The sequence below is a fragment of the Streptomyces bugieae genome (genome assembly GCF_036352915.1).
In the GTDB taxonomy this organism is placed as follows: Bacteria; Actinomycetota; Actinomycetes; order Streptomycetales; family Streptomycetaceae; genus Streptomyces; species Streptomyces endophytica.
Genome location: NZ_JAZBJP010000004.1, coordinates 56791 through 114461 on the forward strand (window position 1 = coordinate 56791; position 57671 = coordinate 114461).

At 73.3% G+C, this 57671-nt stretch carries 48 protein-coding genes, 1 tRNA gene and 1 pseudogene (2 of these 50 only partly in view); 29 read left to right on the forward strand and 21 right to left on the reverse strand.

Features of this window, described 5'->3' with window-relative positions; genetic code table 11:
* The 3 genes from V2J85_RS12055 to V2J85_RS12065 all read right to left on the reverse strand — a co-directional run.
* Positions 1-566: the beginning of a M28 family peptidase gene (locus V2J85_RS12055; RefSeq protein WP_419836773.1), read on the reverse strand. The gene continues 1327 nt to the left of window position 1, outside the view; 566 of the gene's 1893 nt are visible here — the first part of the coding sequence; its start codon is at positions 564-566; the stop codon falls past the left edge of the window.
* Between the two features lie 298 nt (positions 567-864).
* Positions 865-1341 (reverse strand): SRPBCC family protein, encoded by a 477-nt coding sequence (locus V2J85_RS12060; RefSeq protein ID WP_261954704.1) that lies wholly within the window; start codon positions 1339-1341, stop codon positions 865-867.
* Between the two features lie 219 nt (positions 1342-1560).
* Complete coding sequence (locus V2J85_RS12065; RefSeq protein ID WP_330821571.1) at positions 1561-2418, reverse strand: RNA polymerase sigma factor SigF; 858 nt, start codon at positions 2416-2418, stop codon at positions 1561-1563.
* Between the two features lie 793 nt (positions 2419-3211).
* On the opposite strand from V2J85_RS12065, the gene V2J85_RS12070 reads away from it, so the two are divergent.
* From V2J85_RS12070 to V2J85_RS12090, 5 genes are read left to right on the forward strand one after another with little or no spacing between them, the layout of a single operon-like run.
* Complete coding sequence (locus V2J85_RS12070; RefSeq protein WP_419836768.1) at positions 3212-5254, forward strand: sensor histidine kinase; 2043 nt, start codon at positions 3212-3214, stop codon at positions 5252-5254.
* Entirely contained in the window at positions 5244-5693 is a 450-nt protein-coding gene (locus tag V2J85_RS12075) for a roadblock/LC7 domain-containing protein (protein ID WP_261954701.1), read from the forward strand. The genes V2J85_RS12070 and V2J85_RS12075 overlap by 11 nt, the downstream gene beginning before the upstream one ends.
* Positions 5694-5695: 2 nt before the next feature.
* Positions 5696-6094, forward strand: coding sequence for a DUF742 domain-containing protein (locus V2J85_RS12080; protein ID WP_261954700.1), 399 nt, complete (start codon positions 5696-5698; stop codon positions 6092-6094).
* A complete protein-coding gene (locus V2J85_RS12085) occupies positions 6072-6692 on the forward strand; it encodes a GTP-binding protein (protein WP_330821572.1) in 621 nt (206 codons plus the stop codon). The genes V2J85_RS12080 and V2J85_RS12085 overlap by 23 nt, the downstream gene beginning before the upstream one ends.
* Entirely contained in the window at positions 6689-7294 is a 606-nt protein-coding gene (locus tag V2J85_RS12090) for a GAF domain-containing protein (RefSeq protein WP_261954698.1), read from the forward strand. The genes V2J85_RS12085 and V2J85_RS12090 overlap by 4 nt, the downstream gene beginning before the upstream one ends.
* Before the next feature lie 259 nt (positions 7295-7553).
* On the opposite strand, the gene V2J85_RS12095 is transcribed toward V2J85_RS12090, so the two are convergent.
* On the reverse strand, positions 7554-8867 hold the full coding sequence (locus tag V2J85_RS12095; protein ID WP_261954697.1) for an acyl-CoA dehydrogenase family protein: 1314 nt from the start codon (positions 8865-8867) through the stop codon (positions 7554-7556).
* A gap of 333 nt (positions 8868-9200) precedes the next feature.
* On the reverse strand, positions 9201-12440 hold the full coding sequence (locus V2J85_RS12100; RefSeq protein ID WP_330821573.1) for an amidohydrolase family protein: 3240 nt from the start codon (positions 12438-12440) through the stop codon (positions 9201-9203).
* Between the two features lie 181 nt (positions 12441-12621).
* Between V2J85_RS12100 and V2J85_RS12105 the strand changes: the two genes are divergently transcribed.
* The gene (locus tag V2J85_RS12105) at positions 12622-13536 is read left to right on the forward strand and encodes an alpha/beta fold hydrolase (protein ID WP_261957339.1); all 915 of its coding nucleotides are present in this window, start codon (positions 12622-12624) and stop codon (positions 13534-13536) included.
* Positions 13537-13541: 5 nt separating this feature from the next.
* Here V2J85_RS12105 and V2J85_RS12110 read toward each other — a convergent pair whose 3' ends face one another.
* The 3 genes from V2J85_RS12110 to V2J85_RS12120 all read right to left on the reverse strand — a co-directional run bounded on the left by V2J85_RS12110 (position 13542) and on the right by V2J85_RS12120 (position 15634).
* Positions 13542-14450 (reverse strand): transketolase family protein, encoded by a 909-nt coding sequence (locus V2J85_RS12110; RefSeq protein WP_261954695.1) that lies wholly within the window; start codon positions 14448-14450, stop codon positions 13542-13544.
* 52 nt (positions 14451-14502) lie between these two features.
* Entirely contained in the window at positions 14503-15255 is a 753-nt protein-coding gene (locus V2J85_RS12115) for a transketolase (RefSeq protein ID WP_410011240.1), read from the reverse strand.
* Positions 15256-15340: 85 nt separating this feature from the next.
* The gene (locus V2J85_RS12120; RefSeq protein ID WP_030415232.1) at positions 15341-15634 is read right to left on the reverse strand and encodes a YiaA/YiaB family inner membrane protein; all 294 of its coding nucleotides are present in this window, start codon (positions 15632-15634) and stop codon (positions 15341-15343) included.
* Positions 15635-15799: 165 nt separating this feature from the next.
* Here V2J85_RS12120 and V2J85_RS12125 point away from each other — a divergent pair.
* The 6 genes from V2J85_RS12125 (at position 15800) to V2J85_RS12150 (ending at position 21421) form a co-directional block, all read left to right on the forward strand.
* Positions 15800-15876 (forward strand) — tRNA-Pro (locus V2J85_RS12125).
* Positions 15877-16146: 270 nt separating this feature from the next.
* On the forward strand, positions 16147-16635 hold the full coding sequence (locus V2J85_RS12130; protein ID WP_261954694.1) for a helix-turn-helix domain-containing protein: 489 nt from the start codon (positions 16147-16149) through the stop codon (positions 16633-16635).
* Positions 16636-16714: 79 nt separating this feature from the next.
* Positions 16715-17335, forward strand: a complete 621-nt coding sequence (locus V2J85_RS12135; protein WP_261957337.1) for a hypothetical protein — start codon at positions 16715-16717, stop codon at positions 17333-17335.
* A complete protein-coding gene (locus V2J85_RS12140) occupies positions 17328-18548 on the forward strand; it encodes an MAB_1171c family putative transporter (protein ID WP_261954693.1) in 1221 nt (406 codons plus the stop codon). The genes V2J85_RS12135 and V2J85_RS12140 overlap by 8 nt, the downstream gene beginning before the upstream one ends.
* Before the next feature lie 246 nt (positions 18549-18794).
* The gene (locus V2J85_RS12145) at positions 18795-20030 is read left to right on the forward strand and encodes a cytochrome P450 family protein (RefSeq protein WP_330821574.1); all 1236 of its coding nucleotides are present in this window, start codon (positions 18795-18797) and stop codon (positions 20028-20030) included.
* A gap of 209 nt (positions 20031-20239) precedes the next feature.
* Positions 20240-21421: a D-alanyl-D-alanine carboxypeptidase family protein gene (locus V2J85_RS12150; RefSeq protein ID WP_330821575.1), complete on the forward strand. Its 1182-nt coding sequence runs from the start codon at positions 20240-20242 to the stop codon at positions 21419-21421.
* 11 nt (positions 21422-21432) lie between these two features.
* Here the strand turns inward: V2J85_RS12150 and V2J85_RS12155 are convergent, their stop codons facing one another.
* The 6 genes from V2J85_RS12155 to V2J85_RS12180 form a co-directional block, all read right to left on the reverse strand.
* The gene (locus V2J85_RS12155) at positions 21433-22029 is read right to left on the reverse strand and encodes a DUF309 domain-containing protein (protein WP_419836774.1); all 597 of its coding nucleotides are present in this window, start codon (positions 22027-22029) and stop codon (positions 21433-21435) included.
* A 173-nt stretch (positions 22030-22202) separates the two neighbouring features.
* On the reverse strand, positions 22203-22535 hold the full coding sequence (locus tag V2J85_RS12160) for a DUF427 domain-containing protein (protein WP_261954689.1): 333 nt from the start codon (positions 22533-22535) through the stop codon (positions 22203-22205).
* A gap of 118 nt (positions 22536-22653) precedes the next feature.
* Positions 22654-23109: a thioesterase family protein gene (locus V2J85_RS12165; protein WP_261954688.1), complete on the reverse strand. Its 456-nt coding sequence runs from the start codon at positions 23107-23109 to the stop codon at positions 22654-22656.
* Positions 23106-24083: a 3-hydroxyacyl-CoA dehydrogenase NAD-binding domain-containing protein gene (locus V2J85_RS12170; protein ID WP_261954687.1), complete on the reverse strand. Its 978-nt coding sequence runs from the start codon at positions 24081-24083 to the stop codon at positions 23106-23108. The genes V2J85_RS12165 and V2J85_RS12170 overlap by 4 nt, the downstream gene beginning before the upstream one ends.
* Positions 24084-24152: 69 nt before the next feature.
* The gene (locus V2J85_RS12175; RefSeq protein ID WP_419836769.1) at positions 24153-25040 is read right to left on the reverse strand and encodes a beta-keto acid cleavage family enzyme; all 888 of its coding nucleotides are present in this window, start codon (positions 25038-25040) and stop codon (positions 24153-24155) included.
* Complete coding sequence (locus tag V2J85_RS12180; RefSeq protein WP_261954686.1) at positions 25037-25960, reverse strand: TetR/AcrR family transcriptional regulator; 924 nt, start codon at positions 25958-25960, stop codon at positions 25037-25039. Before V2J85_RS12180 ends, V2J85_RS12175 begins: the two co-directional genes overlap by 4 nt.
* A 208-nt stretch (positions 25961-26168) precedes the next feature.
* Between V2J85_RS12180 and V2J85_RS12185 the strand changes: the two genes are divergently transcribed.
* The 4 genes from V2J85_RS12185 (at position 26169) to V2J85_RS12200 (ending at position 32593) form a co-directional block, all read left to right on the forward strand.
* Entirely contained in the window at positions 26169-28232 is a 2064-nt protein-coding gene (locus tag V2J85_RS12185; RefSeq protein WP_261954685.1) for a SpoIIE family protein phosphatase, read from the forward strand.
* Positions 28233-28341: 109 nt separating this feature from the next.
* On the forward strand, positions 28342-29742 hold the full coding sequence (locus V2J85_RS12190) for a glutamine synthetase family protein (RefSeq protein WP_330821577.1): 1401 nt from the start codon (positions 28342-28344) through the stop codon (positions 29740-29742).
* A complete protein-coding gene (locus V2J85_RS12195) occupies positions 29742-30953 on the forward strand; it encodes an amidohydrolase family protein (RefSeq protein WP_330821578.1) in 1212 nt (403 codons plus the stop codon). The genes V2J85_RS12190 and V2J85_RS12195 overlap by 1 nt, the downstream gene beginning before the upstream one ends.
* A gap of 416 nt (positions 30954-31369) precedes the next feature.
* Entirely contained in the window at positions 31370-32593 is a 1224-nt protein-coding gene (locus tag V2J85_RS12200; protein ID WP_330821676.1) for an MFS transporter, read from the forward strand.
* Positions 32594-33323: 730 nt separating this feature from the next.
* On the opposite strand, the gene V2J85_RS12205 is transcribed toward V2J85_RS12200, so the two are convergent.
* Both V2J85_RS12205 and V2J85_RS12210 read right to left on the reverse strand, forming a co-directional pair.
* Complete coding sequence (locus V2J85_RS12205) at positions 33324-34847, reverse strand: M81 family metallopeptidase (RefSeq protein WP_330821579.1); 1524 nt, start codon at positions 34845-34847, stop codon at positions 33324-33326.
* A gap of 88 nt (positions 34848-34935) precedes the next feature.
* A complete protein-coding gene (locus tag V2J85_RS12210; RefSeq protein WP_261954681.1) occupies positions 34936-36147 on the reverse strand; it encodes an ROK family transcriptional regulator in 1212 nt (403 codons plus the stop codon).
* Between the two features lie 324 nt (positions 36148-36471).
* Between V2J85_RS12210 and V2J85_RS12215 the strand changes: the two genes are divergently transcribed.
* The 10 genes and pseudogenes from V2J85_RS12215 to V2J85_RS12260 all read left to right on the forward strand — a co-directional run bounded on the left by V2J85_RS12215 (position 36472) and on the right by V2J85_RS12260 (position 48536).
* Positions 36472-38265: a peptide ABC transporter substrate-binding protein gene (locus V2J85_RS12215; protein WP_261954680.1), complete on the forward strand. Its 1794-nt coding sequence runs from the start codon at positions 36472-36474 to the stop codon at positions 38263-38265.
* A complete protein-coding gene (locus tag V2J85_RS12220; RefSeq protein WP_330821580.1) occupies positions 38262-39212 on the forward strand; it encodes an ABC transporter permease in 951 nt (316 codons plus the stop codon). The genes V2J85_RS12215 and V2J85_RS12220 overlap by 4 nt, the downstream gene beginning before the upstream one ends.
* 37 nt (positions 39213-39249) lie before the next feature.
* Positions 39250-40155: an ABC transporter permease gene (locus V2J85_RS12225; protein ID WP_330821581.1), complete on the forward strand. Its 906-nt coding sequence runs from the start codon at positions 39250-39252 to the stop codon at positions 40153-40155.
* Positions 40152-42176, forward strand: a complete 2025-nt coding sequence (locus V2J85_RS12230; RefSeq protein WP_330821582.1) for an ABC transporter ATP-binding protein — start codon at positions 40152-40154, stop codon at positions 42174-42176. Before V2J85_RS12225 ends, V2J85_RS12230 begins: the two co-directional genes overlap by 4 nt.
* Positions 42177-42644: 468 nt before the next feature.
* The gene (locus V2J85_RS12235) at positions 42645-43862 is read left to right on the forward strand and encodes a CapA family protein (RefSeq protein WP_419836770.1); all 1218 of its coding nucleotides are present in this window, start codon (positions 42645-42647) and stop codon (positions 43860-43862) included.
* A gap of 68 nt (positions 43863-43930) precedes the next feature.
* Positions 43931-44236 (forward strand): annotated as a pseudogene (locus V2J85_RS12240) (cytochrome P450); the annotation flags it as partial.
* A gap of 50 nt (positions 44237-44286) precedes the next feature.
* Positions 44287-44481 (forward strand): ferredoxin, encoded by a 195-nt coding sequence (locus V2J85_RS12245; RefSeq protein ID WP_261954661.1) that lies wholly within the window; start codon positions 44287-44289, stop codon positions 44479-44481.
* Positions 44478-45737 carry an NAD(P)/FAD-dependent oxidoreductase gene (locus V2J85_RS12250; protein WP_330821584.1) on the forward strand — a complete coding sequence of 420 codons (1260 nt, stop codon included), beginning with the start codon at positions 44478-44480 and terminating at the stop codon, positions 45735-45737. The genes V2J85_RS12245 and V2J85_RS12250 overlap by 4 nt, the downstream gene beginning before the upstream one ends.
* Before the next feature lie 41 nt (positions 45738-45778).
* Positions 45779-48241: an excinuclease ABC subunit UvrA gene (gene uvrA, locus V2J85_RS12255; protein WP_330821585.1), complete on the forward strand. Its 2463-nt coding sequence runs from the start codon at positions 45779-45781 to the stop codon at positions 48239-48241.
* Between the two features lie 82 nt (positions 48242-48323).
* Positions 48324-48536, forward strand: a complete 213-nt coding sequence (locus tag V2J85_RS12260) for an EF-hand domain-containing protein (protein ID WP_261954658.1) — start codon at positions 48324-48326, stop codon at positions 48534-48536.
* 93 nt (positions 48537-48629) lie between these two features.
* Here V2J85_RS12260 and V2J85_RS12265 read toward each other — a convergent pair whose 3' ends face one another.
* Positions 48630-51017, reverse strand: coding sequence for a GH92 family glycosyl hydrolase (locus V2J85_RS12265; RefSeq protein ID WP_330821586.1), 2388 nt, complete (start codon positions 51015-51017; stop codon positions 48630-48632).
* Between the two features lie 161 nt (positions 51018-51178).
* On the opposite strand from V2J85_RS12265, the gene V2J85_RS12270 reads away from it, so the two are divergent.
* A complete protein-coding gene (locus V2J85_RS12270) occupies positions 51179-51955 on the forward strand; it encodes a hypothetical protein (RefSeq protein ID WP_261954656.1) in 777 nt (258 codons plus the stop codon).
* Positions 51956-52138: 183 nt separating this feature from the next.
* Entirely contained in the window at positions 52139-52624 is a 486-nt protein-coding gene (locus V2J85_RS12275) for a hypothetical protein (protein WP_330821587.1), read from the forward strand.
* Positions 52625-52679: 55 nt separating this feature from the next.
* Here V2J85_RS12275 and V2J85_RS12280 read toward each other — a convergent pair whose 3' ends face one another.
* The 4 genes from V2J85_RS12280 to V2J85_RS12295 all read right to left on the reverse strand — a co-directional run bounded on the left by V2J85_RS12280 (position 52680) and on the right by V2J85_RS12295 (position 55765).
* On the reverse strand, positions 52680-54119 hold the full coding sequence (locus tag V2J85_RS12280; RefSeq protein WP_261954654.1) for an amino acid permease: 1440 nt from the start codon (positions 54117-54119) through the stop codon (positions 52680-52682).
* 140 nt (positions 54120-54259) lie between these two features.
* Positions 54260-54475: a dodecin gene (locus tag V2J85_RS12285; RefSeq protein ID WP_261954653.1), complete on the reverse strand. Its 216-nt coding sequence runs from the start codon at positions 54473-54475 to the stop codon at positions 54260-54262.
* A 92-nt stretch (positions 54476-54567) separates the two neighbouring features.
* Positions 54568-55029, reverse strand: a complete 462-nt coding sequence (locus V2J85_RS12290) for a universal stress protein (protein WP_261954652.1) — start codon at positions 55027-55029, stop codon at positions 54568-54570.
* A 34-nt stretch (positions 55030-55063) separates the two neighbouring features.
* Entirely contained in the window at positions 55064-55765 is a 702-nt protein-coding gene (locus V2J85_RS12295) for a PAS domain-containing protein (protein ID WP_261954651.1), read from the reverse strand.
* A gap of 105 nt (positions 55766-55870) precedes the next feature.
* Between V2J85_RS12295 and V2J85_RS12300 the strand changes: the two genes are divergently transcribed.
* Positions 55871-57671 carry the 5' portion of a cytochrome P450 gene (locus tag V2J85_RS12300; protein WP_330821588.1) on the forward strand. Its footprint extends 1388 nt past the window's final position, so 1801 of the gene's 3189 nt are visible here — the first part of the coding sequence; its start codon is at positions 55871-55873; its stop codon lies beyond the right edge, outside the window.

Here is a 57671-nt window from a genome sequence, read left to right on the forward strand (position 1 = left end):
TTGTCGTTGATGCCGGGCCCGGCCCCCACGCTGTCGAGGTGCGAGCCGAACATGTACACCGACGAGGTGTCCCCCTGGGGCCACTCGGCGATCAGGTTGGGCCCGGCCCCACTGGCGCAGCCGGAGGTGCAGGGCTGCTCGGTGACGGTGTAACCGGCCGCCTGCAGACGGCCTTTGACGTAGGCGACGGAGTCCCGGTAACCCTGACCGCTGGATTTACGGGTGCCGCCGTTGCGGTTCGCGATGGCGTTGAGCTCGGTCAGATGCGCCTGGACCTTGGTGACGTCGACGTCGGGGGCGTCGTCGGCGGCGAGGGCGTGCCGGGCGGGGCCGGGGGAGGTGGCGGTGGCGGGGGTTGCCGTGACGTGTGCTGCCGCGACGGGGGCGGCGGATGCGGGGGCTGTGGTGAGCAGCGCGGCGGCGAGGGTGACGGCGAGCGACGCGCCGGTCACCGCGAATCTTCGTAACACCAGGGCTCCTTGAGGGGGTTGGTGAGGGGTCGGCCGGAGGCATGGGAGTGCGCCGGGCCCGGTCGGGCGGCGGGTTGCCCAGTGGGGGATGGGCATGTCCATGCCCTGCATGGCGGCCGTACCATCACACCGCCGACGCCCTGACGTCAACGGATGTCCCGCGGCGGAGCAGTGTTTGTCGGAAAACAGCAGGCGATGCCCGATATCCGGGCACTTTTCGGAGCGCGGTGGAGTGGCGGAGTGCCGAAACGCCGGAGGGGCGGCCGCTGCCGCCCCTCCGGGAGATGTTCGTTTCGTGTCGCGTCAGTTCGTGCAGTGTCAGGTTCGTGCCGCGGCAGCTCGTGTCGCAGCAGTTCGTGTCGCAGCAGCTCGTGTCGTGTCAGTCCGTACCGCGTCAGGTGACGGGTCCCGAGCCGCCCGGCCGGATACGGCCGCGCCAGGCGCCGGTCTCCCTCTCACGCTGCTCGATGTAGGCCTTGAAGCGCCGCAGATCGCCCCTGGTGCGACGGTCGATCAGCCCGACCATGTCCGCGGTCTTCTCCGCGGCCCCGGTCGGCTCGACCTCCATCACCAGCTGCACCCGGGTGTGGCTGTCGTCCAGGCGCTGAAAACTGACCACACCCCTCTGGCGGGTGTCGCCGCCGGTGGTCCGCCAGGCGATCCGCTCGTCCGGAAGCTGATCGATGATCTCGGTGTCGAATTCCCGCCGGATGCCACCGATCTCGGTGGTCCAGTGGTTGTGCCGGTCGTCGAGTTGCCTGATCTCCTCGACGCCCTCCATGAATTGCGGGAACTCCTCGAACTGCGTCCACTGGTTGTAGACGGTGCGGACCGGGACCTCGACGTCTACCGTCTCCTTCACCGTGCTCATGTCCACTCCTCCTCAGTGGTTGCCATTCCTGCTCGCGACCCGGTGCGCGTGGTCCGCGGCGGGCCGGCGCTCCACCGGGTACCCGCCTCCACCGCCGGTATCCATGGCGGTGGAGGATCTCGCGGATCTTGAGGGTTTCGAGGGCCCCGAGGATTGCGAGGAGGAGCGTGAGAAGTGTGAGGACGGCGAGAGGTGCGGAGGACGGAATCGCCGCCGGAGTCAGCGCTCGGTGAGCATGCCGGTGCGCAGCCGGGAAAGAATGCGGGACAGCAGTCGCGAGACGTGCATCTGGGAGACGCCGAGTTCCGCACCGATCTCCGACTGGGTCATCTCCTGCCCGAATCGCAGCTCGATCAGCCGGCGTTCACGCTCGTCGAGCGTCTGCAGCAGAGGCGCCAGGGTGTGCAGGTCCTCGACCGTCTCCAGGCCCGGGTCCTCCTCCCCGAGGACGTCGGCCAGCGGGCGGCGCTGGTCGGCGGGATCGGGATCGGTGGGGGTGTCGAGCGAGCCGGCGGTGTAGCCGTTGGCGGCCACCAGGCCCTCGATGACCTCCTCCTCCGAAAGCTTCAGATGCGCGGCGAGTTCACGGACGGTGGGCTCCCGGTCGAGCGCGTTGTGCAGCTGTTCCTTGGCCTTGGCCAGTTCGCTGCGCAGCTCCTGGAGGCGGCGGGGGACGTGCACCGCCCAACCGGTGTCGCGGAAGAAGCGCTTGATCTCGCCGAGGATGTAGGGGACGGCGAAGGTGGAGAATTCCACCCCACGGGCGAGGTCGAAACGGTCGATCGCCTTGATCAGACCGATGGTGCCGACCTGGATGATGTCTTCCATGTCGTCACCACGGCTGCGGTAACGGCGGGCCACATAGCGCACCATCGACATGTTCATCTCGATGAGCGTGTTGCGCACGTATTGGTACTCGTGCGTGCCCTCTTCGTATTCCTGGAGACGCGCGAAGAACAGTTTGGAGAATTCGCGCGCGTCACGGGGGGCCACCGCGCTCGGGCACGGCACCTCCGGCAGATCAGCGCTCAGTTCGGTGTGCTGCTCGGTCGCGGTGTCATTCACGACGGTGGTCATCACGCCTTCCTGCGGCCCGACACGCTCGGGCGCCGCAGCGGCCGCCTACCCCGACGTACAGAAGTCATGCGTCCTTTCCGATCTGGCGGCATGTCATGCGCCGACGGCACGGGAGCTTCGGAGGAGTCTTGCGGAGCTTCGGAGGCCGGCCGGATCACCCAGGGCCCCCAGCCGTGCGGGGCGGCGGGCGCGGCGGGCGCGGCGGGCGCGGCGGGGAATACCGCCCCCCGCCTCCGCGTTGTGGCCCCGCAGGGGGCGCCCGTGTCCCCTACGGGATCTGTTCGGCCACCCCTAGGAGCGCCCACTCTTTAGGAGCGCCCATCCCCTTGCGCCCCCCAGGCGAGCCCCGATCCACCTGTCGCCCGCCGCCACCCCACGCGCTCCCACCCCACGCGCTCCCACCCCACCCGCTGGCACCCCCTCCGCTGTCACCCGCTGTCACCCGCTGTCACCCGCGAGGGTGAGAAACCGATTCGCCGTCCTCCGGGCAACTGGCGTCCCGCGCAACGGGGCAGGCTGAGGAGCGGGGTCTCCGTGTGGCGACACGCCGGGTCGGCCACCGGCGCGCGGAAGGTCGGTGCGCGCTGGTCGTGAGCCTCGGTGGGGGCGCCTGAGAGGGGTCAACTCGCCTTTTCTGGACGGTAGTTCGGATTGGTTCGCACTGGCGTGCGTGCGACGTCCACTCAAGGAGGTGGCGCGGGGTAGCGAAACCTCGAAGTGGGTCCGAACCCCACCCCCGCAACAACTAGCGTGCGTGCTCCGCGACTGCCAACGGCCGATCCGGAGGGCGCCGATGCCTACTGCATTCCCCCAGGGGACCCAGACGTCCCAGGAGGCTCCAACATCCGCAGGGACCCAGGGCTCCTCAGGGCCCGCCCCCGTACCCGTGGCCGCTACGGCGCCCGTCGCCGCCCGGCGCCGCGAGCGTGAGGGCGGACGGCACGGCCGGGCCTCCTTCCCGGAGTCGGCCGCCGACTCGGCGATACGGTCCCGCCTGGTCCGGCTCGCCGCCGTACCCTGCCTCCTCGTCGCCGTCATCTGTACCGCCGTCGCCGCCTTCGTCGTCCAGGCCGGCGGAGCGCGGCTCACCGGACGCGAATGGGTGGTCCTCTCCGGCGGCCTCGTCGTGGTCTGCGTCATCGTGCTCACCGCGGGCGCCGCCGCCAACTCCGAGGCCCGCGCCGCCGTCGCCCGCTACGCCCGGCTGCGCCAGGTCTGCGCCCGCAGCCAGTCCGACCTCTACGACCTGCTGGACCGGGTCCGCCAGGGCGAATGGCTCCCGCGCCGGGAACCCGAGAACGGCCCCGAGCCCACCGGCGACACCCTCGACCTGCTCGCCCACGAAGTCGCCGCCGCCGGCCGGGCCGCCGAGTCCGCCGTCATCGACGCGGTCGCCATCGCCCGCAGCAACGCCAGCGGCAGCGAGCAGAAGGTCGAGGTCTTCGTCAACCTCGCCCGCCGGCTGCAGTCCCTGGTACACCGCGAGATCGAGCTGCTCGACGAACTGGAGAACCAGGTCGAGGACCCCGACCTGCTCAAGGGCCTCTTCCACGTCGACCACCTCGCCACCCGCATCCGCCGGCACGCCGAGAACCTCGCCGTCCTCGGCGGCGCCATCTCCCGCCGCCAGTGGAGCCGCCCGGTCTCCATGACCGAGGTGCTCCGCTCCTCGATCGCCGAGGTCGAGCAGTACCCCCGGATCAAGCTCGTGCCGCCGATCGAGGGCACCCTGCGCGGCCACGCCGTCGCCGACGTCATCCACCTGCTCGCCGAACTCGTCGAGAACGCCACCATCTACTCCGCCCCGCAGACCCCCGTCCTGCTGCGCGCCCAGCTCGTCACCGCCGGCCTCGCGGTCGAGGTCGAGGACCGGGGCCTCGGCATGTCGGCGGACGAGCAGACCCGGATGAACGCCCTCCTCGCCGACCCCGACCACATCGACGTGGCCGAGCTGCTCAGCGACGGCCGGATCGGGCTCTTCGTCGTCTCCTCGCTGGCCCGGCGGCACGGCATCGTCGTCCGTCTGCAGAGCAACATCTACGGCGGCGTCCAGGCCGTGCTGATCGTCCCGCAGGCCCTGCTCGGCGCGGAATCCGCCGAGGAAGCGGACGCCGCCGCCGGCCCGCGCGCCGCCGTCTCACCGGACAGTGACCCCGCCCGCGACCACGGGGACTACGACATCTACGACAGCTACCACCCCGACGAGGGCGCGGCGGACGCGGCGGACGGCGGCCGGGACCGCGGATACGACCGGTACGACCGCCACGAACCGCACGCCCGCCCGAACCCGGTCGACGCCGCCCCCCGGACCGTGACCATCCCCGCCCCCACGCCCGACCCGGACTCGCCCGCCGCCCGCCGCCGGCTGGTGCGCGCCGCGGACGTCCCCACCCCCGACCTCCCCCACCCCGAGGCGACCGCCGCCGAACGGCACACCGCCACCCCCTCCGTCGAGAGCGGCCCCGCCGAACGGCCCGCCGCCCCCGGCCCGGTGGTCCTCCCGCCCGCACCGGCCCCCGTGGACAACAGCGCCCGCCCCCGGCTGCCCCGCCGGCGCAAGCAGACCCATCTCGTGCCCGAGCTGCGCGGCGACCCGATCCTGCCGTCCGCCGCCCGCCGCGACGGCCCCGAACCCGAGCACGACCCGGGTCTGATGGCCGCCTTCCGGCGCGGGTTCAGCCTCGCCGACGACAGCTACGCCGACACCAACGGCACCGCCCTGGATCTGCCTGACGCCCTCGGCACCCCGGGCGGCAACGACCTGCAACACCACGACCGTGACCACGACGCCCCGATGGCGCGCCCCCGAGGAGACGACCACAACCATGGTGAGTGATGTGCGTACGCAGGCGCATTTGCAGCGGCAGGCCGGCCAGCAGACCGATCTGTCCTGGCTGCTGACCGGGCTGGTACAGCGCGTACCGCACGCCCGCAGCGCGCTGCTGCTGTCCTCGGACGGCCTGGTCAAGGCCGCCCACGGCTTCGAACCGGACAGCGCCGACCACATGGCGGCCCTGGCCTCCGGCCTCTACTCCCTCGCCCGCAGCGCCGGGGTGCGCTTCGGCGACGGCGACAACGTCCTGCAGGTCGTCGTCGAGCTGGAAGCCAGCTTCCTGTTCGTCTCCACCGCCGGATCGGGCGCCTGCCTGGCGGTGCTCGCCGGGCGCGAGGCCGATGTGGCGGTGCTGGGCTACGAGATGTCGATGCTGGTCAAGAGCGTCCGGCCGTATCTGTCCACCCCCGCGCGCCACCAGGCGTCCGCGGGCGGTCGTTGACCATGACCGTGCGTCGCCGGCAGCGGCAGGGCGGGGACCCGTGGTACGACGACGCGGCGGGCCGGCTGGTCCGCCCGTACACCGTCAGCAACGGCCGGACCCGTCCCACGGCGCACTTCGACCTGCTGACCATGGTGATGGCCACCGGCCGGAAACCCGTCGCGTGCCAGGGCCCCGACTACGCCCAGGTGCTCGGGCTGTGCTGCGGGCCGGTCTCGGTCGCCGAGATCGCCGCCCACATACGGTTGCCCGCCGTGGTCACCAAAGTGCTCCTCGCCGACCTCGTCGACTGCGGGGCGCTCACCGCGCGGGCCCCCGCGGCCGTTTCGGCCGGGCCCGCGTCCCGTACCGACCGAGCCCTGCTGGAGGCGGTGCTGAATGGACTTCGCAAACGACTGTGACCCCCACGCCCAGGGGGACGACGCGCCCGGCCTCTTCCCGACCGCGCTCAAGATCCTGGTCGCGGGCGGCTTCGGGGTCGGCAAGACGACCTTCGTCGGAGCGGTGAGTGAGATCGAGCCGCTCAGCACGGAAGAGCTGCTCACCCAGATCAGCGTCGGCACCGACGATCTGGCGGGCGTCGAGGACAAGAACACCACCACCGTCGCCATGGACTTCGGGCGGATCACGCTCAGCCCCGAACACGTGCTGTACCTCTTCGGGACGCCGGGCCAGCAGCGGTTCTGGTTCATGTGGGACGAGCTGTCCAACGGTGCGCTCGGCGCGGTGATCCTCGCCGACACCCGGCGCCTGGACCAGTGCTTCGCCGCCGTCGACTTCTTCGAGCGGCGGGGCATCCAGTTCATCGTCGCGGTCAACGAGTTCGACGGCTCCTTCCACTACGAGCCGGACGAGGTCCGCGCCGCCATAGACCTCTCCCCCCAGACCCCCGTCGTGCTCTGCGACGCCCGACAGTGCAGCTCGGCCACCCACGTCCTGGTTTCGCTCGTCGAGCATCTGCTCACCCCCGTCCTCGCCGCGACCCCGGAGCTGCCATGAACCACCCCGCCTCCCGTGTCCCGTACGTCTCCTACGACCCGACCCGCCATCTCCTGCTGACCCCGCAGGACGACGAGGCCCCGGCGCGCGTGGCCCGGCTGCGCGCCCTGGGGATCGGCACCGCCCCGCTCCCCGCCTTCGACGAGTTCGCGCGCAAGCTCGCCCGCACCACCCGGGCGCCGTATTCGATGGTCAATTTCATCGACGAGCACCGGCAGTACTTCGCCGGCCTCTACACCCCTGCCCAGGACCAGGCCGTCGAGCTGGGGCCGGCGCCGGCCAGCGCCCAGCCGGGCCGGGTGATGGACCGTGACCACGGCTACTGCCCGCATGTCATCGTCCGCCGCAAGGCCCTGGTCCTGGAGGACGTCTGCGATTACCCGCGGTTCGCCGGCAACCCCGTGGTCGACGAGATCGGCATCCGCTCCTACCTCGGCGCGCCGCTGATCGACCGTACGGGGATGGCGCTGGGCACCGTGTGTGTGGTGGACCTGGAACCGCGTCCCTGGGGGCGGGAGGGATTGGAGACCATCAAGTCGATGGCCGCCGAACTCGTCGAGCAGATCCACCGGATGGAACAGCGGCAGCAGGAGAACCCCTGACCGTTCCTTGATACAGGAAAAGCCCTGACCGTTCCCTGATCCCTTTCCTGAACTTTCCCCGATCCGCGTCCTGAACTTTCCCCGATCCGCGTCCTGATCTTTCCCCGATCCGCGTCCTGATCTTTTCCCGATCCGTGCCCTGATCTTTTCCGGATTTCCCCGTGCCGCGGCCCCGGCGTCCTGCCGGTGGCCGCGGCGCCGTGTCCGGGCCCCGCCCCCGTCGGCCGGGCTTCGGCGACCCGGCCCCGGCGACCCGCGCTCAGCGCGGCCGGGCGAACCAGGAGCGCTGGCGGGAGGAGCCGGTGCGCTGGCCCGGCACGGTGGGCGGCGCGCCCTCACCGGAGTCGACGGCTTCGGCAGCCTCCTCTTCGTCCGGCCACTCCGAAGGCGCCAGCCGTAGCTGCTCGGCGAGCCGGCTGGACCATTCGCCCTTCGCCCGGCCCAGGGCCAGTTCGCCCAGGCGCAGCAACTGGATGTCGGTGGTACCGGCCGGCGCGAAGATGTGGTGGGCGTCCCGCAGGAAGCGCTCGATCGGCCGGTCGGTGAACAGCCCGCACGCGGCGTGGATGTCCATCGCGTCCCGCGCCGACTCCAGCGCCGACTCCACGTTGACCAGCTTGGCGTTCATCAGCTCCGCATCGCACGGCAGCCCCTGGTCCAGCAGGTGCACGGCGTGGTACGCGGCGAGCCGGGCCAGCAGCAGCCGCGACTGGATGCGGCCGAGCTTGAGCTTGATGTTGCCGAGGTCGGCCAGCGGTCTGCCGTAACGCTGCCGCTGCGCGCAGAACTTCGTGGTCTCGTCCAGCACCGCCTGGTGGATGCCGAGTGAGACGGCGGTGAGGTTGGGGCGCCCGTACAGCACGCTGGAGGAGTACGCCACGGGCAGCCCGTCGCCCTCCCGGCCCAGCAGATTGGCCGCCGGGACCCGGCAGTTGTCGAAGAACAGCTCGCCGAAGCTGAAGCCGTGCAACCCCATCGTGGGCTGCTGCGGCCCGAGGCGGAACCCGGGGCGGTCGGACTCGACGAGGAACGCGGACAGGCCCTTGGAGCCCTCGCCGGTGCGGACCACGACGCCGTGCAGATCGCCGACGTGGCTGTTGCCGACGTAGATCTTGCGGCCGTTGAGGACGTAGTCGTCGCCGTCCCGGACCGCGGTGGACGTCATGCCGAGCACATGACCGCCGGAGTCCGGTTCGGTCACGGCGATGGTCGGCAGGCAGTCGCCCGACGCGATGGCCGGCAGCCAGGTCTTCTTCTGCTCCTCGTTGCCGAAGTGGACGATCTTGGCGACGCCCAGCTGGGACGCCTGCGCCATGGCGCCCATCGCCGCACTGACCCGCGACAGCTCCTCGATGATGAGGGTCTTGGCGACGTGCCCGGCACCCATCCCGCCGTACGCCCGGTGTACGGTCACGCCGATCCACCCCTGCCGGGCGATCAGCCGCGAAAGGTCGTGGCAGACGGTACGGCTCGCCTCCATCTCCGCAATCCGGGGACGGACCTCCCTCTCGGCGAAGTCCCGTACCCGGAGCCGGAGCGCTTCGTGTCGCTGGTCCGTGAAATGGCGATGCAAGACAAGCCCTCCTCCGCGATCTTCCCCGTGCTGATCGCACCCCGCCTCGGGACGGCGCCGGCGGCACCGTCTGCAGTGGTCGTTCCGGAACGTGATCCGTCGCTTACCGCGTGCAATACCCGTTGGCATACCTACTCCGGACCCCCCAAAACATCAACTGGCCGGTATTGCCGGAGGAGTTGGAGTGCAGAGCGCCGGCGCACAACCCCTTGGGCGGCGAAGGGGTGGCGTGGTGTCCCGGGGCCCCGGGACACCACGCCACCCCCCCGCCCCCCCCCCCCCCCCCCCCCCCCCCACCCCACACCACCCCGCTGTGCGGCGGTCGTCGACGGGTCAGTGCGCCGGATCGCAGCAGGACTCCCGGCGCTGCTGCCGGCCCACCTCCAGCCAGTCCGTCCCGGCCGACCGCAGCGAAGTCCGGCCGGCCGGTGCGGGGAAGGATTCGGTCAACTCCCGCTGGGTGACCACCCGTCCGCCGCGCAGCACCGCCGAGGTCCGCACCAGCGTGTCGAAGTCCTCGAACGGATTGCCGTCCACCACCGTCATGTCACCGAGCTTGCCGACCTCCAGCGTCCCGAGGTCCCGCTCCGCGCCGAACACCCGGGCGGGCAGCGCGGTCGCGGTGCGCAGCGTCCGGGCCGCACCGAGGCCACCGCGGTGCAGTGCCCGCAGCGACAGGTGCAGCCCCAGTCCGACCGGCACCAGCGGCTGGTCGGTGCCCAGCGCGACCAGCCCGCCGCCGTCCAGCACCCGCCGGTAGAACCCGGTCTCGGTCGCGATGTCGGACAGCTGGGCCGGTGTCGGCCGGTGACCGGCGTTCTCCCGTACCACCGCGGTGTCCCAGGGCGGCATCAGCCGGGTCACCCGTACGTCCTCCGCCAGCGCCGGGTCCTCGCCGAGCAGCGCCGCCGACGAGAACGGGGTCGCGATCAGATGGAAGTCGCTGCCGGTGTAGATCTCCTCGACGTCCTGGTAGGCGTGCCCGGAGCCGGACACCGCGTGCCCGAACTCCATGCGCTGGGTGGCCTGCAGATGGGTCGTCAGGTCCTGGCCGAGCTGGACGCCCGGGGTGAGCAGATGGCTGCCGGCCCGCACCCCGAGCCGCCGTTGCGCGAAGCGCGCCGCCTCCGCCATCACCCAACCCGGCGCCCGCACATAGGTCTTGACGAAATCCCAGTCCAGGGCCGCGCCGCGCTCCAGCGAGCGCCGCAGCCCCTCCCGGGTGCGGTGCGCCCGCCCCATGCTGTACGCGACCCGGCCGCCGTCCAGCAGCTCCCCGCAGGTCAGCAGCCGTGGCCCGGTCAGCACCCCGGCCGCCACCGCCTCGCGGATCCGGGCCTGTTCGTAGGAGAAGCCGCCGCAGGAGACCGCGGTGGTGATCCCGTACGCCAGCTGCAGCGCGGTCTGCCGGCCGCCGTACGTGATCTGCCAGGGGTGGGTGTGCGCGTCCCACAGGCCCGGCAGCACGGTCCGCTCCGAGGCGTCCACCCGCCGCGCGGCACCGGACCGGGCGGTGCGGTGCGGGCGCACCTCCGTGATCCGCCCGTCGCGCACCACCACGTCGACGTCCTCCCGCACCGTCTCGCCGGTGCCGTCCCAGAACGTCCCCGCGTGCACGACGGTGTCCCGGGCGCGGGCCGGCCGGTGGGTGAGGGACAGCGGGACCGTCCGTGCCGGGCCGCCGGACACCGGGATCAGCCGCAGCCGCCCCGCCGAGAGGTAGAGGAGCGTGCCGGAGTCCCCGGACCACGACGGATGGTCGGCGCTCTCGTCGGTCAGCTGCCGCGGCGGACCGTCCGGCGTGCCGTCGGGCCGCACCGGCAGCACCCAGAGCGCGGACTCGGCGATCACCGCCATCCAGCGGCCGTCGGGCGACCACACCGGCCCCGAGTCGTAGCGGTCGGCGATCGAGACATGTGCGGCGACCGTGAACACCCGGCCCCGGCCGGTCCCGGTGTCGAGGACCCGGATGACGTTGTAGCCCTCGCGGAAGCGGCGGTTGAGGCGGTTGCGGTCGCAGTACGCCAGGTAGCGGCCGTCCGGCGACCAGCTGGGACGGCCGGGCAGCCCGCCGGCGCCCATCGGCGCGGCCAGCACGGTCTCCGTGCCGTCGGCCAGCGTCCGTACCACGAGATTTCCTGACATGTCGAGCGCGGCCAGCCGCCCGCCGTCCGGGGACAGCGCCGGCTGCACCCGGCCGCCGGTGGCCAGCACGGTCTCCTCGCCGGTGGCGACCTCGCGCCGGCGCACCGCGAACAGCCCGTCCCGGTCGTCCGCGTAGAGCAGTGCCCGGCCGTCGCGCGACCAGCTCGGCGCGGACACGTACCGGGTGGCCCCGGCCCGGACGATCCGGCGCGGTGCGCCACCGCCCGAAGTGGGCGCCAGCCACAGGGAGTTGAGCGCGGCGAAGGCCACCGTGCGGCCGTCGGGGGAGAGCGCCGGGAGATGCACCCCGCGCAGCGGGCCGGCGGCGGTCCGCTCGAAACCGTAGTCCTTGACGCGGTAGCCGGGGCGGTCCAGCGGCAGCCGTGCGCTGAACGGCACGGTCTCGGTGTGCTGCGGTTCGTCCGGCCGGACGATCCGGAACTGCCCGCCGGCCGTCAGCAGCAGCTCGTCCCGGGAGATCCAGCGCGGCGGCACCGGCTCCACGTCCCCGTCCACCGCGACCGCCCGGCCGTCGACGACCAGCGCACAGGTCGGCCCCGGGTAGTCCGTGGTCCGCAGGTACGCCAGCCGGCCCGCGGGGGAGAGCGCCGGCACCAGTACCTGGGCGGCCGCCGTCTCGGTGTGCTCGGTGCGTACCGCGCCGCTGCCGTCGGCCGCCACCGAGGCCACCGTGCGCGAGACCAGCGCGGTGCCGGACACCGTGCCCCGTACGAAGAAGAGCCGCGTGCCGTCCGGCGACCAGCAGGGGTCGAAGTCCTCCCAGGCGCCGTCCTGATGCGGCCCGTCCTGGCCGGGCAGCCCGGTCACCCGGGTCAGCCGCCCGGTCCGCGGCTCCAGCACCCATAACCGGTACGGGCTGCCGGCCACCGGGTCCCCGCCGCGCTCGGAGGCGAACGCGATCCGGGTCCCGTCCGGCGACCAGGCGGGGCCGCGGTCGTCCCAGGGCCCGTCGGTGAGCTGCCGGAGGTCCGAGCCGTCGGTGGCCAGCGTCCACAGGTGGAAGTTGCCGCCCCGGTAGGCGCAGACCGCGATCCGGCGGCCGTCGGGGGAGTGCACCGGACGGGTCGGCTCCAGATCGGGCGGGGTCAGCGCCACCGCCTCGCCGCCGGCCCGGGGCAGCGACCACAGGACGTTCTGCACCTCGGCGACGAGCCGGTCGCCGGCCGGGGCGAGCGAGGCCGCGCCGTTGGTGGCGGCCGTGAAGGAGAGCGCGCCGCCGGACGCGCCGGCGTCCTGGGCCGCGGCGGCCGCGGCGGCCGGGGCGCCGACGGTGACCCCGGCCAGGCCCGCCGTGGCCGCGGCCGAGGCCGTGCCCTGCAGGAACCTGCGGCGGGAGAGCGGTGCGGCCCGAGGGGGCGCGGGGGTGGGCGCGTCGGGGGTGTTCCCGAATCCGTCCGTGGTGTCCAACGATCCTCCTGTGAACGGGAGTTGCGGCACTGGCGCCAGGAAAGAACCGGCTGATCGTGCCACGGCCCGCACCCGCCCGGCCAACCCCGCCACGCGCGCCCCCTTGGCGCTCGGCGGCCCGGACGCGAGAGTGGACGCCGACGACTCGTCAGCCCCGCCCCGGCAGTCAGGAGACGACGCCATGCAGCAGGACTTCCACCAGGCCCCGGACGGCGCCCGCATCGCCACCTACACCTGGCTGCCGGAGTCCGGCCGGCCCCGGGCCCTGGTCCAGATCGCGCACGGCGCCGCGGAACACGGCCGGCGCTATGACCGCTTCGCCCGTTTCCTGACCGGCCATGGCTACGGCGTCCTCGCCTCCGACCACCGCGGCCACGGCGCCACCGCCGCCTCCACCGGCGGCCGCGGCGTGGTCGGCGAGGACTCCTGGCGCGCGATCGTCGCCGACCTCAAGGCCCTCGGCGACCACGCGGCCGCCGGCCATCCCGGCATCCCGCTGGTCCTGCTCGGCCACAGCCTGGGCTCGATGCTGGCCCGCGACTACGCCCAGGAGTACGGCGCCGACCTCGCCGGCCTCATCCTCAGCGGCACCTTCCGCACCCTCCCCGGCCTGGACATCGAGGCCGCCACCGCCGAACTCGACGAGGAGATCGCCCGGCACGGCCGGACCGCGCTCTCGTCCTTCATCCCCCGCACCTTCCGCTCGTTCAACGACGCCTTCGAGCACCGCACCGGCTACGAATGGCTCTCCCGCGACCCGGCCGAGGTGGACGCCTACGTCGCCGACGAGAACTGCGGATTCCCGTTCTGCGCCGGCCTCGCGCGCGACTGGGTGCGCGCCATCCGCAAGATCAACGACCCGGCGCACCTGGCCCGGATCCCCCGCGGGCTGCCCGTCCACCTCGCCGTCGGCGAGCAGGACCCCTGCCACGCGGGCATGACCCTGGTGCACGAACTCCTGGAGGACTTCCGCTATCTCGGCACCCGCGACCTGACCTGGAAGGCCTACCCGCACGCCCGGCACGAGATCCTCAACGAGACCAACCGCGACGAGGTCCAGCACGACCTGCTGGCCTGGCTCGACAAACACATCTGAACCGGTCAGGAGCCGGACGGCAGGAACCCCACGATCCGCTCCCGCAGCCCGTGCGGGTCCAGGCCGTGCGCCGCCAGGTGCTCGTCGAGCTGTCCGTACCGGCGCAGCTCCCGGCGGCCGACGCCGAGCCCCAGCACCCGGTGCGGCCGGTCGGCCAGCGCGTCGTTGGCGAACCGGGTCGACGTCCCCGCCAGACAGGGCTCCACGATCACCACGTCCGCGGCGTCCGCGGCCCCGGTCGCGGCACGCAGCGCCGCGCCGTCGAAGGGCCGCACGGTCGTCGCGTAGAGCACCCCGACGTCCAGGCCCTCGGTCGCGGCGAGCACGTTGTCCAGCATCGGGCCGACCGCCACGACCACGCCCCGGCGGCCCTCCCGCAGTCGCTGGAACCGGACCCCGTCCACCGCCCGCGGTGCCTGGTTGACCTGCACCGACAGTCGCACGTACACCTTGTCGTCGCCGGCCGCGGCGGCCTGCCGCAGCAGCGTCTCGGCCTCGTCCGGATGCCCCGGGACGTGCACGGTCCAGCCGTCGAGCGTGTCGAGCAGCGCGATGTCACCGGGCGACATGTGGGTGTAGCCCCCGCTCGGCCAGTCGTACGAGCCGCCGGCGCTCACCAGCACCCCGCCCACGCCCTGGTGGCCGAAGTCCAGCTTCACCTGCTCGAAGGGGCGCTCCACGAGGAAACTGGCGAAGGTGTGCATGATCGGCCGCAGCCCGGTGAGCGCCAGCCCGCTGCCCACGCCGATCAGCAGCTGCTCCCGGATGCCGACGTTCACCACCCGGTCCGGGTGCCGTCGCGCCGCCCCGGTGAAACCGTCCACGCCGATGTCGGCGAGGACGACCGCCAGCCGGGGGTCGTCGTCCAGCAGGTGCGACGTGACCGAGGCGAAGCGCTCACGCATGGTGTCCATCACGGAAAGCCTTTCTCGAAGCTCTGGTGGGGAGGAGGAGGGGACCGCGCGGTCAGGCGCCCTTGGGCTCGACCCGGGCGACCACGGCGTGCGGACGGCCCGGGTGCGGTGCGGTGAACGCCTCGTACAGGGCCCGGTGGTCGCGGCCGTCCACGGTGGCCACGGACCAGCCGGCGGTCTCGAACCGGGCGGCGATCCCGCCGCGCCAGCCGTGCGTGGCCGAGGAGTTGTCGATGACCAGCGTGTGCAGCCGGTCCAGCCCCGCGGCGCCCGCGTAGGCCAGTGCCTCGTGGTTGCTGCCCTCGTCCAGCTCGGCGTCCCCGATCAGCACCCATACGGCCGGATCGGTCCGGCCCTGCGCCCGCAGCCCGAGCGCGGTGCCGACGGCCAGCGGCAGCCCGTGCCCCAGCGATCCGCTGCCGATCTCGGCACCCGGCACCAGCAACCGGTCCGGGTGGTGGCCGAGCGGCGAGTCGTACGAGCCGAAGCCCGGCAGCCAGTCGACGGGGAAGAAGCCCTTGGCGGCCAGCACCGCGTAGTAGGCCATCGGGCCGTGGCCCTTGGAGAGGAGGAAGCGGTCGCGCTCGGGGTCGGCGGCGCGCTCGGGGGAGACCCGCAGCACCCGGTCGTAGAGCACCCACAGCGCGTCCAGCGTCGAGGTCGCGGCCGGCCCGTGCTTCTCATCCCCCGTCATCAGGCTCATCAGGCCCGGCAGTTGGGCGAAGCCCGCACCTGTTGTTGTCGTCGTGTCCGTGCCGGCCGCAGGCGTCGTCCGCGGCGGCTTGTCGTGCGTCGTCTGCGTCATGCCACCGAGCGTGCAACCTCAAGCGCGCTTGAGGTCAAGCGCCGGACCGCCACCCGGGGCCGGGGTGGGTCCGGCGCGGGTGGAATCAGACCTGCCCCGGCTTGAACACGTCCTGCTCGATGAGGAGCTTGTCGATCCGGGCCTTGTCCACCCGGTTCGTCACCTCGGCCACCTCCTGCCGGTCGCGCACGCACTTGGCCAGCGTGAACGCCGAGGACACCACGAAGATCAGCCCCAGTGCGAGGAACCCGCGCTCCCAGGGCCCCACCGGCAGCTTGAGGATCCCGATCACCAGCGCCGCCAGCGACAGCCCGAAGGAGATCGCGGCCTGCACGAAGAAGGCCGTCGTGGTCGGCCGCTGAATCGATGGAGTAGTCATGCGCGTAGCGTGGCGGCGCGGTGACACCGGCGCATGAGTACGGGTACTCATCCGGTCCGGCCCGCCGCCCGCGGCGTTCCGCCGCGAAGTGGCAGCAGCGACCCTCTGACATGCGGTATTGTTCTCGTGCGCGGTCAGCCGGGACATCCCGGCCGGAACGGGCACCGGGACGTGGCGCAGCTTGGTAGCGCACTTGACTGGGGGTCAAGGGGTCGCAGGTTCAAATCCTGTCGTCCCGACCAGCGAATTCTCGTAGGTCGGAAGCCGTCTTCTCTTCGGAGGAGGCGGCTTTTGCGTTGCCCGGGAACAGGGCGGGTGCCGGGCGGTTCCGTCGTCCTGTCCTCCGGACGCTTGATCCGTCACTCAACTCCCGGTTAAGCCCGAGCGTCCTCACTGTCCGTAAGGGGACTGGTGCGGCGCGTTCTTCGCATGACAGGATAAGTGCTGCGAGCCCGGCGGCTTAACCAACCGTTGGGACGTTCGTCGGTGCTGTCGATGGGGGGACGGTAGGCATGGCCATGGGGGGCGACGGCCGGTCCAAGGGGGCGGGCAACACGCTCGCGGAGCGGCTCAACCACCTCTTCGCCAACATGCATCCGCCCGGCGCCCCGTACACCAACGCCTTCGTCGCCGAGGAGATCAGCGCCGGGACGAAGGAGTACGGCGGGGTCCGGGTCACCGAGCAGTACTTATCGATGCTGCGCAACGGCAAGCGGACGAATCCGAGTCCGGAGCTGCTGCGCGCGCTGGCCAAGTTCTTTGCGGTACCGGTGGGTTACCTCCTCGGTGACCTCTCCCAGCCGCAGGCCGCGCGGGTGGAGGAGGAGGTCCGGTTCCTCGCCGCGATGCGGGACCAGCGGGTGCGGGCCATCGCGCTGCGCTCCGTCGGGCTGCCGCCGGAGGTGCAGGACAGCCTGACCACGATCATCTCGCAGTTCCGGCAGCAGATGAACCTGCCGGCCGACCCGCCGGAGCAGGGCGGTGACCGGCGCGGTGAGTGACACGGTGGGCACCGTTGAACGCGGCCAGCTCTTCGCCACCTGGCGGCAGGCCGGACACGAGGACGGGACGAGCATGCGAGTGGGGCAGATACGCAGGCGGTGCAAGCGGCTCATCAAGGAGCTCGCACTGCCCGCCGTCACCGATCTGCGCGGGATGTGCGATGTCGTCGCGGCCCGGGTGGAGCGGCCCGTGCATCTGGTGCCGATGAGCCTGGGCGGCGTGGTCTCGGGCATGACGGCCGTCACCGACGACGGCTACTGGGTCTTCTACGAGCTGCGCACCTCGCCCTGGCACCAGGCGCACATCGTGCTGCACGAGCTGAGCCACCTCCTGCTGGGGCACGGTCAGGACCCGGCCGTCACCGAGGACGCGCTGAAGATCTGGACCCCCTCGGTCGACGTCGCCACCGCCATGCGCCGGATGGGCCTGACCATGGGCTTCGCCCGGCACCACGGCTACGACAACCTCGCCGAGCGGGAGACCGAGGTGCTCGGCACGCTGCTGATGGAACGGGTCGCGCCCTCGGCCGCGGAGGGCGAACTCCCGCTGGCGGGACAGGCCGCCGAGCTCGCGGCGGCGCTCGGGCCCGCGCTGCAGCACGTACGCCGGGAGCGCGAGGGTACGGCAGACCGGGGCGAGCGGGCCGACGGCGACGGCGCGGTGCCGGCCGGGGGCGAGGACGGGGGACCGCGTGTTTGACGTCATCTACCTGTCGTTCGGGCTGGCCGCCTGGGTGATCGTCGGCTACAAGTCCGTCGCCTGGTTCCGCGACCGCAGCAACACCGACCTCGGGCTGGCCTGTCTGATGACCGGCGGGGTGGCGACGGTCTTCCTGTTCTCCGCGCCCAGCCTCTACCGCGCCTTCGACCGGCTGGTCGGCGTGGCCAACCTGGCCATGGTCTTCCTGTACTCCTCCGTGGTGGTCTTCGCGGCGGGCGCGCTGGTCCTGCTGCTGCGCTGGACGGCGGGCGAGGGCCCGGCGGCCAGGGCCCGCGCCCGGGCCAGGGCACGGGCCGCGGTCGGCGGAGTCGCGGCGCTGTGGGCGGTGGCGATCGCCGGGTTCGCGGTCGGCCGGCCGGACGCCGTCGAGCACCCCCGCGACTTCAGCACGGCCTACACCGACTCGCCGGGCGTCATGCTCTTCCTGGTGCTGTATCTGGCCATCTTCGGATCGAGCCTGGCCGGCCTGGGGACGCTCTGTCCCCGCTACGCCGCCCGGCTCGGCGGTACGCATCTCGCGCGCGGGCTGCGGGTGCTGGCCGCCGGCTGCTGGCTCGGCCTGGTCTACTGCGGCTGCAAAGTCATCGGCTTCGTCCTCTCCTGGGCCGGCCACCCCGCCCTCTGGCTCTCCAACGGGGTGGCACCGCTGAGCGCCTCGGTCGCGGCGATCCTGGTGCTGGCCGGGTTCGCGCTGCCGGCCGCCGGGCCCCGGGTCGCCGCCTGGCGGCGGCTGCGCCGGCTGTCCCCGCTCTGGCGGACCGTCACGGCCGAGACCCCCGAGGTCACGATGGAGAACTCGGCGTGGTCCGTGCGCTGGCCGTTCGCCGATCTGGAGTGGCGGGCCAACCGGCAGATGGCGGAGATACGGGACGTCCAGCGCGGGATCCGCCGCCATGTGGAGTCCGACGCGGTCGACATCGCCCGGGAACGCGCCCGCGCGGTCGCCCTCGACGACCGGCAACTGGCCGCCGTCGCCGAGGCCGCCGCGCTCCGCCGGGGCCTGGAGAACCGCGCGGTGGGCCACGTCCCGGTACACGGCGCCGACAGCGTGGTGGTCGCGAGCAGCAGCGAACCGGCCGAACTCGGCGCCGAATACGAGCACTTGGCGCTGGTCGCGGACGTCTACCACTCACCGCTCATCGAGACCGTGCTGACCGAGCTCCGGCAGCGCAGCGCGGCGGCGCGCGGCTGAGGCGGCGCGGCGGCACAGAGACGGGGTGGCCCGGCACGGGGGTCCGGGCCGCCCGGCACGAAGGAGGCGGCACCGGTCCGTGCGGACCGGTGCCGCTGTCCGTTCGCCCACGCGCACGGATGCGGCGCCCTTCGCGGGCCCTTCGCGTGCGGGGACCGCTCGCGCACCGGGTCCCGTGCGTACGCCGGTGCCGCCGGATGGCGCACAGCAGCGGGTGGCCCGCCCGCAGCGCCCTACAGTCGGATCATGCAGAACACCGCCGAGACCGCCCCCGACGCGCCCATCGACGTCACGCTCCTGCTCGACGACCCGCACGCCGCCTACGCCGCACTGCGCGAGGCGGGACCGGCGCACCGGATCACCGGTGCCGACGGGCAGCCCGCCTGGCTGGTCACCCGCTACGACGACGTCCGCCGGGCCCTCGCCGATCCGCGGCTCTCCCTGGACAAGCGGCACGCGGCGCCCGGCGGCTTCCGCGGCTTCGCCCTGCCGCCCGCCCTCGACGCCAACCTCCTCAACATGGACCCGCCGGACCACACCCGCATCCGCCGCCTGGTGGGCAAGGCGTTCACCCCCGGCCGGGTGGACGCGCTGCGGACGCCCGTACGGCAGGTCGCGGAGGAGCTGCTGGACGCGATGGAGCGGCGCGGCGGCCCGGCGGACCTGATCACCGACTACGCGGGACCGCTGCCCATCACCGTGATCTGCGATCTGCTCGGCGTCCCTCACCAGGACCGCCGGGACTTCCTGGCCTGGTCCGACGCGCTGATCACCCCGGACCCGACCCGGCCGGAGCTGATGCGGCAGGCGATCGGCGCGATGCTGGAGTTCTACACCGCGCTGATCGCGGCGAAGCGCGCCGAGCCGGGCGACGATTTGCTCTCCGACCTGGTCGCGGTCCGGGACGACACGGACGGCAGCGGCGGCGGAGGGGGCGGCGACCGGCTCACCGAGGACGAGCTGACCTCGCTCGCCTTCCTCATCCTCTTCGCCGGGTACGAGAACACCGTCCACCTCATCGGCAACGCCGTGCTCACCCTGCTCGACCACCCCGAACAGCTTCAGGAGTTGCAGCGGAATCCGGCCGAACTGCCGGCGGCCGTCGAGGAGTTCCTCCGCTACGACGGACCGTCCCCGATCGCCATCCGCCGGTTCCCCAAGGAGGACGTGGAGATCGGCGGGGTGCGGATCCCGGCGGGCGAGAGTGTGCTGCTGGCGATCGCGTCCGCGAACCGCGACCCGGCCCGCTTCCCCGACCCGGACCGGCTGGACCGGGGCCGGGAGCTCTCCGGGCACCTCGCGCTGGGGCACGGCATCCACTACTGCCTCGGCGCGCCGCTCGCCCGGATGGAGACCGTCACCGCGCTGGAGGCGCTGCTCGCCCGCTTCCCCGAGCTGCGGCTGGCCGTCCCGCGAGGGGATCTGCGGCACCGTCCGGCCCTGCGTTCGCGTGGCCTGATTTCGCTGCCCGTCGCCTGGTAATCGAGAAACGAACACCTTTTTGAGGCGTAACCGTTCGCTGATGCGGTAGAAAGGTTCTTGAGCCCGCCCGGTGTGCATCCCCCGTCGCACCGGGCGGGCCTTCCTTTGCAGCTGTTGCAGATGCGACCCGACCGGCCCGCGCCACGCCGGGATGGCCCGACTGGCGCAACTACGCTGCGCACCGCCGCCGCCCTCCGTAGCGTGACGGCATGGCATGTGACGCACATGTACCGAAGAAGGCAGCCGCGCTGGCGCTGCTCGCCGCCGCCGGTGTCGCGCTGACCTGCATACCGGCCGCGGCGAAGGGGCCGACGTACCGTCAGCCCGCCGGGGCCGCGACCGGGGTGCGGGCCGTCTCCGCCCCCGGCACACCGCAGCTGCCCGGCGGGCTGTCCGCGCTGTCGTGGATGGTGGCCGACGCGGAGACCGGCGCCGTCCTGGCGGCCAAGGACCCGCACCGCAAACTCGCCCCGGCCAGCACCCTCAAGACGCTGTTCGCGGTCACCGTGCTGCCGAAGTTCCGGTCCGGCGCGGTCCGCCGGGTCAGCTCCGCCGACCTCGCCGGCGTCGGCGCCGGCAGCAGCGTCGTCGGCGTCCAGCAGGGCCGCAGCTACACCGTGGCCGACCTGTGGCGCGGCGTCTTCCTGCGCTCCGGCAACGACGCGGTGCACGTCCTGGCCGCGATGAACGGCGGCTGGCAGGCCACCGCCCACGAGATGCAGCAGACCGCCCGGAAGCTCGGCGCGCACGACACCACCGTCAAGTCCCCCGACGGCTACGACACGCCCGGCCAGGTGTCCTCCGCGTACGACCTGACCGTCTTCGCCCGCGCCGGACTGGCCAACGACGACTTCGCCCGCTACTGCGGCACCGCCCGCGCCACGTTCCCCGGCACCGGCGGCACCGTCCCGATCGAGAACACCAACCGCCTGCTGTCCGGCTCGCACGGCGTGACCCGCTACCCGGGCATCATCGGCGTCAAGAACGGCTACACCAGCAAGGCCGGCAACACCCTGATCGCCGCCGCCCGCAGGAACGGCCGCACCGTGCTGGTCACCGTCCTCAACCCGCAGTCCCAGGTGGCCAACGGCGTCTACAAGGAAGCCGGTTCGCTGCTGGACTGGGGCTTCCGCGCGGAGGGCGGCGCCCACCCGGTGGGCACCCTGCACGCCGTCCGCGCCGCCTACGACGGCCCCGCCCCGCTCCGTCCGGTGGCCGCCCAGGTCACCGGCCCCGAAGGCCGCGGCGGATCCCCGGCGCCCGCCGCCCTCGTCCTCGGGGCGGGCGGCGCCGGCCTCGCGTCCTTCGGGCTGAGCGCGCTGCTCGCCCGGTGGCGGCGGGTGCCGGTCCCCGGCGGCGGTCGCCGCCGGAAGGGCGAAGGGACCGGCTAGCCGGTCCCGGCCTAGCCTCTGCCGGCCCGCAGTCGGGGTGCGGTCTCCGCCGCCGGTACGGGCCCCGGACCGGCCGCCCCGTCCCCGGCGGCCGGCCCACCGGCCAGCCGGCCGGTCAGCTCGGCCGCCCAGGCCAGCAGCCCCGCGACGTCGATCCCGTAGGGGGCGGCCGCCGCGTACGGCGTGAGGGCCGCCGCTCCCCGGTCCAGCAGGGCGGTCCCGCCGACGGCATTGCCGCGCGCCGCGTGGGTGAGGCCCACCGCCAGCTGGGCGAGCCCGCGCCACAGTTCGCGTTCCGTCTCCGGCGCCGCCTTCCAGGCGTCCTCCAGGACCTCGTGGGCGTGGAACGGCATCCCGCCGTCCAGCAGCCGCTGCGCCTCGGTCAGGGTCTCCGCGGGCGTCCGCGACACCCCCTCGGGCTGGCGGGCCACGCCCGGCGTCCCGTACGGCAGCGGCCGGCCCAGACCGTCCCGCGGCCGGGCGTTCCGGGCCCGGCCCTCCTCGTCCCGGTCCCGGCGGCGGGCCTCCCCGGCCCCGGAAGCGGCAGGCGGATCCGCCCGGCTCTCCTCGTCGGGCCCGTCCGCACCGGCGCCGCAGTGCTCGCACACGTCACTGCCGGCCCGTTCGCGGATCCGGCCGCAGGCGTCGCACACCCGGTCCAGCCAGCACGCCGGGTCGCCGCCCTCGTCATGGGTGTCGTTCACGCTTCGATTGTGCGCCGGGCGGACCCGGCGCGTCGTGGCGGGGTAAGGGCCGCGCGCCGGGACCCCGCCCGCACGCGTCAGACCACCTCGGCCTCGTAGAAGCACAGGTGGTCCTTGATCTGCGCCACCTCGTCGTGCGGCTCCGGGTAGGCCCAGGCGATGTCCTCGGGGCCGTCGGCGAGCGACCAGTAGGAGGCGGTGCCCTTGAAGGGGCAGACCGTGTGCGTCCCGGACGGGGTGAGCAGGTCCATCCGGACGTCCTCGGGCGGGAGGTAGTACCGCACCGGGTACCCCGTCTCCGCGAGCCGCAGCGGCCGGTGGCTCTCGGCGACCAGCCGGCCGTCGATCTCCACGCGGACGTGGTCGGTGCCCTGGGTGACGTCGATGCGGTGGCCGTGGGTGGCGCTCATGACCGGCTCTCCTTCGTAGGGGCCTGCACGGGAGTGGTACGGGTGCCCGCACGGGTGTGGGCTCCCCTGCCGTCCAGGATCGCACCGCGGCCGCGCGGCCGGACCCCGGCGCGCCCCGCTACACCTGCCGGATCCCGCGCCCCGCCCACTCCGGCTCCGGCACGGCGAGTCCGGCCAGCCGCTCGCGGGTCGCGTCGGGCAGCGGCGCCGCCCGCCCGCCGGACCGGTCGACGTGCAGCACGAACAGCTCCTCCGTCGCCACCGGGTCGCCGGCCGGCTCGCCCACGAACATCTCGTGCAGCAGCCGCAGCTTCCTGCCGTCCACGCCCAACACCGCTGTCCGGACGGTGAGTTCACTGCCGCGGGCGACCTCCCGGAGGTAGCGCACATGGGCCTCGACCGTGTACAGGGAGCAGCCGGTGCGCTCCCGGTAGGCCGCGTCGAGACCGGACGCGTCCATCAGGGCGTCCGTGGCGAATCCGAAGACCAGGACGTAGTAGGCCTCGCTGAGGTGGCCGTTGTAGTCGATCCAGTCGTCCCGGACGGTCTGCCGGAAGAGGAGCGGCGCGGTCAACGAGGGCCTCCCAGACGGCCGGTGGCCCGCAGCACGTCGATGACGCCCTGGTCGCGTTCGGCCACCAGGTCCGCGTACGTCCGCCCGCCCGCGGCCGCCGCGCAGCCGTCGACCATCGCGTCGCGCAGCGCCGGGTCCAGCTCGGGCGCCGCCAGCCGGGTCCACGGCGATTTCAGGGACGGGCCGAAGTGGTCGAGCATATGGGCCATCCCGCCCTCGCCGCCGGCCAGCGCGAAGGTCAGGCAGGGGCCCATGAACGCCCAGCGCAGGCCCGGCCCTTCGGTGATCGAGGCGTCGATGTCCTCGACGGTGGCCTCGCCGGCCGCGACCATGTGCAGGGCCTCCCGCCACAGGGCTTCCTGGAGGCGGTTGGCGATGAAGCCGGGCAGTTCGCGGTCCATGGTGATGACGGATTTGCCGGCGAGGTCGTAGAAGCGGGCGGCCCACTCGACGGCGGCGCGGTCGGTCCGCTCGCCGCCGACGACCTCGACCAGCGGGATGAGGTACGGCGGGTTGAAGGGGTGGCCGACGACCAGGCGGCCGGCGTCGTCCGGGCCGGCCGCCTCGGTCTGCATGTCGGTCATCGGGTAGCCGGACGTCGAGGAGGCGATCACCACGCCGGGACGGGTCGCCGCGGCGAGCCGCGCGAGCAGCGAACGCTTCAACTCCAGCTTCTCCGGGGCACTTTCCTGCACGAAGTCGGCGTCCGCGACGGCCTCGGCGAGGGTGGGGGCGACGGTCAGCCGGTCCGGGGAGGCGCCCGCCGCCAGGCCTATCCGCTCCAGTGCGGGCCAGGCGGCGGCCACCAGGCGGCGCAGTTTCGGCTCGGCGTCGGGCGCCGGGTCCCAGGCGGTGACGTCGTAACCACGGGCGAGGAAGTGCGCGGCCCAGCCGCCGCCGATGACGCCCGCACCGATGCAGGCGATGCGGCGTACGTCGTCGGGGGCACAGGGCGCGGGGGTGGTGGAGGGCATGGCGGGGCGGCTCCCGGGGGAGGGGGACGGTGGTCGGGGAGGGGCCGTCCGGAAGGGACGGCCGGGCGGTCAGGGGCGCGGCGTGAGGCCCAGCCGGGCCCGCGCCCGGTCCGGGGTGGCGACCGTGGCGCCGAGGAGTTCGGTGATCTGCACCGCACGCTCCACCAGCTGGCCGTTGGTGGCCTGCACGCCCCGGCTCAGGTAGAGGTTGTCCTCCAGGCCGACGCGGACGTTGCCGCCGAGCAGGATGGACTGGGCGACCCACGGCATCTGCATCCGGCCGAGCGCGAAGCTCGCCCACTGGGCGCCCTCGGGCAGCAGGTTCACCATCGACTGCAGCACGCCGGGATCGGCCGGGGCGCCCCAGGGGATGCCCATGCACAGCTGGAAGACGGTCGGGTCGTCCAGCAGGCCCTCGGCCAGCAGCTGCTTGGCGAACCACAGCTGACCGGTGTCGAAGATCTCCAGCTCGGGCCGCACGCCCAGCTCCTGGATGCGCTTCGCCCCGGCGCGCAGCATGTCGGGCGTGGAGACGTACAGGTTGGAGCCGTCGCCGAAGTTGAGCGAGCCGCAGTCCAGGGTGCAGATGTCGGGGAGGAGTTCCTCGACGTGCGGCAGCCGCTCCAGGCCGCCGACCAGGTCCGTGCCGGGCAGCTGCCGCAGTGGCTCGTCCGGGTCGATCACCAGGTCGCCGCCCATTCCGGCGGTGAGGTTGATGACGACGTCGGTACCGGTCTGCTTGATGCGGTCGACGACCTCGGCGTACAGCCGCGGATCGCGGGACGGGTCGCCGGTCTCGGGGTCGCGGACGTGGACGTGCACCACCGCGGCGCCCGCGGCGGCCGCCTCGACGGCCGAGGCGGCGATCTGCTCGGGCGTCACGGGGACGTGCGGGGAGCGGCGGACGGTGTCACCGGCGCCGGTCAGCGCACAGGTGATGATGACCTCGTGGTTCACGGGGATCCCTTCGGATGTCCGAGGCGGCCGGGGCTTTTGGGGACGGTGAGTTCGCTCTCCACGAAGGCCAGGAGAGCGGCGTGCATGGTGTCCGGGCCGGTGCTGTCCGGCGCGGTGGCCAGCACCTGCGTGGCCAGCCCGTCGATCAGCGCGGTCAGCCGCAGCGCGGTGAACTCCGGATCGACCGGACGGAAGACGCCCTGTGCGACGCCGCGCCGCAGCACGTCGGCGACGGTGGTGCGCCACTGCCGGTAGTAGTGCTCGTGCAGCCGCCCCACGGCGGTCGAGCGGGCCGCCTGTGCCCACAGGTCGAGCCAGACCAGCCACTGGCGGCGCTGCTGCTCGGTGCGCGGGGTCTGCAGAGCGATCAGGTGCAGCAGCTCCGCGCGGGCGTCCGGGGCCGCCGCCAGGCCCGCGGCCCGGCGCTCGGTGTCCTCGTCCATGCACCACCGCACGGCCGCCTCCAGCAGCTCGTCACGGCCCGGGAAGTGGTAGTGCACGGCGGCCGGGCTGGTGCCGCAGGCGGCGGCGATGTCGGCGACCCGTACGCCGTGGAAGCCGTGCTCGGCGATCAGCCGGACGGTCTCCCGGACGATCTGCAGCGGCCGGCCGCCCTCGGGGACGGCCGCCGGCGCACGCTCCGCCGCGGCGGCGGGCCGCTCCGGGGCGCCGAGCAGCCAGCCGGTGTCGACCCCGCCGATGTCGGCGATCCGCACGATCTCGGCGAGCGTGAAGCGCCGGGTGCCGCCCAGCGACCGGGACAGCTTCGACGGGTCCATCACGATCCGGCGGGCGAACTCCCGGTGGCTGACACCGAGCCGGCCGATCACCTCGCGGACACGGTCGGTGACCGCGCCGGCGGCATCGGTGATCCGGTCCGCGGCGTCATCGGGGTCCGGGCCCCCGCGGGCGTCGTCCATGGTCCGGGACCGTAACAGGCGTGTTGAGAACATCGCAATGCCCAGGAAGGCGGCGGGAAGTGGAAATGCACAGTTCGCAGCCGCTTTCGCGGGTGAAGTGATGAGACAACTGATGAGTGAGTCAGCAGTGGGGCGGATGATGCCGGCCGGAGGACGGGAAAAAGGGCTGGACGCGCCGTAAACCGGGTGAATGTGGCAAAGTGACGACATGGCTGACCGGGGAGCGAAGCGCCCCACCGTGTCGGTGCCGGACGACTGGCCCGCCCACCCGGACCTGACCCTGGCCCTCAACGGCATGGGCGGCTTCGACTGGGACCTCGACAGCGGGCTGATGCACATGGACCCGCCCGCCCTTGAGGTCTTCGACATGCGCCCGTCCGAGTACGACGACCGCCCGGAGACGCTCAACGCCCGCGTCCCCGCCCACGAGGCCGCCCGCCTCGACGCCCTGGTCGCCCGGGCACTCAAGGACGGCAGCCACTCCTACGGCGCCTACTTCCGGGTCCGCCTCCGCAACGGCGAACTGCGCTGGACACACAGCCAGGGCAGCATCCGCCGGGACGACACCGGCCGCCCCCGCCGCATCATCGGCGTGGTCCGCGACGCCACCCACGAATACACCCATGCGGCCGAGCGGCTCGCCGTCGACGAGGAGCACCGCCGGCACACCAGCGTCGTCGAACGCACCACCGCCGCCCTGGCCCACGCCCGGACCGTCGGCGAGGTCATCGCCGCCCTCGCCGGCGAAGAGGGACTCAGCCGGCTCGGCGCGGAGAACATCATCCTCGGCCTCGTCGAGGCCGGCCGGATCCGGCTGGTCTCCGAGGGCAAGGCGGGCAGCTACGTCCCCGACCTCGAATACACCCGGGTCGGCGACGAATTCCCGATGAGCGAGGTCGTACGCACCCTCAACCCGCGCTACGTCCGCAGCCGCGACGAGTTCAAACGCGGCTACCCCCGGCTCTGGCCCGCCATCGAACCCCTCAACGTCAACTCCGCCGCCTACCTCCCGCTGATCGCCCAGGGCCGCCCCATCGGCGTCATCGGCCTGTTCTTCGAGCGCGAGAGCGACTTCCGCGACCAGGAACGCAACGTCCTGGTCGCCCTCGGCAGCAGCATCGCGCAGAGCCTGGCCCGCGCCATGCTCTACGACCAGGAACACGACCTCGCCGCCGGCCTCCAGCAGGCCATGCTGCCGCGCCGGATCCCCGGCGTGCCCGACGCCCAGATCGCCGTCCGCTACCGCTCCGCCCGGATGGGCCGGGACATCGGCGGCGACTGGTACGACGTGATCCCGCTGCCCAACGGCCGGGTCGCCGCCGTCATCGGCGACGTCCAGGGCCACGACACCCAGGCCGCCGCCCTCATGGGCCAGCTGCGGATCGTGCTGCGCGCCTACGCCGCCGAAGGGCACACCCCCGCCACCGTCATGGGCCGCGCCTCCGCCTTCCTCAACGAACTCGACACCGACCGCTTCGCCACCTGCACCTACGTCGACGCCGACCTCAGCACCGGCGTCGCCAGGATCGTCCGCGCCGGCCACATCGACCCCCTGCTGCGGCACGCCGAGGGCATGTGCCGCCTGCTGCCGGTGCCCGGCGGACTGCCGCTCGGCATCTCCTCCGAATTCCGGCGCCTGGACTACCCCGTCACCACCGTCCAGCTCGCCGCCGGCGACACCCTCGTCCTGTGCACCGACGGCATCGTCGAACAGCCCGGCACCGACCTCGACGACGGCATGCGCCACCTCGCCCGGGAGATCCGCGACGGCCCGCAGGACGTCCAGCAACTCGCCGACCGCCTCTGCGAATCGGCCGGCGAACGGACCAACGAGGACGACATGGCGCTGCTCCTGCTGCGCCGGCTCGGCGCCCCCGAACACGACACCGTCGGACGGTTCCGGCAGCACATCGCCCCCGCCGACCCCGACGGCCTGTCCGCCGCCCGGCACATGATCCGGTCCGCGGTCCGCGCCTGGGGAGCGGCCGAACGCGCCGAGGAGATCGAGCTGGTCGCCGACGAACTGATCACCAACGCCCTGCTGCACACCGACGGCGAGGCCGTCGTCAACATCCGGATGCCGCACAGCGTCGGACGCCGGCTGCGCCTGGAGGTCGAGGACCGGTCCAGCAGCCTGCCCCGACGCCGCGAACCGGGCGAGGCCGGCGTCTCCGGCCGCGGCCTGCTCCTCGTGGACCGGCTGGCCGATGTCTGGGGTGTGGAACCGCGCGGGGGCGGAAAGTGCGTATGGTGCGAGTTCAACTGCCCCTGACCGGGACGGTGCCCCTCCCGGCGTGAGCCGGGGGAGCGCCCGGCCGCCCCGGTCAACCGACGGGGAAACGGTCGCCGAGCGATCGGCACGGTCGAGTGAGGACGGCTCTATGACATCGCGGGCTGCACAACAGCAGGAGGAAGCCCGGCAGTTGACGGCGCGCCTGGAGACCGAAGGCGTCCGCAACATCGCGCTGACCTGGGTGGACAACGCGGGCGTCGCACGCGTCAAGACCGTACCGGCGCAGCGGCTCGCGGACACCGCCGCCCGCGGCGTCGGCATGTCACCGGTCTTCGACGTCTTCACCTCCGACGACACCATCACCGAATCCGACGACCTCGGCGGACCCGACGGCGACCTCCGGCTCTTCCCCGACCTGGACCGCGTCACCGTCCTCGCCGCCCAGCCCGGCTGGGCCTGGGCCCCGGCCGACCGCTACGACCAGCTCGGCCGGCCGCACCCGGCCTGCCAGCGGCAGTTCGCCCGGCGGATGACCGAACGCGCCACCGCCGCCGGCCTCGAGGTGCGGATGGGCTTCGAAACCGAATGGGTGGTCACCCGCGCCCCCGAAAGCCACCACCCCGGCACCACCGACACCTTCGCCCCCCTCGACTACCCCTGCGCCGGCCCCGCCTACGGCATGACCCGCGTCGTCGAACTCTCCGACTACCTCCGCGACGTCACCGAGGCCCTGACCGTCCAGGGCGTCGACGTCCTCCAGCTCCACCCCGAATACGCACCCGGCCAGTTCGAGCTCACCACCGCACCCGCCGATCCGGTGCGCGCCGCCGACGACGTCGTCCTGGTCCGCGAGACCGTCCGCGCGGTCTCCGCCCGGCACGGCCTGCGCGCCTCCTTCGCCCCCGCGGTCGTCGCCGGCCAGGTCGGCAACGGCTGCCACCTCCACCTCGGCCTCTACCGCGACGGCCGCAGCCTGCACCGCACCCCCGACGCCGCACACGGCCTCGCCCCGGACGCCGATGCCTTCCTCGCCGGCATCCTCGCCACCCTGCCCGCCCTGCTCGCCATCGGCTGCCCGTCCCCCGCCAGCTACCTCCGGCTCCAGCCCTCCCGCTGGGCCGGCATCTACCAGTGCTGGGGAGTCGAGAACCGCGAGGCCGCCCTGCGGCTCATCACCGGCGCGCCCGACGACCCCGACGGCGGCCACGCCGAGGTCAAGACCTTCGACGCCGCGGCCAACCCCTACCTCGCGGTCGGCGCGGTGATCGCCGCCGGACTGCACGGCATCGACTCCCGGGCCGGCCTCCCGGAACCGCAGAGCGGCGACCCCGGCATCCTCGGCGTCCGCGAACGCGCCCGGCGCGGCATCGTCCGCCTCCCCGCCACCCTCACCGAGGCCACCGACCGGCTGGAGAAGTCCGCACCGCTCCACGAGGCGCTGGGCAAGGTCCTGCACGGCGCCGTCCTCGCCGTCCGGCGGGCCGAGGAGGCGCAGTTCGCCGAGAGCACCGACGAGGAGATCGCCGCCGCCACCCGCTGGCGCTGGTGATGCCCGCGCCCGCCCCGGGGAACGGCCCCCGCTTCGACGACGTCCTGCCGCCGCTGGTGGACCACCACTGCCACGGCGTGCTCCGCCACGAACCCGACGCCGCGACGTTCGCCTCGTACCTCACCGAATCGGACCGGTCGCCAGCGGCGGGCACCACTCACTTCGACACCCAGACCGGCTTCGCGGTCCGCCGCTGGTGCCCGCCGCTGCTCGACCTGCCCGCCCACTGCCCGCCCGAGCGCTACCTCGCCCGGCGCCGCGAACTGGGCCCCGACGAAACCCGCCGGCGGCTGCTCGGTGCCACCGGCATCGGCGCCTACCTCGTCGACACCGGACTGCCCGGCGACCTCACCGGCCCGGACGAGACGGCCGCGGCCGGCGGCGGCACCGGCCACGAGGTCGTACGGCTGGAAACCCTCGCCCAACGCACCGCCGCCGCGGCCGCCGAGGGGGGCGGTGACGGGGGCGCGGGCGCCGACCCCGAGGAGTTCACCGACGCCCTGGCCCGCGCCGTCCAGGAGGCGGCCCGTACCGCCGTCGCCTTCAAGACCGTCGCCGCCTACCGCCACGGACTCGCGCTCGCCCCCGAACCGCCCGCGGCCGGCGCGGTGCACACCGCCGCCCGCGCCTGGCTGGCCGCCGGCGCCGGCCGCCTCACCGACCCGGTCCTGCTCCGCCACCTCGTCGCCCTGGCCGTCGCCACCGGCCGCCCGCTGCAGATCCACACCGGCTTCGGCGACCCCGACCTCCGGCTCGACCACGCCGACCCGGCCCTGCTCACCGACCTCGTGCGCGCCACCGCCGGCACCGGCACCGACCTCGTCCTCCTGCACTGCTACCCGTACCACCGGCAGGCCGCCTACCTGGCGAGCGTATTCCCCCACGTCTACGCCGACGTCGGCCTCACCCTCACCCACACCGGCCCCCGCGCCACCACCGTCCTCGCCGAATTCCTCGAACTCGCCCCCTTCGGCAAACTGCTCTTCTCCACCGACGCCTACGGCCTGCCCGAGCTCTACGTCGTGGGCAGCGCACTGTTCCGCACCGCACTGACCGAGGTGCTCGGCGGCTGGACGGCGAGCGGCGCATGGTCGGCGGACGACGCCCACCGGGTGGGCGCCCTGCTCGCCGCGGAGAACGCCCGCCGGGTGTACGGCCTGGGAGCGGCGGGGCGGAAGCGGGAACGGGAGCGGTGTCCACGGAGCCGGTAACGGGCGCACCGCTCCCGGGACGGGGCTCCCGGGACGGGCAGGGCGGGACGGGGTGAGGGGTGCGGCTGTCGCCGGACACGTGCGGCAGGCCGGACAAGGGCGCGGCTGTGCCCGGCCGCGCGGGGGCGGGACGGGTAAGGGCGTGGCTGTCCCCGGACGCGCGGGGGCGGGACGGGTAAGGGGGCGCACGGCCCGGGGCGCCGGGTAAGGGGTGCACGGCTCGGGCGCCTGTTCCCGCCCCGCCGTCGGCCGCCCGTCATGCTCATGCTTTACTGCGCCGCGTGGCCCCTACAACGACTTCGGGCGAGACGTCCGACGAGACGTCCGACGAGACCTCCGGCGAGACGCCCGGGCAGCCCACCGGGCGGACCACCGGCGCCCGTCCGGACAAGAGCGGAACGCCCTGGCATTCCCGCATATTCGCCGACCTGACACCCCTGCGCACCTCGCCCGACTACCGCCGTCTGTGGTGCGGCAACACCATCTCCTGGATGGGCCAGCAGATGACCGCCCTCGCGGTCTCGCTGCAGGTCTACGCCATCACCCGGTCCACCTTCTCGGTCGGACTGGTGGGCCTGTGCTCGCTCGTCCCGCTGGTCGTCTTCGGCCTGTACGGCGGCGCCATCGCCGACACCGTCGACCGCCGCAAACTCGGCCTCTACAGCGCCGCCGGGGCCACCGCCATGTCCGTCACGCTGGCCGGCGCCGCGCTCGCCGGATACCACCGGGTCTGGCTGCTCTACACCGTCGTCGCGCTCCAGGCCGTCTGCTTCGCGATGAACTCCCCGGCCCGCACGTCGATGATCCCCCGGCTGCTGCCCACCGAACAGCTGCCGGCCGCCAACGCCCTCAACTCCCTGACCAGCAACCTCGGTCTGATGGGCGGTCCGATGCTGGGCGGCGTCATCGTCGGCCTGTGGGGCTACCAGGCCGCGTACCTGATCGACGTCGTGGCCTTCAGCGGCTCGCTCTACGCGATGTGGCGCCTGCCGTCCATGCGCCCCGACCAGGGCGAGGGCCCGCGGCGCCGTGCCTCCGTCCTCGACGGCCTGCGCTTCCTCGCCACCCGCCCCAACCTGCGGATGACGTTCTTCTCCGACCTGGCGGCCATGGTGCTGGCCCAGCCGCGCGCGCTGTTCCCCGCGGTCGCGGCGCTCTGGTTCGGCGGCGACGCCAAGACCGTCGGCCTGCTCGTCGCCGCGCCCGCGGTCGGCGCCGTCCTCGGCGGACTGTTCTCCGGCTGGCTCGGCGGCATCCGCCGGCACGGCCTGGCCATCCTGCTCGCGGTCGCCTCCTGGGGTGCGGCCATCGCCTGCTTCGGGCTCGCCCGGAACCTGTGGCTCGGCCTGTTCTTCCTCGCCGTGGCCGGCTGCGCCGACACCGTCTCGATGGTCTTCCGCAGCACCATGCTCCAGGCCGCCACCCCGGACGCGATGCGCGGCCGTCTCCAGGGCGTCTTCATCGTCGTCGTCGCCGGCGGCCCCCGCCTCGGCGACTTCCTCGCCGGCTCGGTCTCCGACCTGACCTCCCCCGCCACCGCGATCATCGGCGGCGGCCTGGCCTGCATCCTGACCGTCACAGCCCTCGGCCTCGGCCGCCGCGCCTTCGCGAGGTACGACGCACGCGATCCTCAGCCGTAGCAGCGGGGAGCGGCGGTCTGTGGCGGTGGTCCGTGCGAGTGCCTGCGGCTGGTGGTCCGTGCGAGTGCCTGCGACCGGTGGTCCGTGCGAATGCCCGCGGCTGGTGGTCCGTGCGAGTGCCCGCAATCGGTGGCCCGTACGAAAGCCCGCAACCGGTGGTCCGTGTGAGTGCCCGTAATCGGTGGTCCGCCCGAAAGCCCGCAACCGGTGGCTCGTCCGAAGGTCCGCAACGGTAGCCCGTAGCGGCGAGGGGGTAGGGAACGGTCTGGGGCGATCCAGACCCGTAGGGGGCAGGCGAACAGTTCCCGTAGGGGATGCCTGCGCCCCCTGCTGGGCCACAACGCCGGGGTACGGGGGCGGTATTCCGTGCCACAACGCTGGGATACGGGGGCGGTATTCCGTGCCGGAACGCCGGGGCACGGGGCCGAATTCCGTTGGGGCACGGGGCCGTATTCCGCCGGAGCAGGGAGCCGTGTTCCGCCGGGGTGGGGCCCGTATGTCGGTGACGTTCCGCCGGGTTGGGGCCGGCGTGCCCGCGACGTTCCGCCGGGTTGGGGCCGGCGTGCCCGCGACGTTCCGCCGGGTTGGGGCCGGCATGCCCGCTACGTTCCACCGGGGTAGGGCCCGTATGCCCGCGACATTCGCCGGGCTAGGGGCCCTACTCCCGCGCCGGAGTAGGGCCCGTATGCCCGCGACATTCGCCGGGCTAGGGGCCCTACTCCCGCGCCGGTCACAGCAATTGGGGCGTCAGGTCCGGGGCGTCGAAGTCCTCGTCGTCGAACGGGTACAGGGGGCGGCGGATCCTGTGGTGGCCGAGGCGGAGGAGGTCCTGGTCGACGCCGCCGGGGGTGAGGGCGAGGAGCCAGTCGGCGGCCATGGCGTACAACTCCGGTTCCAGGTAGCCGATCTTGACGACCACCAGGTCGTAGTCGAGCGGGTCCAGCGAACCGAAGTCGGCGCGGGTGTGGAACGGGGTGCGCCGCTCGGTCAGGACCACCGTCACCCCGCCACGGGTGACCGCCGCGCGCCGGCCGCCCCCGTCGTACGCCGGATTGCCGCGCCGCGCGCCCGGGGCGGTCCCCGGTTCCTCCAACGCCGTGACCGTGCCGGTCAGTTCGTACGGCGCGGTGTGCGGGCCGGTGCCCGCGCTGAAGCAGCCGCCGACGTGCAGGGTCACCTCGGCGCCCGGCCCGGCGGCGAAGCACGCGGCGACCGCCGCCGGATCGGTGAGCCCCGGGTGCAGCGCGGTGCGCCGGCCGCTCGCCAGGTCCTCGTGCGCCAGCAGCCGGCCGAGCATGTACGCGAGATCGCCGGCTCCGCCCGCGGTGGGGTTGTCGCCGGAATCGCTGATCAGGAACGGCCGGGCGGGCGAGGCCACCGCGCGGGCGATGCAGTCGTCGGCGTCGCCGGTCGGGCCCACGAAGGTGAAGTCCCGGCGGGCGTCCCAGTACGCGCGGGCCAGCGCGCCGGCCTGGTCGAGGGCGAGCCCGGGATCGTCCCCGGTGACCACCACCGCGGCCCGGCAGCGTTCCTCGTCGGCCCAGGCGTACCCGACCCAGAGCGCCGCGTCGACGATCCCGTCGAGTGCCTCCACGGCCGCCAGCCGGCCGTAGAGCGACGCGGCCGGTTCGAGGCGGGTGCTGGTCTTCTCGCCCGGGAGGAGCACCGGGATCTGCACCCAGGCGCGGTGCGGGCGGCCCTTCCCGGAGATCAGCCGCGCGACGAGGTTGCGGGCGGCCCGCTCCCGGGTTTCCCAGGCGTCCTCGTGCGGCGCCATCCGGTGCGCGGTCAGCAGATCGAGGTGCTCGGCGAAGCGGCGCGAGACATTGCCGTGCAGGTCCATGGCGGCCGAGATCAGGGTCGCGGGGCCGGTCGCCGCGCGGACGGCTCCGGTCAGGTCCGCCTCGGCGTCGTCCAGCCCGACGACGCTCATCGCGCCGTGGATGTCGTGGACCAGACCGTCCAGCGGGCCGGATTCCCTTATGCGGTCGGTGAGTTCGGAGCGGATGCGGTCGTAGGTGGCGCGCTCGACCGGGCCGCCGGGCACCGCGACGGCATGCACCAGCGGGACCCACTCGACCGTCCCGGAGAGGTCCCCGTCCGACCGGGTCCAGGTGTAGCGGTCGAGCAGTTCGCGCCCCCGGGTGACGCGGAAGTCGTCGTACGTCGAGCGGTGCGGGCAGAACTGGCTGGACTCGATGGCCATCCCGCCGATGCCGATGCGCAGCGGGCGACCGGTCGTCGCTGGGAGCATGCGGGCTCACTTCCCTGGTGGAGGGGGAGGGGGTCGGGGATCCCTGGAGGGGTTTCGTTTCCGGGAGCGTTCCTCTGGGGTGGGCGTTCTATGACGTGGGGGTTCTCCGGGGTGTGGGTGCTCCCCGAGTGGCGGGGCCTCCCGGGGAGCGGGGCGGGGTGGGTGCTGTCGTGCTCAGTACGGCGTGGCCGGCGCCCAGCAGTCCCGCGTCCGGGCCGCAGACCGCGGTGTCGATGGTGAGTTCGCTGGTGGCCATCGGCAGGCAGCGTTCGTAGAGCATCCCGCGCACCGCGGCGACCAGCGGCTGGGCGCCGGCCAGCGCGCCGCCGAGGACCACCGCCTCGGGGTTGAAGAAGTTCACGACGACGGCGAGCACCGCACCGATGTCCCGGCCGGCCTGCCGCACCAGGGTGGTGGCCCGCGCGTCGCCGTGTTCGACCAGCCGCAGGATGTCGGCCGCGGACTCGGCGTCGATGCCCCGTTCGCGCAGCGCGGCGGCGATCGCGGCGCCGCTCGCCACCGTTTCCAGGCAGCCGATGTTGCCGCAGGAGCAGGGGAGTCGGGCGGATTCGTCCACCCGGACGTGGCTGATGTCGCCGGCCGCACCGTGCGCCCCGCGGTGCAGCCGGCCGTCGCTGATGACGCCGGAGCCGATGCCGCGGCCGGCCTTGACGACGACGAGATGGCGCCGGGCGGGGTGGGCGGCGCGGTGTTCGCCGAGCGCCATCATGTTGGCGTCGTTGTCGAGCAGCACCGGCAGCCCGAGGCGGTCGGCCAGCCGGTCGCGGAGCGGGAACAGGTGCCAGCCGGGCATCCGGGACGGGGCGACGACCCGGGCGCCGTCGGCGTCGACCGGGCCGGGGAAACCGATGCCCACGCCGCGGACCGTCCGCCCGGCCGCCCGCTGCCGTTCGGCCAGCGCGCCCAGCCGCTCGGCAAGGACGTCCAGGGCGGGCCCGGGCCCGGTGGTCAGATCGGTCGCGTGGTCCTCGGCGTCGAGGACGTCGCCGGTCAGGCCCACCGCGCCGGTGCGGATGTGGTGGCTGCCCAGGTCGGCGGCGAGCGCCACCGCGCCCTGCCCGGCGACCCGCAACAGCCGTGGCCGCCGGCCGCCGCGCGAGGCGCCTTCACCGGATTCGGTCAGCAGCCCGGCCTCGACCAGTTCCTGGACCCGGGCGGACACGGTGGACGCGGCGAGCCCGAGCTCACGGACGAGGTCCGCGCGGGAGGTGGCGGAGCCGTTCGCGACGAGGGCGAGGACGTGAGCGGCGGAACCGGGCGGCTCGTCGGGGCTGGTCATGGGCACGCGCCTTTCGCCGGGCGGTCGAGGCAAGGGGAGTGGCCGGCGGTCGGAGCGCGGGTTTCGTACGGAACGGGCTCCGGACTTCCTTCGGCTCGGTTCCTTCGGCTCGGTTCCTTCGGCTCAGTTCTTTCGGTGTCGAAGGAAGTCTCCGTCTCAACTCGCTTCCAGTAGACCGGAGTCGGGCCGGTTTCGCCAGGGTCTTGACTTCTTTTCGCGGCCGTCCGTACGTTGCTCGCACTCTTCCACCGGCCCGACCTTCCCGGAGGCAGCATGGGCCTGTACAGGACTCGAACTCCCGGGCCCCTGAGGCGAGTTGTCCGCGTGGGCCGAGTTGACCCCGTCGGCCGCGGCGGCCGAGTGATCGCCGCGGCCCTGATCGGTGCCGCCGCACTGGTCGGCTGCGGGCCGCCTGGCAACGTTGTCACAGAGCTGGGTGCCACCGGTGGCGTGCCCGTCGAGGGCGGGACCGCCACCATGGCGCTGCCGCCCGCCTCCACCCCCAACTGGATCTTCCCCATCGGCGCCCCCGGCTATCTGGCCTCCTACAACAGCGCCATCCAGGACCTGCTGTTCCTGCGGCTCTATCTCCCCGAGAAGAAGGGCGCCGCGCTGACCCTGGACTCACCCCGCGGCCTCGCCGAAAAACCCCGCTACGGCGAGGGCAACCGCACCGTCACCATCACCCTGAAAAAGGGCTACCGCTGGTCCGACGGGCGCCCCGTCACCACCCGCGACGTGAAATTCTGGTTCGATCTCATCAAGGCTAACAAACAGGAATGGGCGGGATATTCACCGAAGCTGATGCCGGACGACGTCAAGGAATTCAAGGTCCTCGACGACCACACCTTCCGGCTCCGGCTGGACCGCGCCTACAACCCGGTGTGGTTCACCGCCAACGAACTCCAGGACTTCGTGGCCCTCCCCGCACACGCCTGGAACCCGCACCACGAGGACCCCCGGCGGGCCTTCGCCCGGCTGATGCGGCACGCCCGGCAGTTCTCCACGTTCGCCACCGACCCGCTCTGGAAAACCGTCGACGGGCCCTGGCGGATCGCGAAGTGGACCACCTCCGGGCAGGTGGAGCTGATCCCCAACACCCACTACAGCGGGCCGGACAAACCCCATCTCGACCGGGTCGTGCTCAAGCCCTTCACCACCGCCGACTCCGAATTCAACGTACTGCGCGCCGGCGGCGTCGATTACGGCTACCTGCCGCCCTCCGTCATGGCCCAGTCGGCGAAATTCCGGGAGATGGGCTATCGCATCGACCCCTGGGAGGGCTGGGCGATCACCTATATCGTGCTCAATTACCACCACCCCACCGCCGGGCCCCTGCTGCGGCAGACCTATCTGCGCCAGGCGCTCCAGCACCTCATCGACCAGAAGGCGATCTCCCGGGTGATCTGGCACGGCAGCGCCGCGCCCACCCTCGGCCCCGTGCCGGCCGGTCTGCTCGACACCGACCCGTATCCGTACGACCCGAAGCGGGCGAAGGCGCTGCTGGCGGGCCACGGCTGGGCCGCCCGGGGCGGCGTGCTGCGCTGCGTACGGCCCGGGCGCGGCGCCGGCACGTGCGGCGCGGGCATCGAGGACGGGCGCGAGCTGCGGCTCTCGCTGCTCTCCCAGTCCGGCTCGACCGAGACCTCCAACACCATGCAGGTCCTCAAGTCGGAGTTCGGTAAGGCGGGCGTCGCCCTCGACGTCCGGCAGCAGCCGCTGAACACGGTCCTGGGTACCACCGTCCCCTGCAAGACCGGCGACCCGGTCTGCTCCGCCTGGCAGCTCGGCTTCTTCGGTACCCAGGGCAGCTGGTACTTCCCGCCCGACCCCAGCGGGGAGAAGATCTTCGCCAGCAACGCTCCGTCCAACATGGGCAGTTGGGCCGACCCGCGGACCGACGCACTGATCCGGGCCACCGAGTACTCCGACGATCCCGCCGCGCTGCGCGCCTACGGACGCGAGGTCGCCCGCCGCCTCCCGGTCCTGTGGACCCCCAACCCCGCCTACCAGGTCTCCGCCCTCCGCAACGACCTGCGCGGCGTCGAGCAGAACCCCACGCTGTCGCTGACCCCGCAGGACTGGTACTACGTCAAGAAGGGCGGTGCCGGCCGGTGATCGGCTTCCTGGCCAAGCGCCTCGCCCAGGCCCTGGTCGTCCTGCTGCTGGTCTCCGTGATCGTCTTCGTGCTGCTGCACCTGCTCCCCGGCGGCCCGGCCCGCGCCATCCTCGGCGTGCAGGCCACACCGCAGGCCGTCGCGCACTTCAACCACCAGCAGGGATACGACCGTTCACTGCCCCAGCAGTACCTGATGTACCTCGGCCGGCTGCTCACCGGCGACCTGGGGGAGTCCTACAAGCTCAACCAGAGCGTCGGCTCGCTGCTCGCCGAACGGCTGCCCAGGACCGCCCTGCTGGCCGGGCTGTCGCTGGCGCTGGCCGCCGTCCTGGCCGTACCGCTCGGCATCCTGCAGGCGGTGCGCCGCGGCCGCGCCGCCGACCACGTCCTCACCGGCCTGGCCTTCCTCGCCTACGCCACCCCGGTCTTCTTCCTCGGGCTGGTCCTCGTCCTGGTCTTCAGCCAGCAGTTGCCCCTGCTGCCCGCCGAGGCGCCGCAGGCCGACACGGTCGGCGGGATCCTCGCCGAGCCGGCCGGCCTGGTCCTCCCGGTCGTGACCACCGCCCTGGGAATCGTCGCCGCGTTCAGCCGCTATCTGCGCTCCGCGGTCCTCGACAACCTCGGCGAGGACTACGTCCGCACCGCGCGCGCCAAGGGCCAGTCCGGCACCCGGGTGCTGGTCCGGCACGTGCTGCGCAACGCGCTCCTCCCGCTGGTCACCCTCCTCGGCCTCTACCTGCCGACCCTCTTCAGCGGCACCCTCGTCGTCGAGTCGATGTTCAACTACCCGGGCATGGGGCTGCTGTTCTGGAACGCGGCCCAGGGCTCGGACTTCCCCGTGCTGCTCGGCGTGACCCTCGTCGTGGGCGTCGCCACCGTCCTCGGCTCCCTGCTCGCCGACGTCGCCTACGCCGTCCTCGACCCGCGCATCAGGAGCGTGCCGTGACGCCCACCGCCCCCGCCCCGCGCATCAGGAGCGTGCCGTGACCACCACCGCCCCCGCACCGCAGGACGCCGCGCCCGCCGTCCCCGGGCCGGTCCGCCGCGTCCTGACCGGCTTCCGCCGCAACAAGCTCGCCCTGACCGGCGCCCTGATCCTGCTGGCCCTGCTCGCCTTCTGCTTCCTCGGCCCGCTGCTGCACCCCACCGACCAGATCCACACCGACCTCACCCAGGCCAACCGCGCCCCCGGCGCCGGCCACCCGCTCGGCACCACCGACCTCGGCTACGACCTGCTCGGCCGGCTGATGTACGGCGGCCGCACCTCCCTGGAGGTCGGACTGGCGGCCGGGCTGCTCGCCACCCTCGTCGGCACCGTCTACGGCGCGGTCGCGGGCTACTTCGGCGGCTGGCCGGACGCCGTGATGATGCGGGTCACCGACGCCGCGCTCGCCATCCCGGCGCTCTTCCTCCTCGTCGTGGTCGCCACCCTCGTCACCCCCAGCAAGCCCGTCCTCATCCTGGTCATCGCCTCCGTCGCCTGGCTCTCCCCGGCCCGGCTGCTGCGCGGCGAGGCGCTGGCGCTGCGCAGCCGGGACTACGTCCACGCGATGCGGCTGATGGGCGGCGGCGGGACCCGGGCGGTGTTCCGGCACATCCTGCCCAACGCCCTGGGCACCGTCGTCGTCAACGCCACCTTCCAGATCGCCGACGCCATCCTCTACGTCGCCTACCTCTCCTTCCTCGGCCTCTCCCTGCCGCCGCCCGCCGCCGACTGGGGCTCGCTGCTCTCCGCCGGCATCACCTACACGCAGGTCGGCCACTGGTGGCTGATCTTCCCGCCGGGCATCGCGATCGTGCTGGTCGTGGCGGCCTTCAACTTCCTCGGCGACGGGCTGCGGGACGCCTTCGACGTACGGCTCGACACCGGACGGGGCAGCCACCGATGACCGAACCCCTGCTGCGCATCGACGACCTGCACGTGGACATCACCACCCGCGACCGGACCGTGCACGCCCTCGACGGCATCGACCTCGACCTCGCCCCCGGCGAAGCGCTCGGCCTGGTCGGCGAGTCCGGCTGCGGCAAGACCCTCACCGCCCTCTCCGTCCTCGGGCTGCTCCCCGCGGGCGGCCGGATCACCCGCGGACGCATCCTCTTCCACGGCACGGACCTGGCCGCCGCCCCCGAACCCGTCCTGCGCGGCGTCCGCGGCCACACCGTCGGCATGGTCTTCCAGGACCCGCTGACCTCCCTCAACCCCACCATGACCATCGGCGCCCAGGTCGCCGAACCGCTCCGCCTGCACACCCGGCTGACCAGGGCCGAGGCCCGCGCCAAGGCCGAGGAGATGCTCGGCCTGGTCGGCCTGCCCCGCCCCGCCGAGCGGATGACCCACTATCCGCACCAGCTCAGCGGCGGCATGCGGCAGCGCGTCGCGATCGCCATGGCCCTGGTCTGCGAACCGGACCTGCTGATCGCCGACGAGCCCACCACCGCCCTCGACGTCACCACCCAGCACCAGATCCTGGAACTCGTCGACGCACTGCGCGCCCGGCTCGGCATGGCACTGATCCTCGTCACCCACGACCTCGGGGTGATCGCCCGCCGGGTCGACCGGGTCGCGGTGATGTACGGCGGCCGGATCGCCGAACACGCCCCCGTACGGCCGCTGTTCGCCGCCCCGCGGCACCGCTACACCCAGGCCCTCTTCGCCGCCCTCCCGGAACGAGCCCCCGACCCCGCGCGCCCGCTCGCCACCGTCCCCGGCCGCCCGCCGGTCCTCACCACCCGCCCCACCGGCTGCCGCTTCGCGCCCCGCTGCGGCTTCGCCACCGACCTCTGCCGCACCGCCGAACCGGAACTCACCGACGGCCCCGACGGCGGCCGGCCGGCCGACCGCACCGCGCACGCCTTCGCCTGCTTCCACCCGGCCGGCCCGGCCCCCGGCGCCGACCCGGTCGCCGAGATACGTCCGCCCGCCCCCGCCACGGCCCCGCCCCGCGCCGACGCACCGCTGCTCCGCCTCACCGACCTGGCCAAGAGCTACCCGCTGCACGGCGGCCCGTTCGCCCGCCGCCGGGGCGCCGCCGGGATCAGCGCGGTGGCCGGGATCTCGCTCACCGTCCGGCGCGGCGAGACCTTCGGCATCGTCGGCGAGTCCGGCTGCGGCAAATCCACCCTCGGCCGGCTGGCGGTCGGCCTGGAGGCGCCCACCACCGGCACCGTCGAGGTCGCCGGGCGCGACCTGGCCACGCTCCGGGGCGGCGAGCTGCGCGCCCACCGGCGCGAGGTCCAGCTGATGTTCCAGGACTCCGCCGCGGCCATGGACCCCCGGATGCGGGTCGGCGCCGTATTGACCGAACCCCTGGTCATCCAGGGCATCGGCGACCGGGCCGCCCGGCAGCGGCGGATCGCCGGACTCCTGGACGACGTCGGGCTGCCGCGCGGCGCCGTCGACCGCTACCCGCACGAATTCTCCGGCGGCCAGCGCCAGCGCCTCGGGCTGGCCCGCGCCCTCGCGCTCGCCCCCTCCCTCGTGGTCGCCGACGAACCGGTCTCCGCGCTCGACGTCTCCGTCCAGGCGCAGATCCTCAACCTGATGCGCGCGCTGCAACGGGAGAAGGGCCTCAGCTACCTCTTCATCTCGCACGACCTGGCGGTGGTGCGGCACGTCGCGGACCGGGTCGGCGTGATGTACCTCGGCAAACTCGTCGAGACCGGCCCCGCGGAGGCGGTCTTCGACCGCCCGCTCCACCCCTACACGCGCGGGCTGCTGGACACGGTCCGTCCGCCCGACCCCGCCTCCCGCCCCCTCGGCGGCGAGACCCCGTCGGCCGCGGCCCCGCCGTCGGGGTGCCGGTTCCGCACGCGGTGCGCCTTCGCGACGGAGCGATGTGCGGCGGAGCCGCCACTCGTGGGGAGGGGGGCGGGGCACGTCGCCTCCTGCCACTTTCCGCTTCGCGGCTGATCCCCACGTACCTGTCTGCGGCGCCGCGGGTCTTGCTCGCCGTTGCGCCTGCGGCGGGCCAGGTGGTTTGTGGGTGCGGTGACGGGCCTCCGGGGCCGGTTGTGTGGACTGCTGACGCTTTACGTCCACACAACCGGCCCCTCCGGCCCGTCACCTCCCGTGAGAGGGGAAGAAAACGATGGTGGGGGTGCACGTAACGCCCACCAGCGCGCAGCCAACAGACAACGCCCGCCCCCACCGGCCTCTTACCTCCCACTCACGGGAGGGGCTGGACCGGAGGACGAAGTCTGGAGGGCCGGCACCGCACCCGACAAACCAACGCCCGCCGCCAGGCGCAACGGCGAACAACACCCGCGGCGGGACAGACGGCTACGTGCGAGGCGCCGCAAAGCGCAACGGCGAGCAAGACCCGCGGCGGGACAGACGGGTACGTGGGAGGGATAGCAATGGGCATGATATCTGTCGGGTATGGGCAGATATGGGCGGTATGCGGCTATCGGTCGGGCGGGCGTGGCCGGTGTGCTGGCCTGTGCGCTGGCCGCGGGCTGTGGGGCCGGGCGTTCGGTGACGCGGCGCGGCGCCGGTGCGGAGGCGCCCGGCTCGGGGGCGCGGACGGGTGGGGAGGTTCGTCCGTCCGCGCGGGCCCGCGTGGTCGAGCGCGCGGCTCCGCGGTCGTTCACGCTCGTCGCCGCGGGGGACGTGATCCCCACCCACCCCGAGGTGCTGGACACCGCGCAGGAGGACGCGCCCCTCGACGGCTACGGCTACGACTTCCGGCCGATGCTCAAGGGCGTGGCACCGGTCGTCTCCGGGGCCGATGTGGCGCTGTGTCATCTGGACGCGCCGCTCGGGCCGCTCGACGGGCCGTTCACCGGGTACCCCCTCCTCCAGTCGCCGCCGCAGATCGCCACCGCGCTCAAGGCGGCCGGCTACGACTCCTGCGGGATCGCGTCGAATCACGTCCTCGACCAGGGGCTGCCAGGGATCCGCCGGACCCTGGACGCGCTGGACACGGTCGGGCTGCGGCACCCGGGGGCGGCCCGGGACGATGCCGAGGCCGCGCGGCCGGTGCTGCTGCGGGCTCCCGGTGGGGCGCGGGTCGCCCATCTGTCGTACACCGACGGCATCGAGGGCGACGGGCCGCCGGACGACGCGGCCCGGGCGGTGAATCTGCTGGAGGAGAAGACGATCGTGTCCGATGCCCGGGCGGCCCGCCGGGCCGGTGCGGACGTTGTGGTCGTCAGTCCCGCCTGGGGCACCGAGTACCGGACCGCCCCGGACGAGGAGCAGCTCGCGCTGGCCCGGGCGCTCACCGCCGCCGAGACCGACGGCCGGCCCGACATCGACCTGATCGTCGGTACCCATGCGCACACCCCGCAGCCGTACGAGAAGGTCAACGGCGCCTGGGTCGTCTACGGACTCGGCGACCAGGTCTCCGGTGCGATGAGGCAGCCGCGCGGCAACTGGGGCACCCTCGCCCGCTTCCGGTTCGCGCCGCCCGAGCGGCCCGGCGGACGCTGGCGGGTCACCGAGGCCGCCTACGTTCCGCAGCTCGCCGAACAGGGCACCCGGGTCCGGGTGCGGAACCTCGCCCGGACCGGCGCGCACCGCGACGTCCGGGACCGGATCCGCGCGGCGGTGCTGAGCCGGGGCGCCGCCGAGGACGGGCTGACGATGGGGCGGTGAGGCCGCCCTGTCCCCGCACCGTCACCGACGACGCACGCGAGGCCGCGTGACGTGAACTGCGCGGCTACCACGACCGGGTGGCCGCCTTCGCCGCCCTGCTGCTGATCGCCGGGCACGAGACCACCGCCAACATGATCGGGCTGAGCGCCGACCGGCTCGACGTCGCCCGCCCCGATTCCCGGCACCACGTCGCCTTCGGGTACGGCGTCCACCGGTGCCTCGGGCAGGCCCTGGCCCGGGTCGAACTCCAGGTGGTCCTCGGCCGGTTGCTGCGCCGCTTCCCGGCGATGCGGCCCGCGGTTCCGGTCGAGGAGATCCCGTTCCGTACCGACATGTCGATCTATGGCTGCCACGCCTGGCCCGTCACCTGGTAGACCGGCAATCCGTTCCACCCGTAACTCACCCATCCCCACGGAGAATCACCATGAAGATCACCGTCGACGCCGACAAGTGCTGCGCCGCCGGCCAGTGCGTACTGATCGCCCCCGAGGTCTTCGACCAGCGTGACGAGGACGGCGTCGTGGTGCTGCTCGACGCCGAACCGCCGGCCGACCAGCACGACGCGGTCCGCGAGGCCGCCGCCATCTGCCCGGCCGCCGTCATCGAGGTCCAGGCGTGACCACCCGCCCGATAGCCGTCGTCGGCGCCTCCGCGGCCGGCCTCGCCGCGGCCGAGGCGCTGCGCCGCTTCGGCTGGACCGGCCCGCTCGCGCTCATCGGTGACGAGCCCCATCTCCCGTACGACCGGCCGCCGTTGTCCAAACAGCTGCTGCACGGCACCTGGGACCCGGAGCGGCTGCTGCTGCGCACCCAGGAACAGCTCGACCCGCTTGGCCTCGACCTGCGGCTCGGCACCCGGGCCACCGGTCTCGACGTGGCCGCCCGCACCCTCACGCTGGACGACGGCGAACGGCTCGACTGCGCCGGCGTGATCATCGCGACCGGGGTCGCGGCCCGTACGCTGCCCGGCGCCGACGCGCTCACCGGCGTACACACCCTGCGCACCCTCGACGACGCGCTGGCGCTGCGCGGCCGGCTCGCCGGCGGTGGCCGCCGCCTGGTGGTCGTCGGCAACGGCGTGCTGGGATGCGAAGCGGCTGCGGTGGCACGGGAGTTGGGGCACGAGGTGACCCTCGTCGGCCAGGACCCGGTACCCATGGCCGCCGCCGTCGGCACCGCGGTCGGGGAACTTCTCGCCGAGGAGCACCGGGCCCGCGGCGTCACCCTGCGCACCGGCGTCGTGGACGGTTTCGACACCGAGGGCACCACCGTCAGCGCGGTCCGGCTGGCCGATGGGGGAGGGGGAGTCACCCGGCTGGCCGCCGACACCGTGCTGCTCGCCATCGGGTCCACCCCCGCCGTCGGCTGGCTGGGCGACGACCCGGCGCTGGACACCACCGACGGGCTGCGCTGCGATGCGTACTGCGCCGCCGCCCCCGGCATCTACGCCGCCGGTGACGTGGCCCGCTGGGAGCACCCGGTGCACGGGCGCCCGCTGCGCATCGAGCACCGGATGAACGCCACCGAACAGGGCATGGCCGCCGCCCGCAACCTGCTCGCCGAACTGGCCGCGGACGGTGCCGACCCGCAGGAGCGCCGCCCGTTCGCCCCGGTCCCGTACTTCTGGTCGGACCAGTACGACCTCAAGATCCAGGCGTACGGGCCGACCGCGGGGGCCGACCGGGTCGAGACCCCGGTGCTCGACCGGGCCGGGCGCCGCGTCCTCGCGCTCTACGGCCGGGAGGGCCGCGCGGTCGGCGTGCTCGCCGCCGGGCTGCCGCCGCGCCGGATCCGGGCGCTGCGGGCCGTCGTCGCCACCCCGCTGCCCTGGGAGGAGGCCCGCGAGCGCATCGACGCCGCGACGGCCACCGGCTGACGCGTCGCCGCTCACCGCGGACCGTGCCCGATCATGGACGGATGGCCGACTCGTACGTACGGGTGCGCGGCGCCCGTGAGCACAACCTCCGCACCATCGACGTGGACATCCCGAGGGACGCGCTGGTCGCGTTCACCGGGGTGTCCGGATCGGGCAAGTCCTCGCTCGCCTTCGGCACCCTCTACGCCGAGGCCCAGCGCCGCTACTTCGAGTCGGTGGCGCCCTACGCCCGGCGGCTGATCCACCAGGTCGGCGCGCCCAAGGTCGAGGACATCACCGGGCTGCCGCCGGCCGTCGCACTGCAACAGCGGCGCTCCGCGCCCACCTCCCGCTCCTCCGTCGGCACCGTCACCACCCTCTCCAACACCCTGCGGATGCTCTTCTCCCGCGCCGGCGACTACCCGGAGGGCATGACGGAGCGGCTTGATTCCGACGCCTTCTCGCCCAACACCGCGGCCGGCGCCTGCCCCGAATGCCACGGCCTGGGCACCGTCCACCGCGTCACCGAAGAGTCCCTGGTCCCCGACCCCGCACTGTCCGTCCGCGAGGGCGCCATCGCCGCCTGGCCCGGTGCCTGGCAGGGCAAGAACCTCCGCGACATCCTCGCCACCCTCGGCCACGACATCGACCGGCCCTGGCGCGAACTCCCGCAGGCCGACCGCGACTGGATCCTGTTCACCGACGAACAGCCCGTCGTCACCGTCCACCCGGTCCGCGAGGCCGGTCGCATCCAGCGCCCCTACAAGGGCCAGTACATGAGCGCCCGCCGCTACGTGCTGCACACCTTCGCCGACTCCAAGAGCGAGACGCTCAGGCGGCGCGTCCAGGGCTTCATGGTCGCCGAGCCCTGCCCGCGGTGCGCCGGACGGCGGCTGCGCCCCGAGGCGCTCGCCGTCACCTTCGAGGGCCGGGACATCGCCGACCTCGCCGGCCTGCCGCTTGGCGCCCTCGCCGCACTGCTCCGCCCCACCGCCGCCCGCACCGACGACGAGGTCGCCCCGGCGCTCGCCCGCGACCTCGTGGCCCGCATCGAGGTCCTCACCGAACTCGGCCTCGGCTACCTCAGCATGGACCGGCCCGCACCCACCCTGTCCGCGGGCGAGCTCCAGCGGCTGCGGCTCGCCACCCAGCTGCGCTCCGGCCTGTTCGGCGTGGTCTACGTCCTCGACGAGCCGTCCGCCGGACTCCACCCGGCCGACACCGAGGCCCTGCTCACCGTCCTCGGCCGCCTCAAGGACGCCGGGAACACGCTGTTCGTGGTCGAGCACGACATGGACGTGGTGCGGCACGCCGACTGGATCGTGGACATCGGCCCGCGCGCCGGGGAACACGGCGGCCAGGTCCTGCACAGCGGCCCGGTCGCGGCCCTCGCCGACGTCGAGGCCTCCGCCACCCGCCGCTACCTCTTCGCCACCGAACCGCCCCCGCGGCGCACCCCGCGCACCCCCTCCGGGACGCTGACCCTGCGCGGCGTCACCCTGCACAACCTGCGCGGACTGGACGCGGCCTTCCCGCTCGGCGTCTTCACCGCCGTCACCGGAGTCTCCGGATCGGGCAAGTCGACGCTGGTCACCCGGGTCCTCGCGGAGACCGTGGGGGACCACCTCGGTGCCGGCCGGCCCGACGCCGAGGACGGCGCCGACGCCGGGACCGAGGCCGGACCGATGGCCCGCGCCCGGCTCTCCGGCGCCGACGGCCTGGCGGCGATCGACCGGCTGGTCCGGGTGGACCAGAAGCCGATCGGCCGCACCCCGCGCTCCAACCTCGCCACCTACACCGGGCTGTTCGACGCGGTGCGGAAGGTCTTCGCCGCCACCGACGAGGCCCGGGCCCGCGGCTACACCGTCGGACGGTTCTCCTTCAACGTCGCCGCCGGCCGCTGCGAGACCTGCCAGGGCGAGGGCTTCGTCGCGGTGGAACTCCTCTTCCTCCCCGGCACGTACGCGCCGTGCACCGCCTGCCACGGCGCCCGCTACAACCCGGAAACCTTGCAGATCACCCACCGGAACCGCACCATCGCGGACGTCCTCGACATGACCGTGGACACCGCGGCGGACTTCCTCGCCGACGTCCCGTCCGCCGCCCGCAGCCTGCGCACCCTCCAGGACGTCGGCCTCGGCTACCTCCGGCTCGGCCAGCCCGCGACCGAACTGTCCGGCGGCGAGGCCCAGCGCATCAAACTCGCCACCGAACTCCAGCGCACCCGCCGCGGCCACACCCTCTACCTGCTCGACGAGCCCACCACCGGGCTGCACCCGGCCGACACCGAGGTGCTGCTGCGCCAGCTGCACGGCCTGGTCGACGCCGGCCACACCGTCGTGGTCGTCGAGCACGACATGGGCGTGGTCGCCGGCGCCGACCACGTCATCGACCTCGGCCCGGGCGGCGGCGCCGAAGGCGGCCGGATCGTGGCCGAGGGCACCCCCGCCGCGGTCGCCGCCGCCCCGGGCAGCCGCACCGCCCGCTATCTGGCCCGGCGGAGGGGGCACCCGGACCCCTCTTGACGGTCCGCTAATGTACGCAGGTCAGATCACCAGGCAACACCACCGCGCAGCACTGCGCAGCACCACGAAGGGGGCACCTCTCATGGCAGACATCAACGAGGCCAGGGCGACGTTCGACCGGTACGACGCGGACGGCGACGGCCAGGTCACGCCGGACGAGTTCAAGCACGCGATGGCGGAGATGGGCGACCCGTTCGTCACCGGCCCGGTCGCCGAGGCCGTCATCAAGGCCAAGGACACCGACCGGAACGGCACCATGTCCTTCGACGAGTTCTGGCAGGCCCTGCAGGGCTGACGCCCGCACCCGCCGCGGCACGCACACCCCCTTCGCCGCCCGTTCGCCCGCGACCGCGCGCCGTGCCGCCGGCCGCGGGCGAACGGGGTGCCGTCACCGCCGGCCGGCCGCACCACCCGGCGCCGCGGTGCCCACCGGCGGCGGCGCGGCCCGCTCGCCGGTGCCCCAGCCGGACGGCTCCGCACCGACCCGGAAGGCCAGTGCGCGGGCGCTCCGCAGCTCACCCGTGGTCAGGTACGTACGGTCCCGGTCGGTGCCGTCCAGACGGACCGACTGGACATAGCGGTTCGACGCGGACGTACCGGGTGCCGTGATGGTGAAGTGCCCCGCGGGGTAGTAGCGCCGGTCCAGCGTCAGCTCCACCCGGTCGAAGACCGGCGTGCTCAGCCCCCAGGTGTCGGTGCCCGGCTGCACGGGGAACACCCCGATCGACGACAGCACCATCCAGGCCGACATCGTCCCCAGGTCGTCGTTCCCCGTCATCCCGCTGGGCGTGTCGGTGAACAGCGTCAGCGCCGCATGCACCACGTCCGTCGTCTTCCACGGCCGGCCGGTGGACAGATAGGTGTACGGAGCGATCAGGTCCGGTTCGTTCTGCGGGTTGTACTTGTCCGCGTTGTAGTAGTCGTACGGCCCGTTGACCCACACCTCACGGGCGGTCCTCTCCGGATCCGCCAGCAGCTTCCGGTACGCGAAGAACGCGTCGAGCCGCTCGTCCGCCGCCTCCCGGCCGCCGATCAGCCGCAGCATCCCGGGCAGGTCCTGCGGCACCAGCCACTGGTACTGCCAGGACGTGCCCTCGTGGAAGCCCTCGCTCTTGGCCGGATCGGCCGGGCCGGTGAACGCGCCGTGCTCGTCCCGGGCCCGGAAGAAGCCGGTCGACGGGTCGAAGATCTTCCGGTAGTTCTGCGCGCGGGCCGCATAGCGGTCGGCGTCCGCGGTGTGCCCCAGGTCCCGCGCCATCTGCGCCAGCATCGCGTCCGACAGGGCGTACTCCAGGGTCGCCGAGGCGCCGTGGTCGAAGTCCGAGTCGCCGGGCTTGCGGTGCGGGCGGCCCTTGACGTACGGCGCGAAACCGTTCCTCAGGTACTCCGCATTGGCCTCCCGCCCGACGGCCGGGGACGCGGCCGGGGGCACCCCGTCGGCGTTCTTCCTGAGCGCCGCGTACGCCTCCTCCTCATGCCCCTTCAGCAGCCCCTGCTGATAGGCGTTGGTGAGGAACGGGGTGACCGGGTCGCCGGTCATGATGTTCGTCTCGACCGTGCCGTAGCCCCACTTGGGCAGCCAGCCGCCCTCCTTGTCGATCCGCAGCACCGACAGCGCCATGTCGCGTGATTCGCGCGGCGCCAGCAGCGCGAGCAACTGGGCCTGGGTGCGGTAGGTGTCCCACAGCGACCAGTTCTGGTAGTAGGCGGAGCCGCCGAACTCCGAGACCCGGTGCACCGTGCGGTCCCAGCCGGTGTAGCGGCCGTCCACGTCGCTGCCGAGGTTCGGCGCCAGGAACGACCGGTAGAGCGAGGAGTAGAACGTCCGGCGCAGCGTCCGGCTGCCGCCCTGCGCCCGCACCAGGGCCAGCCGCCGCTCCCACGCGGCATCGGCCGCGGCCCTGGCCCGGTCGAACGAACTCCCGCCCTCCGCGCGCAGGTTGCGGGCCGCGCCCGCCGCGTCGACGTAACTGAGGGCCGTGGTCGCCTCGACCGTACGGTCCCCGCGGGTGTCGAAGCGGACGTACGCGCCGTGCCGGCCGCCCGCCGTGGACCCGCGTGACCCGGGCGTGACGGTGTCGCCCTCCCAGGTGCCGTACGAGGTGAACGGCCGGTCGAAGCGGGTGATCGTGTAGACGGTGTACGGCGCGGTGTCCTGGCAGAAGCCGCGGCCGGTGATGGCGGTGCGCACGGTGCGGGAGTCCAGCACCTCGACCTTGGTGGAGACCGTCCGGTGCAGCGACTGCCCGGCGTTGAGCAGCACATTGGCCTTGTCGGTGGCCGGGAAGGTGTAGCGCTGCCGGCCGGTGCGGGCGGTGGCGGTCAGCTCGGCGGTGATCCCGCCGTACGAGGTCAGGCCGACCCGGTAGTAGCCGGGCCGGGCCGACTCGTCGTCATGGCGGAAGGCGGCCGCGTACGCGGCGTCGTCGGTCGCGGTGATGTCGCCCGTGGTGGGCAGCACCGGCAGGTCGCCGCCCAGCCCGCAGCCGACGCCGGAGACGTGCACCGAGCTGAAGCCCCGGATGTGGTCGTCGTCGTAGCCGTAGCCGGTGGTGTGGCCGGTGTCGGGGGAGAGCTGCACCATGCCGAACGGCACCGCGGCGCCCGGGTAGGTGTTGCCGTCCTTCTGGCTGCCGATGAAGGGGTTGACCAGGTCGGTGAGCGTGCCGCCGGGCGGCGCGGCCTGTGCGGCGGGCGCGGTGAGCCCGCCCCCGATCAGCGTGGCCGCCAGCACCGCGCCCGCGGTACGCAGCCGGTTGCGACTGGGCCATGGCATGAATCCGGACCTCCGGTTCGACCGACAACGTTGTCAAGGCGCGCTCATTCTTGGGGTACGTCAGGTCCGCGTCAAGAGTGCCCGCGACGGCAACTGCGATACGCCGCAGGCATCATGAGGGCGACCACGGCGCGGCACGGGCACCTCGTTAGGCTCACCCGGTGCACGCCATCCCCGCCGAGGTCGTCCGCTACGCGGCGGCCATCGAACCGTCCGAACTCGCCTGGGGCAGGCTGAACGGACGGCTGACCGCCGCCGACACCGTCCGGCTCGCCTTCCTCCGCCGCTGCGACCTGGGCGCCCCCGGTGAGGCGTTCGCCCGGATCCATGCGCAGGGGCCGTCGGAGCCTCAACTGGACGCGGTCTGCCGGGAGATCCCGGGCGCGGGGACGGACGCCGCCGGACGGATCTGGGACTACCTCGCGCTGGTCGCGCGGAGCGCGTCCGAAGGTGCGGGCGATGCGGAGCCGGCCGCGCGCCAACTGGCCGCCGGTCGCGCGGAGTTCCTGCTGGACCGCGCCGCGTCGGGCCGGGGCATGAACTGGCGGGAGAGCGGGGCACTGCTCGGGACCGACCGGCCGGAAGAGGTGGACGCCGCCTTCGAGCGCGGCGAGGAGCTGCGGGGCGTGGCGGTGATCGGGCTCGCGCTGACCCACCCCGACCCGGCGGCGATCCTGCCCAGGGTCGCCCGGACCCTGGAGTGCGCCCTGGAGTCGTCGGACCACGGGCTCCGCCACCAAGGACTCGTCGCCCTGGCCCACACCGCCCGGCTGCACGGCACCGTCGACCGCCGCTGCCTGGACCTGCTGCGACGCTGCCCGCGCGACAGTGAGGCGGACGACGACCTGTGGGGGTACGTGCCCCGCCACCGGCTGCCGTGGTGGCTGTGGCGGCACCGGCTGGGCGGGTGGCTACGGAGGTCGCTGCCGGGCGGGTGAGGGGGCGCGGAAGCCCGGTGGTTTGGTGCGGGCAGGTCAAAAATCATGGCGTGCGTGCCTTGCTCTCTTCAGGGCCGCGTGCCTCAATGGTCCGCGATTCCAGGTCGCTGACCACCCGTCAGTTCCCCGGCCGGAACGTGCGGGGACGACCTGTCACCCCCCTCACGAAGGCGGTTTCCCCCCATGAAGCAGCGCAGATCCGGCACGTTACGCACAGGTACGGGCATACGTACCGCCCTCGGCCTCGCGATCGCCGCCGGCACCCTCGCGATGGCGCCGGCATCGACCGCGGTGACCCCCGGCACCGCCACCCTCTCCTTCGACTGCGGCTCGTACGGCTCCGGTACGGCCACCCTCACCGCCACCCAGGACGGCACCGCCGCCACCATCAGCGTGTCGACCTCCGCCATCACCTCGCCGATCAACATCGGCGCGAATTCGGTGCGGTCCACGCTGACGCTCACCAAGAACGGTTCCGGCACGACCGAGTTCGCCGGCAACGCCAACCCGGCGATCCCGGCCGGCGGCCAGGTCTCCACCGGGCCCCTCAAGGGCACCGTCGCCTCCGGTGACAGCCTGGAGGCCGCCTCCCTGAAGGTCGTCGTCCTCGGGATCACGGCTACCTGCAAGGCCACGTCCCCGCAGTCACCGGGCCCCTTCGTCTTCTGACCTGAAGAGGCCGGTCCCGGGGCCGGTGGCCGATGCGGCCACCGGCCCCGGCAGTTCAGCGCGCCTCGCCCCCGGCATCCTCGTGCTCCGCGCGTTCCAGGTTCGAGTGGCGGTAGGAGTAGCCGAAGTAGATGACCATGCCGATGAGGAACCAGACCACGAACCGCACCCAGGTCTGCCACGCCAGGAACGTGATCAGCCAGAGGGAGAACACCACCCCGAGCGCCGGCACCACCGGCATCCCCGGCGTGCGGAACGTGCGCGGCAGTTCGGGGCGCTTGTAGCGGAGCACGATGACGGCCACGCAGACCACCACGAACGCCAGCAGGATGCCGATGTTCGTCAGCTCGGCGGCCTCGCCGATCGGCAGGAAACCGGCGATGACGGCGGAGGCCGCCCCGACGATCCAGGTCACCCGGGTCGGCACGTGGTGGGTGGGGCTGGTCTTGGCGAACCACTTCGGCAGCAGGCCGTCCCGGCTCATCGAGAACCACACCCGGGTCACCCCGAGCATGAAGGTGAACATGACGGTCAGGATGCCGATGATCGCGCCGACCGCGATGACGTCCGCGAGGCCGTGCAGCCCCACCGACTTGAACGCCGACGAGAAGCCGCTCTCCGGGTCGATGTCCTTGTAGTTCTGCATGCCCGTCAGCACCAGGCAGGCCAGGACGTACAGCACCATCGAGATCGCCAGCGAGTACATGATCGCCCTCGGCATGTGGCGCTGGGCGTCGGTGGACTCCTCGGCGGCGGTGCTCATCGCGTCGTAGCCGAAGACCGCGAAGAAGACGGTGGCCGCACCGGTGAAGGCGCCGCTCACCCCGAACGGGAAGAACGGGTGGTAGTTCGCGGTGTTGATGTGGAAGAAGCCGACCGCGATCACGACCACGACGACCAGGACCTTCAGCCCCACCACGATCGTCTCGAAGCGCGCGGCGTTCTTGATGCCCAGGGTCAGCAGAAAGGCGATCAGGAGGCAGAGCGCCGCCGCGAAGAGGTCGACGCGGTGCCCCGGCCCGGTCCCCGGTGCGCCGAGCATCCAGGCGGGCAGATGGACCCCCAGCTCACCGAGCAGAAAGCTGAAATATCCGGAGATGCCGATCGCGACGACCGCGACGATCGCGGTGTACTCCAGCAGCAGGTCCCAGCCGATGAACCACCCGGCCACCTCGCCGAGCACCGCATAGCCGTAGGTGTAGGCCGACCCCGCCTTCGGGATCAGCCCGGCGAATTCGGCGTACGAGAAGGCGGCCGCGGCGCTCGCGATGCCCGCGACGAGGAAGGAGACCAGGACCGCGGGTCCGGCCTTGCCGTTCGCGACGGTGCCGGCGAGCGTGAAGATGCCGGCGCCGATGATGCCGCCGACGCCGATGGCGGTCAGCTGCCACAGCCCCAGCACCCGGGTGAGCTGCTGGCTCGCCGGGCCCTCCGCCTCTTCGATGTGTTCGATCGGTTTGCGGCGCAATACGCCCTGTCCCGCGCGCAGCCCCATCTGGGATCCCTCCGTAGGCTCGCTCCGTCGTGGTCCGACGGCGGATCATCATGGACCCTCGAAGGCGCCTAAGGAAGGCGACTCCCTAGTACGGTGGCGACTCGCCGGGAGACGTACCCGGGAGGGGTGTCATCAGGGCGTCAATCGGCGTCCTCCAGCCGGAACCCGACCTTCATGCCGACCTGGTAGTGGTCGATTTCGCCGTCGACGAGGTGTCCGCGCACCTCGGTGATCTCGAACCAGTCGAGATTGCGGAGGGTCTGCGAGGCGCGCTTGATGCCGTTCCTGATCGCCGCGTCCACGCTCTCCTGGGACGTCCCGACGATGTCGGTCACACGGTACGTGCGGTCGGTCACGGTGGTCTCCCTCGGCCGGGGCGGCGCTCCGCCCGTCCACCTCCCACCGTGCCTCAGGGCGGCCGGCCCCACCAGCGGAGCGGTGCGGGCCGCTACGGGACGACGGTGACCGGCCAGCGCCCCGCCTTGACCAGGCGGACCGCGACCGAGCCCATGATGCGGTGCCCGGCCGACTCCGAGGCGCCGACCACCACGGCGTCGGCCTTGAGCTCGTCGGCCATCTGCACCATGCCGTTGTACGGGTCGCCACGCAGCGTGTGGAACTCCCAGCGCACGTCGTAGATCCCCTGCAGCCGGTCGGTGGCCTTGCGGATCTCGGCCATCAGCTCCTCGGCCACCTCGTTGGTCGCGTCCACGACCGGCGCGCCCATCGACGCCCCGGCCGGCAGCACCGGCTGGACGTAGACCAGGACGAGCTTCGAGCCCTGGCGCCGGGCGAGTCCGGCCGCGTACGCGGCGGCGCGCCAGGACGAGTCGGAGCCGTCCACGCCGACGACGATGACCTTCGGGCCGTCCGTTCCGCGCTCGAACTGCGCGGCTGCGTTCTCCTCCACACCACGGAGGTTAACCGCACACGCGTGCTGATGGTCAGGCCGGGGCCGGTGGCCAGCTGTCCGCCGCCAGCACGCCCAGCACGTACGCCTTGGCGACCAGCGCGGCCCGGCCCTGCACCCGCCAGCGGCGGGACAGCCGGGCCAGGTGGTAGTTCACCCCGTCGACGGTCAGCCCCAGGGACGCGCCGATCGCCGCCGTCGTCGCGCCGCCGGCGGCCAGGGCCAGGATCCGCGACTCCACCGGGCTCGCCGTGGCCCGCGGGGCCGGCGGCGGGGCGCTCTCCGTGACCCGCAGCAGCGCCAGCAGGGCCGGCGGCCGGACGGACCCGACCGGGTCCACCGTCAGTTCCCCCTCGCGCTCGGCGCCGTCCGCGGCCGACCGCCAGTGCACCTCGACCGGATAGCGCGACCGGCGGCCCAGCCGCACCGCCTCGGCGATCCGCCGCAGCTGCTCCTTCGCCCGGGGCCGGAACAGGTCCAGCAGATTGCGGCCGCGCAACTGACCCGGCGCCACCCCCCACAGCGTGGCCATCGCCGGATTGGCGATCAGCACCTCACCGTCCGCCCGGCACACCGCGATCGGCGTCGGGATGCGGTCCAGCAGGATGAGGAAGTAGTTGCGCCAGGGTCCGTCCGCGTACGGTCCCGCCGGATCGACCGGGCCGGGCCCGGCGGGCGGCGGGTGGGCGCCGGGGGAGTCCCCGTCCGGCGCACTGTCGGCGTGCCCGATGTCCATTGCCCCATCTCCGGTCCGCGCGCAAGAGCGAGCAGCGAAAAACCACTGCACAATCATGCAGTTGCCCGGGCCCGAACTGCCCACCGGGCCCCTCACGCTGGAGACATGACCGACACCATCGCGCTCCACAGTGACGAACGCGCCGCCGATGACGGCATCCCGGTCGTCGACATCACGGCCGACGGGATGACCTCGACGCCCATCCAGCAGACCATGGACCTCGCCCGGACCCACGGACCGGTCTTCAAGCGCAGGCTCGGCGAGCGCGAGACGCTCTTCCTCACCTCGCTGGACCTGGTCACCGAGGCCGCCGACGAGACCCGCTTCGCCAAGGGGGTCTCGGTCGTCCTGGAGAACGTCCGGGAATTCGCCGGGGACGGTCTGTTCACCGCCTACAACGACGAGCCGAACTGGGCCAAGGCGCACGAGGTCCTGATGCCGGCCTTCGCGCTGGGCTCGATGCGGACGTACCACCCGGCGATGCTGAAGGTCGCCCGCCGGGTCATGGCGAGCTGGGACCGTCGGGTGGCCGACGGCACGCCGGTGCACATAGCCGAGGACATGACCCGGATGACGCTGGACACCATCGGGCTGGCCGGCTTCGGCTTCGACTTCGAGTCGTTCTCCCGTGGCGACTCGCAGCACCCGTTCGTCGAGGCGATGGTGCGCTGTCTCGAATGGAGCATGAAGAAGTTCGCCCGGGACCCGCACGCCGACCACTCCGCGGCGGACGCGGCGTTCCGCGCCGACGCGGACTACCTCGCCTCCGTCGTCGACGAGGTCATCGCCGCGCGCACGGCGAGCGGCGAGACCGGCGAGGACGACCTGCTCGGCCTGATGCTCGGCGCCCGCACGCAGGAGGACGGCACCGGGTCCGGCGGCCCCTCCCTCGACCTCGCCAACATCCGCAACCAGGTCATCACCTTCCTGATCGCCGGTCACGAGACCACCTCGGGCGCCCTCTCCTTCGCCCTCTACCACCTGCTCAAGGACCCGCTGGCGCTGCGCATGGTCCAGCGCGAGGCCGACGAGCTGTGGGGCGACCAGGCCGACCCCGACCCGGCCTTCGAGGACATCGGCCACCTGCCGTTCACCCGGCAGGTCCTCAACGAGGCGCTGCGGCTGTGGCCCACCGCCGCCGCCTTCACCCGCCAGGCCCGTGCGGACACCGTGCTCGGCGGCCGCTACCCGGTCAAGGCCGGCCAGCTGGTCACCGTGCTCACCCCGATGCTGCACCGCGACCCGTGCTGGGGCGACAACCCCGAGCTGTTCGACCCGTCCCGCTTCAGCCCGGAGGCCGAGGCGGCCCGCTCGCCGCACGCCTACAAGCCGTTCGGCACCGGTGAACGCGCCTGCATCGGGCGGCAGTTCGCGCTGCACGAGGCGACCATGCTGCTCGCGCTGCTCGCCCACCGCTACCGGCTGATCGACCACGCCGACTACCGGCTGCGCATCAAGGAGACCCTCACCCTCAAGCCCGACGGGTTCACCGTCGAACTGGCCGCCCGCACGCCCGCCGACCGCGCCGCGGTGCGCGCCGCCCTGGACGTCCTGCCCGGCACCGCCGGCCCCGCGGACGACGCCGCCGCCACCGACGACGCCCTGCCCACCCGCGTCGTCCAGGGCACCGGGCTGCTGCTGTTGCACGGCAGCAACTACGGCACCTGCCGCGAGTTCGCCGAGCGGCTCGCCGACGAGGCCACCGGCCTGGGCTGCGCCACCGAGGTCGCCCCGCTGGACACCTACGCCGACGGGCTGCCCGCCGACCGGCCCGTCGTCATCGTCGCCGCCTCCTACAACGGACAGCCCACCGACGACGCGGCCGCCTTCGTCGGCCGGCTGCGGACCGCCGGGGACGGCGCCGCCGCGGACCGCCCGTTCGCCGTCCTCGGCGTCGGCGACCGCA

What these genes read in the sequence shown, in the direction of transcription:
- V2J85_RS12060 (WP_261954704.1), bottom strand. Translation starts at nt 1,341, where the DNA reads ATGAGCACGGTGAAGGAGACGGTAGACGTCGAGGTCCCGGTCCGCACC.
- V2J85_RS12065 (WP_330821571.1), bottom strand. Translation starts at nt 2,418, where the DNA reads ATGACCACCGTCGTGAATGACACCGCGACCGAGCAGCACACCGAACTG.
- V2J85_RS12070 (WP_419836768.1), top strand. Translation starts at nt 3,212, where the DNA reads ATGCCTACTGCATTCCCCCAGGGGACCCAGACGTCCCAGGAGGCTCCA.
- V2J85_RS12075 (WP_261954701.1), top strand. Translation starts at nt 5,244, where the DNA reads ATGGTGAGTGATGTGCGTACGCAGGCGCATTTGCAGCGGCAGGCCGGC.
- V2J85_RS12080 (WP_261954700.1), top strand. Translation starts at nt 5,696, where the DNA reads ATGACCGTGCGTCGCCGGCAGCGGCAGGGCGGGGACCCGTGGTACGAC.
- V2J85_RS12085 (WP_330821572.1), top strand. Translation starts at nt 6,072, where the DNA reads ATGGACTTCGCAAACGACTGTGACCCCCACGCCCAGGGGGACGACGCG.
- V2J85_RS12090 (WP_261954698.1), top strand. Translation starts at nt 6,689, where the DNA reads ATGAACCACCCCGCCTCCCGTGTCCCGTACGTCTCCTACGACCCGACC.
- V2J85_RS12105 (WP_261957339.1), top strand. Translation starts at nt 12,622, where the DNA reads ATGCAGCAGGACTTCCACCAGGCCCCGGACGGCGCCCGCATCGCCACC.
- V2J85_RS12110 (WP_261954695.1), bottom strand. Translation starts at nt 14,450, where the DNA reads ATGGACACCATGCGTGAGCGCTTCGCCTCGGTCACGTCGCACCTGCTG.
- V2J85_RS12115 (WP_410011240.1), bottom strand. Translation starts at nt 15,255, where the DNA reads ATGACGCAGACGACGCACGACAAGCCGCCGCGGACGACGCCTGCGGCC.
- V2J85_RS12120 (WP_030415232.1), bottom strand. Translation starts at nt 15,634, where the DNA reads ATGACTACTCCATCGATTCAGCGGCCGACCACGACGGCCTTCTTCGTG.
- V2J85_RS12130 (WP_261954694.1), top strand. Translation starts at nt 16,147, where the DNA reads ATGGCCATGGGGGGCGACGGCCGGTCCAAGGGGGCGGGCAACACGCTC.
- V2J85_RS12145 (WP_330821574.1), top strand. Translation starts at nt 18,795, where the DNA reads ATGCAGAACACCGCCGAGACCGCCCCCGACGCGCCCATCGACGTCACG.
- V2J85_RS12150 (WP_330821575.1), top strand. Translation starts at nt 20,240, where the DNA reads ATGGCATGTGACGCACATGTACCGAAGAAGGCAGCCGCGCTGGCGCTG.
- V2J85_RS12160 (WP_261954689.1), bottom strand. Translation starts at nt 22,535, where the DNA reads ATGAGCGCCACCCACGGCCACCGCATCGACGTCACCCAGGGCACCGAC.
- V2J85_RS12170 (WP_261954687.1), bottom strand. Translation starts at nt 24,083, where the DNA reads ATGCCCTCCACCACCCCCGCGCCCTGTGCCCCCGACGACGTACGCCGC.
- V2J85_RS12180 (WP_261954686.1), bottom strand. Translation starts at nt 25,960, where the DNA reads ATGGACGACGCCCGCGGGGGCCCGGACCCCGATGACGCCGCGGACCGG.
- V2J85_RS12185 (WP_261954685.1), top strand. Translation starts at nt 26,169, where the DNA reads ATGGCTGACCGGGGAGCGAAGCGCCCCACCGTGTCGGTGCCGGACGAC.
- V2J85_RS12190 (WP_330821577.1), top strand. Translation starts at nt 28,342, where the DNA reads ATGACATCGCGGGCTGCACAACAGCAGGAGGAAGCCCGGCAGTTGACG.
- V2J85_RS12195 (WP_330821578.1), top strand. Translation starts at nt 29,742, where the DNA reads ATGCCCGCGCCCGCCCCGGGGAACGGCCCCCGCTTCGACGACGTCCTG.
- V2J85_RS12205 (WP_330821579.1), bottom strand. Translation starts at nt 34,847, where the DNA reads ATGCTCCCAGCGACGACCGGTCGCCCGCTGCGCATCGGCATCGGCGGG.
- V2J85_RS12210 (WP_261954681.1), bottom strand. Translation starts at nt 36,147, where the DNA reads ATGACCAGCCCCGACGAGCCGCCCGGTTCCGCCGCTCACGTCCTCGCC.
- V2J85_RS12230 (WP_330821582.1), top strand. Translation starts at nt 40,152, where the DNA reads ATGACCGAACCCCTGCTGCGCATCGACGACCTGCACGTGGACATCACC.
- V2J85_RS12235 (WP_419836770.1), top strand. Translation starts at nt 42,645, where the DNA reads ATGGGCAGATATGGGCGGTATGCGGCTATCGGTCGGGCGGGCGTGGCC.
- V2J85_RS12245 (WP_261954661.1), top strand. Translation starts at nt 44,287, where the DNA reads ATGAAGATCACCGTCGACGCCGACAAGTGCTGCGCCGCCGGCCAGTGC.
- uvrA (WP_330821585.1), top strand. Translation starts at nt 45,779, where the DNA reads ATGGCCGACTCGTACGTACGGGTGCGCGGCGCCCGTGAGCACAACCTC.
- V2J85_RS12260 (WP_261954658.1), top strand. Translation starts at nt 48,324, where the DNA reads ATGGCAGACATCAACGAGGCCAGGGCGACGTTCGACCGGTACGACGCG.
- V2J85_RS12265 (WP_330821586.1), bottom strand. Translation starts at nt 51,017, where the DNA reads ATGCCATGGCCCAGTCGCAACCGGCTGCGTACCGCGGGCGCGGTGCTG.
- V2J85_RS12275 (WP_330821587.1), top strand. Translation starts at nt 52,139, where the DNA reads ATGAAGCAGCGCAGATCCGGCACGTTACGCACAGGTACGGGCATACGT.
- V2J85_RS12280 (WP_261954654.1), bottom strand. Translation starts at nt 54,119, where the DNA reads ATGGGGCTGCGCGCGGGACAGGGCGTATTGCGCCGCAAACCGATCGAA.
- V2J85_RS12295 (WP_261954651.1), bottom strand. Translation starts at nt 55,765, where the DNA reads ATGGACATCGGGCACGCCGACAGTGCGCCGGACGGGGACTCCCCCGGC.